The organism is Oerskovia enterophila (genome assembly GCF_001692445.1).
GTDB classification, from domain to species: domain Bacteria; phylum Actinomycetota; class Actinomycetes; order Actinomycetales; family Cellulomonadaceae; genus Oerskovia; species Oerskovia enterophila.
In genome coordinates this window covers 1-56,308 of record NZ_MAQA01000022.1, presented here as the reverse complement: position 1 = coordinate 56,308, position 56,308 = coordinate 1, and the positions used below count along the sequence as shown (strand labels likewise).

Below are 56,308 nucleotides of genomic sequence, written 5' to 3'. Positions count from 1 at the left end.
GTGGTCCAAGACGTCGAGGTGCCGCTCGACCAGGTCGAGAGCTTCATGGCGTGGTTCACGGGCCACGTCCCCATGTCCCCGGTGTGGCTGTGCCCGTTGCGGCTCGCGTCGCCCGAGCCGTGGCCCCTGTACCCCCTCGAACCGCACCGCGTGTACGTCAACGTGGGGTTCTGGGGCGGGGTCCCGATCGCCGAAGGGGCGCACGACGGCGACGTGAACCGTCAGATCGAGATGGCGGTCGCCGTCCGGCACGGGCACAAGTCGCTCTACTCGACGTCGACGTACGGCCGCGAGACGTTCGACACCCTCTACGGCGGCCTCGACTACGCGGCCGTCAAGGACCGCTACGACCCGGCGGGGCGCACGCCCACGCTCTACGAGAAGGCGGTGCAGGGAGCATGACGCAGATCGCAGTGGCCGACGTCCTGGACCAGCTGGCCGACGGCCCGCTCCCGTTCGGGTTCACCGCGTACGACGGGTCGAGCGCGGGGCCCGCAGACGCCCCGTTCCACGTCCACCTGGCCAACGAGCGCGGCCTGCGCTACGTCGCGACGGCCCCGGGCGGGCTGGGGCTGGGGCGGGCGTACGTCGCGGGCGACCTCCAGGTCGACGGGGTACCGGCAGGCGACCCGTACCCGCTGCTCAAGGCGGCCGCGGACGGGTTGCGGCTGCGTCGTCCGAGCGCGGCCGAGGCCGCACGGATCGCTCGTGGCCTGGGCCTGGGGGTCCTGCGCCCGCCCGATCCTCCGCCCGAGGAGCACCTGTCGCGGCTGCGCCGGCTCACCGAGGGCCTGCGTCACTCGCGCCGTCGCGACGCCGACGCGATCAGCCACCACTACGACGTCTCGAACGCGTTCTACGAGCGCGTCCTGGGGCCGTCCATGACGTACACGTGCGCGTGCTTCCCCACCCCGCAGTCGACGCTCGAGGAGGCGCAGGAGCACAAGTACGCGCTCGTCGCGGGCAAGCTGGGCCTGCACCCGGGCATGCGCCTGCTCGACGTGGGCTGCGGCTGGGGCGGCATGGTCCGGCACGCGGCCCGCTCAGGCGTCCGGGCCCTCGGGGTCACGTTGTCGCGCCAGCAGGCCGAGTGGGCGCAGGCGCGGATCGAGGCCGAGGGCCTCGCGGACCTCGCCGAGGTCCGCTACGCCGACTACCGGGACGTCACGGAGGGCGGGTTCGACGCCGTGAGCTCGATCGGGCTCACCGAGCACATCGGGGTCGCCAACTACCGCTCGTACTTCACGTTCCTCCAGGGTCGCCTGCGTGACGGCGGGCGCCTGCTCAACCACTCGATCACGCGCCCGACCAACACCGCCCGCCCCCGCGCGGGCGGCTTCATCGACCGGTACGTCTTCCCGGACGGGGAGCTCACGGGATCGGGCCGGATCATCTCGACCATGCAGGACGTGGGTCTCGAGGTGCGGCACGCGGAGAACCTGCGCGAGCACTATGCGATGACACTGCGCGAGTGGGGGGCCAACCTGACCCGCCACTGGGACGAGTGCGTGGCCGACGTCGGGATCGGCACGGCCCGCGTGTGGGGCGTGTACATGGCGGGGTCGCGGCTCGCGTTCGAGCGCAACGAGATCCAGCTGCACCAGGTCCTCGCGGTCCGTCCGGAGCCAGGTGGGGCGGCGGACTTCCCGCTGCGCCCGGACTGGACCCCGTAGGCCCGACGGCGCCGCGCACCGTAGGCGGTCGCGTGCGGCGAGGAGGGTCAGGACCCGTCGCGCGCGGTCGTGAGGTGCGTGTGGGCGCACCGCCACCCGTCGGCGCCTCGGACGAACACGTCGGTGACCCACTCGTCGGAGCTGAACGCCTGCCCGCGATAGCGGCCGGTGGTGGTGCCGCGCCCGGTGAGGACGGCGACGTCCCCCAGGCCTCGCACGCTGCCGGTGATCTTGCTCATCGTCTCGTGCGTGAGATCGCCTGAGCGGACGAGGGCCAGGAAGGTCTCGCGGGACGTGATGCCGTCCTCTCCGACGATCTGCCAGTCGTCGGTCGTGAAGCGGCCGATCGCGTCGGCATCGTTGTCGACGATCGCCCTCCCCCAGTCGGCCTCGACCACCTCGAGCTCGGTCGTGAGGTCGTGCTCCTCGTCGGTCATCCGTCCGCCTCCTGTCGGTGCTCCGTCGTCGCGGGCAGGCGCTCCGTCGAGGGCCGTCGGGACCTTGGTCCCGCCCCTCCGAACCCTTCGGCACTACGCCCCGACGGGCCCCGTCGGATCACTCTTCCTCTCGTTGACAATCTGTCATCTCCGCGTGACAGAGGCCACATTCTCAAGCTTGTGAAGGCATTCACAAGCACGTTAGGGTCAACATATCGAAGCGCTCCCAGCCCCGGGTTCGCACCGAAGATCGGCCCTTTCCGTTCCTCCGTCACAGGTCGTCCGACCTCTTCCTCTGGGAGTCACACCATGAGCACCAGCACCGCTGGTCCCGCCCGGTCCGTCCGTCTCATCGGCCTCGTCACGATGATCGCAGGCCTCGTGCTGCTGCTCGCCGGCGCAGCCACCTGGGCCACCATCTCCTCGCAGCTCGCGGCCGAGAAGATCACCGTCTCCGAGGACGCCTCGATGTTCGGCGGCTCCCAGGTCCGCGGCCCGTTCACCGCGTACGCACAGGCCGAGGTCATCAACAAGCACGCGCTGGCCGCCTCGGAAGGCAAGACCTACGCCGAGCTCGACAAGGAGGACCCAGCCCGTGCGACCGTCATGAACGGCTCGTTCCTCCGCGCCTCGCTCTTCACCTCGGTCGTCTCCTACGGAGTCAGCGCTCTGGTCATGGGCCTCGGTGTCCTGTTCGGCCTCCTCGGCTACGCACTGCGCCGCATCGGAGCAGCTCCTGCCCTGGCCGCCGGTCCCTCGACGACCACTCCTGAGGTCGCCAAGGTCTGATCTCGGACCTTCTCCACCGCACGACCAGCACGACCCGCACGGCAGATCACCCGGCAGATTCTCCCGGCATGGTGAAGGGCCGACGAGCACCAGCTCGTCGGCCCTTCATCACGTCCGGGCCCGGGGGCCTGCTGTCGCGGGGATCGTCACCGCGTCGGCGTCGGGCCGTCAGGCCGTGGGCGCCGCGACGAGCCGCTGTGCGACCGCGTCGGCGAACCGGTCGAGCGACCCCTTGCCGAGCGAGAAGAACAGCGACGGCTCGGTGAGCTCGACCTCGATGACCATGGGTGCGCCGTCGTCCCCACCCACCAGGTCGACGCGTGCGTAGAGGTTGGGCTCCTGCCCCGGGACCGCCTTCGCCGCGACCGCGAGCGCCTGCTGCGCGACCTCGAGCTGCTCGGGGCTCGCCTCGAAGCGGCTCATCTCCTCCTGCTTGTACAGGCCCTGGGTGGGCCGGTGCGGCCCGGTGAGGAGCGCGTTCTTGCGCACCGCGTGCGAGAACTCGCCGTCGATGAAGACCAGGCCGGTCTCGCCGGCCGTGTCGACGCTGCGGACGTAGGGCTGGACCATGACCTGGCGCCCCGAGACCAGCAGGTTCTTGGCGTGCTGGATCGCGAGGCCGCGCGAGTGGGCCTCGCCCGACTGGTAGCGCCCGGTGTCCTTGGCCCCGGCGCTCACGACGGGCTTGATGACGAAGTCGCCCTGCGCGGGCAGGCGCGTGTGGATGGCACGCGACGACAGGTTCTGGCTCGGGTCGAGCCAGAGCGTCGGGATGACCGGCACGCCCTGCTCCTCGAGCTCGCGCAGGTAGCGCTTGTCGGTGTTCCAGCTGATGACCGCAGCGGGGTTGAGCACCCGGCCGGCGCGCTCGGCCCACTCGACGAACTCGTCGCGGCGCGGCGCGTAGTCCCAGGCGGAGCGCACGACGACCGCGTCGAACGAGGTCCAGTCGACCGTCTCGTCGTCCCACACCGCGGGCACGGCCTCGATGCCCCGTGCGGCGAGGGCACCGACGAGCGGAGCGTCGTCGGGGTCGAGGTGCGGCAGGACGGAGCAGGTGGCGACGGCGATGCGCGAGGTGGTGGTCACCCACAAGAGCCTAGACGCCCTGGGCTCACTGAACACGTGGGACCGGGTGAGATCTGCGTCGCGCCGCTAGACCGCGGCGGCATCGGCTGTGCGCCGCAGGGCGGCGAGGATCCCGTCCGCGGTGAAGGAGCCGACGACGTCGCCCGCCTCGTCCGCGACGGGCACCCTGCCCATCGCTGACCCGGGCAGGGCCGCGATGGCCTCGAACGCCTCTGTCAGCGGGGCGCCGAGCCGGATGGGCTCGGGAGCGGGGGCCGAGATCAGCTCGGCGCCGTCGAGGTCGCCCTGCTGCACCGTGGCCAGGCCGAGCATCCGGACGGGCGCCCCCTCGCCGATGAACTCGCGGACCGCGTCGCTCGCGGGGTGCGCGAGGACGGTCAGCGGCTCGGCGAGCTGTTCGAGACGCCCCCCGAAGCTGAAGACCGCGATCCGGTCGCCGAGGTGGACGGCCTCGTCGATGTCGTGGGTCACGAACAGGACCGTGGTCCCGAGCTCGCGCTGGATGCGCCGGAACTCGGTCTGGAGGCGACGCCGGCCGGCGGGGTCGACCGCCCCGAAGGGCTCGTCCATGAGCAGGACGGGCGGGTCGGTCGCGAGCGCGCGAGCGACTCCCACCCGCTGCCGCTCGCCCCCGGACAGCTCGTGCGGGTAGCGCTTGGCGTAGGTGTCGGGGGCCAGGCCGACGAGCTCGAGCAGCTCGCCGACCCGTGCCCTGGTCCGCGCCTTGTCCCAGCCGAGCAGCCCGGGCACGGTCGCGACGTTCTGGGCCACGGTCCGGTGCGGGAACAGGCCGACGTTCTGGATGACGTACCCGATCCTGCGGCGCAGCGCCACGGGGTCGCCCTGCGTGATGTCCTCGCCGCGCAGCAGGATGCGCCCGGCCGAGGGTTCGACGAGCCGGTTCGTCATGCGCAGCGTCGTGGACTTCCCGCAGCCCGACGGCCCGACGAGCGCGAGCATCTCGTGCTCACGGACGCTCAGCGAGAGGTCGCCCACCGCGACCGTGCCGTTGGGGTACTCCTTGCGGACGCCGTCGAACACGATGGCCGCCTCGTCGGTGATGGTCGGGAACGCTACGGTCGCCTCGCTGGTGCCTGTCGTGGAGCTCGCCATGCCCCGACGCTACCGGGCGCCCCTCGTCGTCGCGCGAGCGGTGGGCGGCTCGGGATAGGTTCGACGGCATGCCACCCAACCCGTGGTTCTCGTGGAGCTACGTCCAGAACAACTGGGGAGAGATCTCCCAGGCGCTCGTCGAGCACACGACGATCACCCTCGAGGCCGTGCTCATCGCGCTCGTGATCGCGCTGCCGCTCGCGGCTCTCGCGCACCGCGTGCGCTGGCTGGCCGTGCCCGTGCTCGGCATGACGGGCGTCATGTACACCATCCCGTCCCTCGCCCTGTTCTCGATCCTCGTCCCGTTCACCGGGATCGGGCGGACGCCCGTGCTCATCGGCCTGGTCATGTACGCCCTGCTGATCCTGGTGCGCAACATCCTCGTGGGTCTCCAGGGCGTGGACCCGGACGTCCGCGACGCCGCCAGGGGCCTGGGCTACGGATCGACCCGGCTGCTGGCCTCGGTCGAGATGCCCAACGCGCTCCCGAGCATCATGACCGGGGTGCGCCTCGCGACGGTCTCGACCGTGGCCCTGGTGACCGTCGGGTTCGTCGCGGGGTACGGCGGGCTCGGCACGCTCATGTTCCGAGGCTTCCGCTCGAGCTACAACGCCCAGATCATGACCGCGACCCTCCTGTGCCTGCTCCTGGCCGTCGTGCTCGACCTCCTCCTGCTGCTCCTGGGGCGGGCGCTGACGCCCTGGTCCCGCACGCGGGGCACCTCGTCGAGGACCGACTCCCGGCCGACGGCCGGCGCCGCGGGCGCGACCACGGGGCCCGAGTCGCGGGAGCCGCTGGAACCGCAGGACCGGACGGCGGTGCGGGACGCATGAACGTCGTCGAGCAGGCCCTGACGTGGCTCAACGACCCCCTCAACTGGACCGGGCCGGACGGGCTCCTGGTCCGCACCGGGGAGCACCTCGAGATGACGGCCGTCGCGGTCCTCCTCGCGGCGCTCGTCGCGCTGCCCGTGGGCATCTGGCTCGGGCACTCCGGGCGCGGGGCCGGGCCGACCATCGTGGTCGTGAACACCTCGCGTGCTCTCCCGACCTTCGGGATCCTGCTCATCCTCGCGGCGGGCGGGTTGTTCGGGAACCGTGCGGCGGTCATCTCGGCCGTGATCTTCGCGATCCCGCTCATCCTCGCGAACGCCTACACGGGCGTCGCCGAGGTCGACCCCGACGTCAAGGACGCCGCGCGAGGCATGGGTATGTCGTCGCAGCGCTCGCTGTGGCTCGTCGAGGTGCCGCTCGCCGTGCCCTTGGTCGCGGCGGGTCTGCGCACCGCGATCGTGCAGGTCATCGCGGTGCTGACCCTCGCGGCGTTCGTGGGGGGCGGGGGGCTCGGGGTCCCGCTGCGGGTCGGCTTCTCCAACCAGCGGTACGGGCAGGTGCTCGCTGTGGGCGTCGTGATCGCGGTCCTGTGCCTGGTCGTGGACGCCGTCCTGGCACTGGTCCAGCGGGCCGTGACCCCCGCGCCTCTGCGGACCAGGGCCGGGACCTTGCGCTGAGGCGTCGCTCGGGTTGCCGGTCTCCGGCGCCGGGGGTGGAATGGGTTGTCCGTGCGAGCCGACGATCGAGAGGCCCCGACACACATGTCACGGCGATCCACCACCCTTCGCACCCTGTCCGCTTCCGCCCTCCTCGTCCTGGCCCTCGCGGCGTGCGGCGAGGCCGGCTCCTCCGGTACCGGAGGGAACACCTCCGGCGGTTCGACGTCCACAGCGAGCGGCGCCGCGTGCGAACCGGTCGCGGGCGACGCGCTCGTCGTCCTGGAGGACGACAAGCACCTTCAGACGGTCGACAACATCATCCCTGCGGCGAACGCCGCCGCGGTGGCGAACCAGCCCGCGGTCCTCGAGCTCCTCGACACCGTGTCCGCGGCCCTGACGACCGACAAGCTCATCGCGCTCAACAAGGCCGTCGACGTCGAGCGGCAGACCTCTTCCCAGGTGGCCCAGAAGTTCGTCGAGGACGAGGGCCTCGCTGCCCAGGACACCCCGGGGACGGGCACGTCCCTGGTCGTGGGGGCCGCGAACTTCTCCGAGAGCACGACGCTCGCGGAGATCTACGCGGCCGTGCTGCGCTCGGGCGGGTACGACGTCACGGTGCAGACCGTCGACGCGCGCGAGACGTACCTGCCCGCGCTCGAGTCGGGCCAGCTGAGCGTGTTCCCCGAGTACGTGGGCACGCTCACCGAGTTCCTCAACAAGGAGATCAACGGCCCCGACGCCGAACCCCTCGCGAGCGGCGACCTGGACACCACGGTCGCGGCCCTGCGTGAGCTCGGTGCGCAGAAGGGCCTGACGTTCGGCGAGCCGTCGTCGGCCCAGGACCAGAACGCGTTCGCCGTCACGACGGCCTTCGCCGAGGAGCACGACGTCTCGACGCTCAGCGAGCTCGCCGAGGCCTGCCCCGGGGGCATCACGCTGGGGGCCGGCCCCGAGTGCCCCGAGCGCGCGTTCTGCGAGCCCGGTCTCGAGGAGAAGTACGGGCTCAACATCACCAACTTCGTCAACCTCGACGTGGGCGGCCCGCTGACCAAGGCCGCCCTCCTGCAGGGCGAGATCGTTCTCGGCCTCGTGTTCTCCTCGGACGGCCAGCTCGGCTGACGAGTAGGCGGCTGCTCGCGGCAGACGGTCACAAGCCGTAGGTCTCGAGCAGCCGTAGCCAGACCTCGCTGATCGTCGGGTAGGCGGGCACAGCGTGCCACAAGCGTGCAAGCGGCACCTGCCCGACGATCGCGATGGTCGCGGCGTGCAGCATCTCCGCCGCGTCCGGGCCCACGAACGTCGCGCCCACGATCACCTGGCGCTCGGTGTCGACCACGATCTGCGCGGTCCCCTCGTAGCCCTCGGCCACGAGCACGGCCCCGGACACCGAGCCGAGCTTGTAGGACACCGCACGGACCGGCAGGCCCGCCTTCTTCGCCTCGGCCTCGGTCAGCCCCACGGACGCGACCTCGGGACGCGTGAACACCACCTGCGTCTTGGCTCCGTGGTCCGCCGTCGCGGCATAGCGGCTCCAGGGCTCGGGGGCCTCGCCCGCCGAGCCGCTCGCCCCCGCGGCCCGTGCCTCCTCGGGCCGGACCTTCCCGAACCGCGCCGCGACCACGTCGCCGACGACCCTGCCCTCGTACTTGCCCTGGTGCGTGGTCGCGACCCGTCCCGTCACGTCGCCGCACGCGAAGAGCCAGCCGCCCTCGACGCCCTGGACCTCGAGCTGGTCGTCGACCGCGAGCCCCTTCCCGGGTTCGAGCCCGACCGCCTCGACCCCCAGGTCCCCCGTGCGCGGCACCCGACCGGTCGCGACGAGCACCTGCGCGCCCGCGACCGATCCCTTGCCCTGGGGGCCGTCGTACGCGAGGCGCGCTCCGCCGTCGGGCAGGGACGTCGCTCCCGTGACGCTGACCCCCAGCCGGACGTCCACCCCGATCGCGCGCAGGCCCGCCGCGACGGCCTCGCTCGCGAAGGGCTCCGAGCGCCCGAGCAGACGGCCGCGCGAGAGCAGCGTGACCTTCGACCCGAGGTCCGTGAAGGCCGTGGCCATCTCGACCCCCACCACTCCCCCGCCGATCACGACCAGCGAGGCCGGGACGTCCTGCACGCTCGTCGCCTCGCGGCTGCTCCACGGGTCGGTCTCGGCGAGGCCGGGAGTGTCGGGCAGGACGGGCACGCTGCCCGTCGCGACGATCACGGCGTGCCGCGCCGCGAGCAGCCGGGTCGCGGGGAGGTCGTCGACGTCGGCGTCGGGGTCCTCGGGGCTGACCTCGACGAGCCTCGGCCCGACCAGGCGCCCCAGGCCGCGCACGAGCGAGATACCGGCGCCGTCGAGCCACTGGACCTGCCCCGAGTCGTCCCAGTGCGAGACCATCTCGTCGCGGCGCGCCAGGATCGGGCCGGGGTCGAGCGTGGGGCTCGCCTCGACGCCCGGCACGGCGCGCGCGGCCGCGAGCGCTGCTCCGGGGCGCAGCAGCGCCTTGGACGGCATGCACGCCCAGTAGGAGCACTCGCCGCCGACGAGCTCGGCCTCGACGACGGCCACGCTCAGGCCCGTGCGGCTCGCGCGGTCGGCCGCGTTCTCGCCGACGGGCCCACCGCCGATCACGATCACGTCGAACGTCTCGTCGGGGGTGGCCTGGGTCCGGGGGTCGCTGCTGCTCATGCCTCCCATCGTGACCCGGAGGGCGCGGGGCTGCGCGTCGGGCGGTCGGCTCGCCGAGCGACGGGGCGGCCAGCTCGGCTGCCGGCCGCTCAGGCGACGCGCGCCTCGTCGAGACGGTCGAGGATCTGTGCGACCGTCTCGGCGACGGTCCACCCCGTCGTGTCGAGGTGCAGGCCGCCCGGGGTCTCGCGGGCGGCCTCGGCGAACTCCTCGGGGGTCCAGGCACCGTAGGCCTGCTTGTGCCGGGCGGCGTCGCGCGCCGCGAGGGTCGCCGCGTCGGGCGTCAGCACGACGGCGTAGCGCGGCCGGGTGCGCAGGCTCGCCGTGAACCGGGCCAGGTCGGGCCCGAGGAGGATGTCCTGGACCACGGCGGTGATCCCCGCGGCCGCGTAGGTGTCCGCGGCGTGGGCCGCGAGGGACTGCCGCAGGTCGAGCTGGGCGCGCGCAGCGGGCGAGAGCGGAGGGTCCATCGAGGCCTGGCCGCTCACGACGAAGCGCCGGAACATGTCCCCGCGCACGTGCGCCGCGAGCGGGAACGAGCGGGCCAGGGCCTCGGCGACGGTCGACTTCCCGGAGGCCATGGCCCCCGTGACGACCAGGACGGGAGCCGGCTGACCGGGGTGAGCGGCGCCGTCGGGCAGGGAGGTCGTAGGCATGACCGGAGCCTAGGTCGCGCGGCCCCTCGCCGAGAAGCGCATTCTCGCCCCTGCTCGGCGCCGGTCAGGGGCGGCCGCTCACTTCTGGCGGGAGCGCGCCCTGCCGGACCGGCCCGAGCCGCACTCAGACCCGGCGGAACTCCAGGTCCGTGATGGAGCGGCCCGCGGCGTGCCCCTTGCCCTCGAAGCTCGTGCGCACGCGCCCCTCGAAGCGCGGCGCGACCGCCCCGACCCCGTGGACGTTGACGAACGACGGGTTCGCTCCGATGACCTCGAGCATCTGGTCGGCGTACTCGGCCCAGTCGGTCGCGAGCCGCCACGTGCCGCCGGGGCGGATCGCGCGCGCAGCGAGCTCCGCGAGCGAGGGCGTGACGAGGCGACGCTTGTGGTGCCGGGCCTTGTGCCACGGGTCCGGGAAGAAGACCCACAGCTCGTCGACCGATCCCTCGGGGAGCGTCGTGGTGAGCACCTCGGCCGCGTTGGCCTGCAGCAGGCGCACGTTCGTCAGCCCGCGCTGGGTCGCCCGCAGCACGGTCTGCGCGAGCCCGGGCGTGTAGACCTCGACGGCCAGGAAGTCACGCTCCGGGGTCGCCTCGGCCGCGTGGACCACGGCCTCGCCCAGGCCCGACCCGACCTCGACCACGAGCGGAGCCTCACGATCGAACGTCGCGGCGACGTCGAGCACGTAGGCCGGGTCCACGGAGGTCCGGGCCTCCGCGCGCGGGACGTCGACGACGAGCTGCGCGGCGTGCTCGTCCCACGCGCGCTGCTGGCGGGGGTTGAGGCGGCCGCTGCGACGGACGAAGGACACGATGTCGGTACGGAAGCCCTGCTCGCGGGCTTCATCGAGGGTCTCGGGCACCCGACAAGTCTAGGCGGGCCCCGGGGCGGACCCCGGGCGCGCGTGAGGCAGACCTCCTGGAGGCCCGCCTCACGCGCGGGGGGCTACGCCTCGACGGCGCCGGCGGCAGCGAGGACGGAACGGGCGGCCCCGCCCGAGCGCTCGCTGCCCGACGACGTCACACGTACTGCGCGTACGCCGGCAGGTCGAGCTGACCGTTGCCCGAGAGCCCGATCACGACGACCTCGGGCTCCGTGACCGTGCGCGCGTAGGCGATCGCCGCCGCGACCGCGTGCGTCGACTCGGGCGCCGGGATGATGCCCTCGGACCGGGCGAACTCGAGCCCCGCCCGGAACGCCTCGTCCTGGTCGATCGCAACCGCGTCCATGAGCCCCAGGTTCACGGCGTGCGACACCATGGGCGACATGCCGTGGTAGCGCAGGCCGCCCGCGTGGATGGCGGGCGGTACGAAGTCCTTGCCGAGCGTGTGCATCTTGAGCAGCGGCGTGAGCCCCGCGACGTCACCGTGGTCGTAGCGGTACTCGCCCTGGGTGAGAGACGGGCAGGCCGCGGGCTCGCACGCGACGAGCCGCGTCGTCGTGCCCTCGCGCAGGTTGCGCCCCAGGAACGGGAACGTGAGCCCCGCGAGGTTCGACCCGCCGCCCGCGCAGCCGAACACGACGTCCGCGCCCGTCTCGCCCGCCTCCTCGAGCTGGACCAGGGCCTCCTGCCCGATGACCGTCTGGTGCAGCATCACGTGGTTGAGCACGCTGCCGAGCGAGTAGTGCGCCTGCGGGTCCTGCGCCGCGACCTCGACGGCCTCGCTGATCGCCATGCCGAGCGAGCCCGTGGTGTCCGGGTCGCTCGCGAGGATCGCACGCCCCGACGCCGTCAGCTCCGAGGGCGACGAGTGGCACACGCCCCCGTAGGCCTCCATCTGGAAGCGGCGGTACGGCTTGGAGTCGTAGGACGCACGGACCTGCCACACCTCGCACGTCAGGCCGAGCAGGGCCGCGGCCATCGAGAGCGAGGCCCCCCACTGCCCCGCGCCCGTCTCGGTCGTGAGCCGCGTCGTGCCCTCGATCGCGTTGTAGTACGCCTGCGCGATCGCCGTGTTCGGCTTGTGCGAGCCGACCGGGCTCACGCCCTCGTACTTGTAGTAGATGCGGGCGGGCGTGCCGAGCTCGCGCTCGAGGCGGTGTGCGCGGATGAGCGGCGCGGGCCTCCACATCGCATAGATCTCACGGATCGTCTGCGGGATCTCGATGTAGCGCTCGGTGCTGACCTCCTGCTCGATGAGCGCCATGGGGAACAGCGGGGCCAGGTCCGCGGGCACGAGCGGCTCGAGCGTGCCGGGGTGCAGGTGCGGCGGCACGGGCTCGGGCAGGTCCGCGTTGAGGTTGTACCAGTGGGTCGGGACGGTGGAGGGGATCTCGACACCGAGCGGCTCGAGCGAGCGCGCGGTCGGGGTCGCGGGGGCCGAGGGCGCCGCGGGGGTGGAGACGGGGGACGTCGTCAAGGGACTCTCCTTCGTGGATGGGCACGTGCGGGGGCACGTTCCGGGCGATCCACTCCGGGAGACCTGCTGGACCGCCCGTCGTCGGGCTCGGTCAGCACGCCACAGCGTCCGACCGTCAGTGGTCGGGCCACCAGGTGTGCGCGGTGAGCAGGTTCACACCGGCGACCATAGCCGACGACGTACGGGGTGTGAAACGTGTCTCACCAGCGGCCTGCAAGGAAGGGCGTGAGGGGGCCGGCCGCGCGGCGGCGGGCGGGAACGCCGAAGGCCCCTCCCCGCGTCTCCGCAGGTGAGGGGCCTTCGTGTGGTGCGCCATCATGGACTCGAACCATGAACCCGCTGATTAAGAGTCAGCTGCTCTGCCAATTGAGCTAATGGCGCGCTGGTGCTGCTGGGTGGTGCTGGTCGGACGTCACGACGACCCCGTCTCCGGGGCCGTGATCGTGGTGCGCCATCATGGACTCGAACCATGAACCCGCTGATTAAGAGTCAGCTGCTCTGCCAATTGAGCTAATGGCGCGCGAGAAGAAACACTACTGAACAGGCCCGGTAGAGACAAATCAGGAGGCCGGGCGGGCCTGTGACCTGCACGACAACCGCCCTCGTGCAGGGTCGCCCGGCCTCTCCTCGCCCCCGGACCTACAGGTACAGCCCGGTCTTGCCGTCGCTCTCCTCGGGCTGCGAGACGGCGCTCACGTCCTTCTCGCGCAACAGCACGTAGCTCTTGCCGCCCAGCTCTACCTCGGCGCGCTCCTCGGGGTCGAACAGCACGCGGTCCCCGCGGCGCACGTGCCGGACGTTCTCCCCGGTCGCGACGACCTGCGCCCACGCGAGCCGCTTGGGCCCCACGGCCGTGGCGGGGATCACGAGCCCCGCGGACGACTGCCGCTCGGACGCGTCGACCTCGGGCAGGACGAGGAGGCGGTCGTGCAGCATGCGCAGCGGCAGGCGCTCGGGCGTGCTGCCCGACGGCGCCGCCGGGCTCCCGGAGGCGCGCTCGCGCGGGGTGGGGGCCGGCTCGGGCGCCGGGCTGTCGCTGGTGCTGGGGTTCGTCGTGCTCACGCCCACCACGCTACCGGTGTCCTCTACGCTCGGAGGGATCCGTGAACGCTTCCCGAGGAGTCCCATGAGCACGCGCCTTGCCGTCGGAGACGACGCCCCCGACTTCACCCTCCCGACCGCCGACGGCGGCTCCGTGACGCTCTCCGAGCTGCGCGGCAGCTCCGTGATCGTCTACTTCTACCCGGCCGCGTCGACGCCCGGCTGCACCAAGGAGGCGTGCGACTTCCGCGACTCCCTCGCCTCGCTCCAGGGCGCGGGCTACCAGGTCGTCGGCATCTCGCCGGACCCGCTGCCCAAGCTCGTGAAGTTCGCCGAGGAGGAGCTGCTGACGTTCCCCCTCGCGTCCGACGAGTCCAGGGCGACGCTCGAGGCCTACGGTGCGTGGGGCGAGAAGAAGCTCTACGGCAAGACCGTGACGGGCGTGATCCGCTCGACCGTCGTCGTCGACCCCGAGGGCAAGGTCGCGCTCGCGCAGTACAACGTCAAGGCCACGGGCCACGTCGCCAAGCTGCGCCGCGACCTGGGCCTCGACCCCAAGAAGTAGGCCGCCCGTCGGCGTCCGGGGCGTCCGGGGCAGTCGCCGAGCGCCCCGGTCAGGGCCGGTGCCACACCCGGCGAGCCGACGAACGACGCACCCCTCGCACGCCCGTAGACTGTGCGGGCGCGCGAGTGGCGTAATTGGCAGCCGCGCCAGGTTTAGGTCCTGGTGTCTTCGGACGTGCGGGTTCGAGTCCCGCCTCGCGCACCACGTCGGTGCAGGTCAGCCGACCGGCACGTCGATCGCCCCCGGCACCAGGCCTGGTCGCGGCTCGGCACAGCCGGACTCGTCCGGGTAGCCCCAGCCCTTCACGGGCACGGCGTCGCCGGCACAGCCGACGAGCTCGCGCTCACCGAGCGGTTCCTCGAGCTCGACCGTCACCTGCCGCACCCCGAAGTCCTCGCTGCACTGGCCCCTGGTGCGGAGCACGTACGCCCGGACCTCGACGCTCTCCGCGCCCTCCTCGACCTCGATGCCCTCGTCGTCGGTGCACGTGCTGCCGCCGGCGTAGACCCCGAGGTCGAGTGACGCCCCCTCCTCGGACACCAGGATCCACTCGACCCGCTGTCGTTCGGGCGCGCCCGGACCGCACCCGACGAGCACCCCGGCACCGACCGCGCACACGACGGCTCCTGCGAGCACCCGACCGACCGCACCCGGTCCCCTCCGCGCCGACCTGCGCCCGCCCGCTGCCCGTCCCGTCATGTGCGGGACCCTACCGTCCGCCGGGCCGGCTGCCCGCCCCTCCGGCGCCTCGTCGTCCTACCCTGGAAGCAGGTCCCGAGGAGGCGATCCGACGTGCCGAACGGTCACAGGGTTCAAGAGACCACCGCGCGCGACGTCGCAGCAGCGATGTCGGCGATCGACCGGCGGCGCTTCCTGCCGCGCAACCAGCGCCCGTACGCGCGCGACGACCGACCCTTGCCGATCGGGCACGGGCAGACGAACTCGCAGCCACGGACTGTCGCCGACACGCTCCGGCTGCTCCAGGTGCCGCGCGGGGCGCGCGTGCTGGACGTGGGGTCAGGCTCGGGGTGGACGACCGCGCTGCTGGCTCACCTCGTCGGCCCGGGTGGCAGCGTCGTGGGGGTCGAGATCGACCCGGACCTCGCGGAGTGGGGGGCCTCCAACCTCGCGAGCTACCCGATGTCCTGGGCGCGGATCGAGGTCGCAGAGCCGGGACTCCTGGGGCGCCCGACGATGGGCGGCTACGACCGCATCCTCGTGTCGGCGGCCGCCCAGGTCCTGCCGCAGGAGCTGGTCGACCAGGTCGCGATCGGCGGGCGCCTCGTGATCCCCGTGCAGCACGTCCTGGTGCTCGTCGAGCAGCACCTGACGGGCACCGTCACGAGCCGGCACGGCACCTACAGCTTTGTCCCGCTCATCGGCTCGTGACCGTCGGGTCGTCAGGAGCCGCTGCACCGGGAGTGCCCGTACGCCAGCGCGCCGCCGAGAAGTGGACCCGGCACCGCGCCTGGTAGGACTCGAGGCCGCCGACGTGCTCCGCACCCGCCGTCAGGGCGTCCCCGTCCGCGGCGGCGACGACGCGCTCGTGGAAGGGGGCGTCCTCGCCGCAGACCGTGCAGACGGCCGTGAGACGGTCGGCACGCTCGGCGAGGGCACCCAGGGCCGGGATGGGCTCGAACGGCCGGCCGTCGAACGTCACGTCGAGGCCCGCGACGATCATCACGAGGCCGCCGTCGGCACCGCGCTGCACGACGTCGAGGAGGTCCGGCCCGAAGAACTGGGCCTCGTCGACCGCCACGAGCTCGACCGACGGGTCGAGGCGGTCCAGGATCTCGGCTGCCGATGCCGCAGGACGCGACGGGATGTCCAGACCGGAGTGCGAGCTGACGACGCCCTCGCCGCGCCGGTCGTCGAGCTCGTGGTGCACGACCTCGACGCGGCGCCCCGCGATCTGCGCACGGCGCACACGCCGCAGCAGCTCCTCGGTCTTGCCCGCGAACATGGGCCCGCTGATGACCTCGACCCGTCCCCGCCTCACGTCCTCCACCGGGCCAGTACAGCACCGGCGTCCGACACGGGCCCGCCGAAGGTCAGGCGCGTGCTTCCCACTCGCTGCGGAGCACCCCCATGACCACCGCGTCGTACCGCTCCCCGCGCACGATCCGCGCATCGCGGAAGCGTCCCTCCTCGACGAACCCGAGGCTGCGTCCGACCCCCAGCATGGGCAGGTTCCCCGACCACGTCGCGAAGTCGAGCCGACCCCAGTCGGTCACCTGGAACAGGTAGGTGGTCCACAGGGCGAGCGCCTCGCGCCCGATCCCCCGCCCACGGACGGCCGGGTCGTAGACCCCGACGCCCATGCGCGCCCACGACGTCTCCTGCGACTCCCAGTACCAGGAGACGGTCCCCACGAACCGGTCGTCGGCGTCGGCGACCACGACGGTCCGAGGCGGCATCCCGTCCGCCGCCCCGGCAGGGGCCGCAGCCAGGGCCGCGACGCGGGCGTCTGCCTGCGCGTCGTCGGGCACGGGGTAGTACGGCCCGTCCCAGTCGTGCCACTCGTGATGGGGCCGCAGCCACTCACGGAAGACGGCGAGGTCCGCGGGCCGCCAGCCTCGGAGCCGGGCAGCATGCCCGACGCCGTAGACCGGCACCCGCGGGTCCCTCGCCGTCACGTGTCCTTCAGCAGGTCAGGAGTCGTCGCGCGACTCGTCGTCCGCGACCGTCTCCTCGTCGTTCAGCCCAGCCGTCGGCGCAGGCTCCCCAGCAGCCTCGTCGCCAGCGGTGGCCGGCTCGGCGTCAGCCTCCACTGTCGTTCCAGGCTCGACTGCCGCTCCGGACTCTGCTCCCGAGACCGGAAACTGGCCCTCGTCGGCGACCTCCGGGGCGCCCTGCACGGCCTCGACGTCCGTCAGGACGGTCTCGACGCCCACGACCTCGGTCTCGGCCTCGGCCTCGGTGATGACCTCCGAGGTGACGGTCTCCTCGACCGGTGCGACGCCGTCGTGCTCGTGCTCGTGGGCGTGCGCCGCTGCTGCGGCGATCGTCGCGAGCGTGGCCTTGACGGCCTCGCGGGCCTCCGACGTGACCTCGGGCAGGACCGGCACCGCGGGAGCCGCGGCGACCGGTGTGCTCTCCTTGGTCACACGCTTGCGGCGCGAGCGCGACCGCGAGCCCTCCGCCTCTGCGGCGGGCTCCTCCGCTGCCGGAACGGCAGGCGCCGGAGCGTGCTGGTGCTGCTGCCCGCCGCCGTTGTTCGAGCCGCCCGACTTCTCGATCGGATCGGTGTGCACGATGAAACCGCGACCGTTGCAGTGGTCGCAGGTCTCGCTGAACGCCTCGACCAGGCCCTGCCCCACGCGCTTGCGGGTCATCTGGACCAGGCCGAGCGAGGTGACCTCGGCGACCTGGTGCTTGGTCCGGTCACGGCCCAGGCACTCGACGAGGCGACGGAGCACGAGGTCACGGTTGGACTCGAGCACCATGTCGATGAAGTCGATGACGATGATGCCGCCGATGTCGCGCAGACGGAGCTGGCGGACGATCTCCTCGGCGGCCTCGAGGTTGTTGCGCGTCACGGTCTCCTCGAGCGTGCCACCGGAACCGGTGAACTTGCCCGTGTTGACGTCGACGACCGTCATGGCCTCGGTGCGGTCGATCACGAGCGAACCGCCCGAGGGCAGCCAGACCTTGCGGTCCATGCCCTTGGCGAGCTGCTCGTCGACGCGGTGCGCCGAGAAGGCGTCCTTCTCCGACGTCCAGCGCGAGACGCGCTCCTTGAGGTCCGGCGCGAGCTCGGCGACGTAGCTCGAGATCTCGTTCCAGGCGTTGTCGCCCGAGACCACGAGCGAGCTGAAGTCGTCGTTGAAGATGTCGCGGACGACGCGGATCGCGAGGTCGGGCTCGCCCTGGAGCAGCGCCGGGGCAGAGGCCGACTTCGACTTCTTCTCGATCGCCTCCCACTGGCCCTGCAGGCGCTCGACGTCGGCGCGCAGCTCGTCCTCGCTCGCCCCCTCGGCGGCGGTGCGGACGATGACGCCCGAGCCCTCGGGGACGATCTCGCGGAGGATCTTCTTGAGGCGCGCGCGCTCGGTGTCCGGGAGCTTGCGCGAGATGCCCGTCATGCCGCCGCCGGGGACGAACACGAGGTAGCGGCCGGCGAGGGTGATCTGCGACGTGAGGCGCGCACCCTTGTGGCCGATCGGGTCCTTGGTGACCTGCACGAGCACCGAGTCGCCCGACTTGAGCGCCTGCTCGATGCGGCGCGGCTGGCCGTCCAGGCCGACCGCGTCCCAGTTGACCTCACCGGCGTACAGGACCGCGTTGCGGCCCTTGCCCACGTCGATGAACGCGGCCTCCATGGAGGGCAGCACGTTCTGGACACGGCCCAGGTAGACGTTGCCGGCCATCGAGACCTGCGACTGCTGCGAGACGTAGTGCTCGACGAGCACGCCGTCCTCGAGCACCGCGATCTGCGTGCGACCGTTCTTCTCGCGCACGACCATCGCCCGCTCGACCGACTCGCGGCGCGCGAGGAACTCGGCCTCGGTGATGATCTGGCGGCGGCGGCCCGCGTCGCGGCCCTCGCGACGGCGCTGGCGCTTGGCCTCGAGGCGCGTCGAGCCCTTGAGCGCGGTCACCTCGTCGGACACGCTGCTGCTGCGCTCGCGGGTCCGCGTGCGGCTCGACGACGAGGTCGTCACCGTGACGCCCGCGCTGTCGCCCGACTCGGGGCGACCGCCACGGCGGCGACGACGACGGCGACGGCTCGAACCGGCACCCTCCTCGCCGTCGTGCTCGTCGGTGTGCTCGTCGTGCTGGTCCTCGGCCTCGACCGAGGGCTCGGCCGCGTCGGTCGCGTCGGTGGACGACGCCTGCTGCTCGTGCGAGGACTCGTCGTCCCCGTACTCGTCACCGTCAGAGCCTTCGGTGCCGTCGGCTCGCGACTCGCCACCGCGCGAACGGCGGCCGCGTCCACCGCGGCGACGACGGCGACGCGGCGCGTCGTCCTCCTCGACGTCGGAGGCGGGTGCGAGCTCGGCGACGTCGTCACCCTCGACCACGAGGTCGAGGTCGTCCAGCTCGAGCGCGTCGGCCGGGATCTCGACGCCCTCGGCGACGAGCTCTGCTTCGATCAGCTCGATCTCCTCGACCGCGGCGAGGTCCGCGCCCACGAGCACGATCTCCGCAGCGGCCGGGGCCACCTCGGGTGCGGCGACCGGTGCTGCCTCGGCTGCGGGCTGGGTGGTCGGAGCTGCGGTGCTGCCTGCCGACGCGGGAGCCCCCGCGCCACGACGGGCAGAACGTCCGCGTCCGCCGCGGGTGCGCGCCGGAGCCTCCGTCCGCTGCTCGACGGCGGGCTCGGGAGCCTGCTCGGCGACCGGGGCCCGGCGAGCCGGCTCGACGCGAGCCGCTGGGGCCTCGGCCGGGGCCGCGGGCTCCTCGGGGGTCCGGGCGGTCGGCGTGGCGAAGCTCGGCATGGCGTCCGCCGCGAACGGGGACGTCGTGGGGCGCACGACGCGACGCGAGCGACGAGGCGCAGCGGCGGGGTCGGGAGCCTGGAAGAGCAGCGCGGTCGTCGCGAGGCGCGGCGTCGCGGAGCCGCCGCCGGTCGACGCGGTCGACGGCGCGGGAGCGGACTCCGTGGCGGGGGCCTCGGGAGCGGCAGCGGCCTGAGCAGCCTGGGCCGCGGAGACCTTGTTGACGCGGCGCGAGCGGACCTTGGGCGCGGCGGGCTCGGCCGGAGCCTCGGCAGCCGGGGCCTCGGAGACCGGGGCAACGGCCTCGGCCGGCGCGGCGGTCGTGGCCGTCTTCGAGGTCGCACGGCGACGCTTGGCCGGGGCCTTCTCGACCGGCGCGGCCTCGGCCGGCTCCTCGACGGCGGCGGGCGCCTCGACCGGGGCCGCCTCGACAGCGCTCGAACGCGTCGCCCGGCGACGCGTGGCGGCCCGCGGTGCGGCGGGCTCGGTGGGAGCGTCGGGCTCGGTGGGAGCAGTGACCTCGGGGGCCGGGGGCTCGACAGGGGTAACCGCCTCGGTGACGGCGGCCTCCGCGGCAGGCTTGCGGGTCCGACGGGCGCGGGCCGGCTTCTCGGCCGGGGCGTCCTGCTCTGCGGCGGGCGCCAGGCCGAGCTCGGACAGCACGTCCAGCACGGGCGCGTCGGCGGCGGCACGGGCTGCGGCGCCGCGCTTGCCGCCGCGACGCGGGGCTGCGGGCGGGGCGTCCTGCACGGCGGGGGCAGACACGGCCTTCTCGGCGGCAGGCTTCTCGACGACCGGCTCCTGCGCGGGAGCCTTCTCGGCGACCGGCTCCGCGGTCGCTGGAGCGGCGGGCGCCTCGACCGGCGTGGTGGTCGGTCGTACGACACGGCGCGAGCGGCGCGGCGCGGCCTCGGCCGTGGGCAGCTCGATGCCGAGCGAGCCCGTGGGCGCAGAGGGGTTCGCCGCGGGCGGCTGAGCGGGCGACGTGACGGCAGGGAGGGTGATCTGGGCTGCGGACGGTGCGTCCGGGGTGCCGGGGGCCGCCGTGGTGCGAGTGACCCGTCGTCGGGCCGGCTTCTTGGCGGGTGCTGCGTCCTGACCGTTCGACGAGCTCGTCGTGTCAGGGGTGTTGTCGAGGGTCACGCGATGCGCTCCTGGTACCCCGAAGGATCGCCCCCACATCGTGCGGCCCCTCGGGCGGTAGTCGTCGGCCGGGGCGTGCGCATCACAGCGCTGTCGTCCCCGCGACGGAAGTCGGCGGTGGCGGCTCGAGCAAGGGCGAGCGGCGGGGGGCGCCTCGCCGTCCGGGCCATTCATCCCGGTCGGCGGCGCTCCGCGAGCCGCGGATCGCGGTTGCGACGAGCACGTACTGGGCCAGTGGGAGATGTGGTCCCCCCGGCTTGGTCAAGTATCGCACAGCCGAGGTCGATCAGATGGGCAGGTACAGGGTCGGGTGCCGTGTCGTCCAGAGGACCAAGGTCCCGATCCGGACCTTGTGAAGGTTCTCACAAACTGTCGTTTCCCGAGAGTTTTGGCGCTTCCCTGCCTCGCCGATGGTGCAGATTGGTCATAGCGTCAGGAGTACGACTGCTGACCCTGCCCTGAGCTCACCCTCAGAATCCCCCGGTAGCCCCCAGGAAACCCCCCAGGAGCGTTTGTGGACGTCCTCGATCTCGCGAGGTGGCAGTTCGCCATCACGACCGTCTACCACTTCATCTTCGTGCCGCTGACGATCGGGCTCGCTCCCCTCGTCGCCATCATGCAGACCGCATGGGTCCGCACGGGGAACGAGCGGTGGCTCAAGCTCACCAAGTTCTTCGGCAAGCTGCTCCTCATCAACTTCGCGATCGGCGTCGTGACGGGGATCGTGCAGGAGTTCCAGTTCGGCATGAACTGGAGCGAGTACTCGCGCTTCGTCGGAGACGTCTTCGGTGCCCCGCTCGCCATGGAGGCGCTCGCGGCGTTCTTCATCGAGTCGACCTTCCTCGGCCTGTGGATCTTCGGCTGGGACCGCCTGTCCAAGCGCGTGCACCTCGCGTGCATCTGGGCGGTCGCGATCGCCGTGAACCTCTCCGCCTTCTTCATCCTCGCGGCCAACTCGTGGATGCAGCACCCGGTCGGGACCATCTACAACCCCGAGACCGGCCGCGCCGAGATGAACGACATCGGCGCGGTGCTCACGAACAACACGCTGTGGGCGGCGTTCCCGCACACCGTGGCCGCTGCGTTCCTCACCGCGGGCACGTTCGTGGCCGGCATCGCCGCGTGGTGGATGGTCCGTCTGGTGCGCACCAAGAAGGCCGAGAACATCGATCTCGCCCGCAGCGTCTACCGTCCGGCGATCACGCTCGGCGTCATCACCATGATCATCGCGGGGCTCGGCGTCGCGGTCAGCGGTGACTTCCAGGCCAAGCTGATGTTCCAGCAGCAGCCCATGAAGATGGCAGCCGCCGAGGCCCTGTGCGAGAGCTCTCCCGACGGCGCGCCGTTCTCCATCCTCGCGATCGGCGACCTGTCCGACTCGTGCGAGGGCGTCAACCACATCCTCGAGATCCCCGGCATGACGTCGTTCCTCGCCAAGGGCAGCTTCACGGCCCCGCTGCCGGGCGTCGACGAGGTCCAGCAGTCCATGACCGAGCGCTACGGCGACGTCACCGCGGACGGCGAGCCGGTCAACTACTCCCCCAACCTCGGCCTGACCTACTGGAGCTTCCGCCTCATGATCGGGTTCGCGGTCGGCTCGATCGCGCTCTCGCTCATGGCGCTGTGGCTCACCCGCAAGGGCAAGGTCACCGACAACAAGTGGTTCGCACGCGTCGGGATCTGGGCCATCCCCATGCCGTTCATCGCGTCGTCGTTCGGCTGGATCTTCACCGAGACCGGACGTCAGCCGTGGGTCGTGGCCCCCAACCCGTCAGGCATCGACTCGATCCGCCTGCTCACCGAGCGCGGCGTGTCCACGGTCGTCGGCCCGGGCGTGGTGCTGACCTCCATGATCGTCTTCACGCTCGTCTACGGGGCCCTCGCGGTCGTCTGGTTCAAGCTCATCCACCGCTACACGGTCGAGGGCGTGCCGGAGTCCGTGCACGACGACTCCCCCGAGGCGCGCGCCAAGGGTGACCCCGACGACCCGGACTCGACCGACGAGTCCGAACGCCCCCTGTCCTTCGCGTACTGACGCGCTCTGACGGCTCAAGGAGACCCAGTACTCATGGAACTCACCATTCTCTGGTTCGTGCTCATCGCGATCCTGTGGATCGGCTACCTGGTCCTCGAAGGATTCGACTTCGGTGTCGGCATGCTCATGCCGATCCTGTCCCGCAACAAGGACAAGGCGAAGCAGGACACCGAGCGCCGGCTCATCATCAACACGATCGGCCCGGTCTGGGACGGCAACGAGGTCTGGCTCATCACGGCGGGTGGCGCGACGTTCGCGGCGTTCCCCGAGTGGTACGCGACGCTGTTCTCGGGCTTCTACATCCCGCTGCTGCTGATCCTCCTCGCGCTGATCGTGCGCGGTGTCGCGTTCGAGTACCGCGGGAAGATCAACGACGACCGCTGGCGGGCGCGCTGCGACCAGGCGATCATCTTCGGTTCGTGGATCCCCGCGATCCTGTGGGGCGTCGCGTTCGCCAACCTCGTCCGCGGGGTCGAGCTCGACGCCGCGCACCAGTACGTCGGCGGATTCTGGGCCCTGCTCAGCCCCTTCGCGCTCCTCGGAGGCCTCACGACGCTCGTGCTGTTCCTCATGCACGGTGCGGTCTTCATCGCCCTCAAGACCGACGGCGAGGTGCGGGTCAAGGCGCGCCGCCTGGCCGGGTACTTCTCGGTCGCCGCGGTCGTCGTGGCCGGCGGCTGGGCCGTGTGGGCCCAGGTCGCCTACTCGGTGCCGTGGACGTGGGCAGCGGTCGTCGTCGCGGCTCTCGCCCTGGTCGGCGTCGTCATCGCCAACGCCAAGGCGCGTGAGGGCTGGGCGTTCCTGTTCTCCGCGCTCGCGATCCTCGCGGCGACCGTCCTGATCTTCGGGTCCATGTACCCCGACGTGATGCCGGCCCACGACCCCGCGAACTCGCTGAACATCGACAACGCGTCCTCGACGCAGTACACGCTGACCGTCATGACCTGGGTCGCCGTGATCCTCGTCCCGGTCGTGCTGCTCTACCAGTCGTGGACCTACTGGGTGTTCCGTCGCCGCCTCTCGACCAAGGACATCCCGCCGCCCATCGGCCTGTCGCTCACCAAGATCAAGGACGCCGCGTTCGGTGGCCCGTCGTCGGGCAGTGCCAGGTCGCTCGACCTGACCCCCGCCGAGGACGAGAAGGACACCGGGACGGGCGCGACGTCGTCGGGCTCGCGCAAGCGCGGCACCGGGGACACCTCCGAGTGAAGCCCCTCGATCCACGGCTCCTGCGCCAGGCGCGGGCGGCCCGCGGGTACGTCGTGCTCACGGCGGTGCTCGGCCTCGTGACGGCCGGGCTCGTCGTGGCGCAGGCGCTGCTCATCGCGAGCGTCCTGGCCCCCGCGATCCAGGGCAGCCTCTCGCTGCCCGACGTCGGCACTCCCCTCGCGCTGCTCGCTGCGGTCGTGGCGGTGCGCGCCGGGGTCGCGTGGGCGCAGGAGCGGTTCGCGCTCAAGGCCGCCACGAAGACGGTCGCGGAGCTCCGCGAGCAGGTCGTCAGCCATGCGGTGGCCCTCGGGCCCCGCTGGCTGGCGACCGGCCGCGGTCCGGCGGTCGCGACGCTCGCGACGCGCGGGCTCGACGACCTCGAGCCGTACATGGTCAGGTACCTGCCGCAGCTCCTGCTCGCGGCGACCGTGACCCCCGCGACGCTCGCGGTGGTCCTGGGCCTCGACTGGATCTCCGCGATCATCATCGCGGTCACGATCCCCCTCATCCCGGTCTTCATGATCCTCGTGGGCCAGCTCACGGCGGGGACGTCCGAACGGCGGCTCAAGGTCATGCAGCGCCTGGGCTCCCAGGTGCTCGACCTCATGGCCGGGCTGCCGACGCTGCGCGCCTTCGGTCGCGAGCACGGGCCCGAGAAGCGGGTCAGGGCGCTCGGCGACGCCAACCGCCGGGCCACCATGGGGACGCTGCGCGTCGCGTTCCTGTCCGGCATGGTCCTCGAGCTGCTCACGACCCTGTCGGTCGCGCTCGTCGCGGTCGGGATCGGGCTGCGCCTCGTGTACGGCGAGGTCGGGCTCGAGCCCGCGCTCGCCGTGCTGGTGCTGGCCCCCGAGGTCTACCTGCCGCTGCGCCAGGTCGGGATGCACTTCCACGCCTCGACCGACGGGATCGCCGCGGCCAACCAGGCGTTCGAGGTGCTCGACGAACCGCTTCGTCCCGTCGGCACCACGCCCGCGCCCTCCCTGGCCGGTGCTCGGATCACGTTCGAGGGGGTGAGCGTGCGCGCGGGAGACCGCGACGTGCTCGCCCCCGCGGCGCTCACGACGACGTTCGGCTCCCGTCCCTCGCGCGGCGAGGCGGGCTCCGCGTCGGGCGCTCCGTCGTCGGGCACGGTGGTGGCCCTGACCGGGCCCAGCGGGTCCGGCAAGACGACCACCGCGCTGGTCCTGCTCGGGCTGCTCGCGCCCGACGCCGGGCGCGTCGTGGTGACCCCTCGCGACGGCGAGCCCGTCGATCTCGCCGAGTTCGACCCTGCCACGTGGTGGCCGCAGGTCGCGTGGGTGCCCCAGCGGCCCACGCTCACGCCGGGAACTGTCCGCGAGGTCGTGCTCGACGGGCGCGAGGTCTCCGACGACGACCTCGCGGAGGCCGCGCGGCTCTCGGGGCTCGACGCGGTGCTGGACGTCCTGCCCGAAGGCTGGGCGACCCCGATCGGCCAGGGCGGCGTGGGGCTCAGCGTGGGCCAGCGTCAGCGCGTGGCCCTCACAGCGGCCCTGCTGGGCGACCCGTCGCGCGTGCCGCTCGTGGTGCTCGACGAGCCCACGGCGCACCTCGACGCGCGCGGCGAGCGCGCCGTGCTCGACGCCGTCCGGGCCTGGCGCGACCAGGGGCGCACGGTCGTCGTGGTCGCGCACCGCACGAGCCTCGTCGACCTCGCCGACCAGGTCGTGACGGTCTCCTCGGCCGCGCTGCCCCCGACCCCCGGCGATGCTGCCGACGCTCCCACCTCCTCACCCACCTCGACCGGAGCCGTCGCATGAGCGCCCTCGACACGTCCCGCGACTCTCCCGTCCGCGGCGCCGGCACGGCCGACGGCGCGGGCGCCGATCCCCTGTGGCGCGCCGTGCGGCTCCTCGACGTGAGCTGGGGACGCGCCGCGCGCGCGATCGGGCTGGGCTCGCTCGCGCTGGCCAGCTCGGTCGGGCTCGCAGCCGTCGCGGCGTGGCTCATCGCGCGCGCCTCGCAGATGCCTCCCGTGCTCCAGCTCTCGGTCGCGACCGTGGCCGTGCGCGCGTTCGGTATCTCGCGCGGGGTCTTCCGTTACCTCGAGCGACTGGCCTCGCACGACGTCGCGCTGCGCGGCATGGCCTCGCTCCGCGCCAACGTCTACACCTCGCTGGCCTCCGGGCGGACAGCCGCGGTCGCGGGTGTCCGTCGCGGCGACCTGCTCGCGCGCGTGGGCGCCGACGTCGACTCGGTGGGCGACGTCGTCGTGCGCGCGATCATCCCCGCGGGCGTGGCCCTCGTGGTGTCCGCGGGCTCGGTGATCCTGGTCGGGGTGTTCCTGCCCTCGGCGGGCGTCGCCCTGTTCCTGTGCCTCCTGCTCGCAGGCGTCCTGGGCCCCTGGCTCTCCGCGCGGGCCGCGCGCCGCACCGAGGAGCGCGGCGCGGCCGCCCGCGCCGAGATGACGTCCACGGTGCTCGAGACGCTCGAGGGCTCGGGACCGCTCACGGTCTCGGGTCGGCTCTCCCAGCGCATGGACGCGCTGCGGCGCACCGACCGTGAGCTCGCCGCGGTGACCGACTCCGGGGCACGGACCTCGGGCACGGCCGCCGCGATCAACAACGCCGCGATCGGGCTCGCCGTGCTCGCGTCGCTGCTGCTCGGCATCCCGGCGGTCGCGGCGGGGACCCTGGCGCCGGTCGAGCTCGCCGTGATCGTCCTGACGCCGCTCGCGGTGTTCGAGGCCGCGGGCGTGCTGCCCGCCGCGGCCGTGCAGATGCACCGGTCGCGCCAGGCCGCGCGGCGCATCATGGAGCTGCTCGACGCGGCGGCCGGGACCGAGGTGCTCGCGGGGAACGACGGGTCCACCGGGTCCACCGCGGTCTCTGCCACGAACCCCGGCCCCGCTGACCTGGCAGAAGCACACCGGGCCATCCCCCGGGCCACTTCTGACACCTCGGAAGCCGTGGCCCCCGTCCCCGAGATCACCGTGGCCGGCGCCTCGTGCGGCTGGAACGGTCGCGCAGCGGTGACCGGGATCGACCTCACGGTCAGCCCCGGGCGGGCGGTCGCGATCGTGGGCCCCTCGGGCGTCGGCAAGACGACCCTGCTCATGACGACCGCGGGTCTCATCCCGCAGGTCGCGGGACACGTGAGCCTCGACGGCTCCCCGATCTCGTCCCTGCCGCCCGACGACGTCGCGCACCAGGTCGTCTTCGTCGCCGAGGACGGGCACGTCTTCGACACCACGCTGCTCGAGAACCTGCGCGTCGCCCGCGGCGACGTCACCCCGGACGAGGCTGAGGCCGCGCTGGTCGAGGTCGGGCTCGGCGAGTGGCTCGCGGGACTGCCCGACGGCGTCGGCACGACCCTCGGACCGGACGCGACGACCATCTCGGGCGGGGAGCGCCGTCGGCTCCTCGTGGCACGCGCCCTGCTGGCCCCCGCTCCCCTGCTGCTCGTCGACGAGCCCGCCGAGCACCTCGACCCGGCGACCGCCGACGAGCTGCTCACCCACCTCGTGGAGACCACCCGGACGGGCGGGCGAGGCGTGGTCGTCGCGACCCACCGGCTCTCGGCGCTCGCCGCGGCCGACGAGGTGCTGCTCCTCGGCCGGACCGACGACGCCGACCCCGAGAGCCCCGCGACCGTGCTCGCACGCGGCACCCACGCCGAGCTGATCGCGCGCGACGAGGGCTACCGGTGGGCGCTCGCGCAGGAGGCGGTAGCCGGGCGGTAGCCGGGCGGTAGCCCCCCGTCGCCGCCTCAGCCCTGGGACGCCCCCGCCCCCAGCCGGGACAGGAACAGCGCCTCGCCCACCGCGAGCTGCTCGATCTCGCTCGGCGCGACCGACTCGTTGGGCGCGTGGATGAGGCACGCGGGCTCCTCGACGCCGAGCAGCACGATCTGCGCGTCGGGGTACTCCGACGCGAGCACGTTGCACAGCGGGATCGACCCGCCCTGGCCCGCCGTGACGGTCTCCTTGCCGAACGCGTCGGCCAGCGCACGCGAGAGCGTGTCGAACACGTGCCCGTCGGTCCGGGCCTGGAACGGCTGCCCGACGGCGTCGCGCGTCGTCGTGACCTTGACACCCCAGGGCGCGTGGTTCTCCAGGTGGGCCACGAGCTTGTCCTGGAGGTCCTGCGCGTCCGCCCCCGGCGGGACCCGCAGGTTGAGCCGGGCCGCAGCCCGGGGCTGGATCGCCGCGGCCGAGCCGACCACGTTCGGGGCGTCGATGCCCAGGATCGTGACGGCCGGCCGGGCCCACAGCTGGTCGGAGACGCGCCCCGACCCCAGGAGCCGGGTGCCCTCCAGCATCCCGGCGTCGCTGCGGAACTGGTCCGGGTCGTAGTCGACGCCCGGCCAGGTGGCGTCGGCGATCTCCGGGGGGATGCCGTCGATCGTCGTGTTCCCCTCCTCGTCGCGCAACGAGGACAGGAGGTGAACGAGGGCCGCGAGCGCGTCGGGCGCCGCGCCGCCGAACATGCCCGAGTGGATCTCGCCCTTGAGCGCCTCGACCGTCACGACGACGTTGGTCGCACCGCGCAGGGACACCGTGAGCGTGGGGAGGCCGAGGGTCGCGTTGCCCGTGTCGGCGATGAGGATCGCGTCCGCGGCGAGCTCGCCCGGGTGCGCCTCGACGTACTGGTCCAGGCCGCCCGTGCCCTGTTCCTCGGACCCCTCGATGACGATCCGGACACCCACCGGGAAGTCGTCGCCGCCGAGCGCCCGGAGGGCGCGCAGCGCCGTGAGGTGCGTGACGATGTTGCCCTTGCAGTCGGCCGACCCACGCCCGTAGAGGCGCCCGTCGCGCTCGGTGAGCTCGAACGGCGGCGTGTGCCACGCGGCGTCGTCGAGCGGGGGCTGCACGTCGTAGTGCGAGTAGAGGAGCACCGTGGGGGCTCCGGGTGGGCCGGGGCGGTAGCCCAGCACCACGTTCGACCCGTCGGGGGTCTCGACCAGGCGGGCGTCGTCGATCCCCTCGGCGCGGAAGGCGTCGGCTACCCAGTGCGCGGCCCTCTCGCAGTCCTCGCGGGGGAAGAGCCGCTCGTCGGCGACCGACGGGATCGCGACCAGGGTCCGCAGGTCGTCGAGGGCTCGGGGCAGCAGTGACGCGACCTGCTCCTGCACGGGCGTGAGATCTTCCGGGGCGCTGCTCACGATTCCTCCTGGTTGGTCGTGTTCTCGTCGAGGTTGAGGGAGTCGACGTAGTCGTCGAACTCGTCGAGCTGCTCGGGGCAGTAGACCTCGATCACGAGGCGGTCCCCTGCGAGCCGTCGCTCGTCGACGAGCGACGGCCTGCTGCCGGGGCCCGTGGCCCCGTTCGTGGACCCGAGGTTCGCCGTCGCCTTCACCAGGGCGGCCGGGTCGCTGCAGAAGCCACCGCCGTCGGCGCCCAGCACCGCGACGATCTGGTCCTCGTCGAACGCCGTGATCCCGATCTCCTCGAACTTGCCGTGCAGCTCGGCTGCCCGCTGCTCGGCGAGCTCGCGGTCCTGCGAGGCGTGGTAGCTGTTGTACAGCACGGCCATGAGGATCCCGACCCCGACGGCCAGGATCGCGGCCGCGGTGTAGACGATCCAGCGCCGGGTGCCGTCCGGCTCGTCCTCGTGCTGCGGCAGACCGTCGGTGCCGCCCGGCCCACCCGTCGTCGACGTCGTGGTCATGTCACGCCTCCTTCGGTCCGTCGACGGGAGCGTCGACGAGCGGCTCCTCCGGGCCCCCGACGTTGTCGGGGTTCTTCCAGTGGGGCTTGCGCAGGAAGTAGAAGAGCGCGGGGACCAGGATGCCGACGACCCCGAGCCCGCCGCCGACGATCAGCAGGTAGACCCCGCTGCTGCCGCTCGAGAACTGGGCCGGGGGCACGAAGCCGATGATCATGGCCGCGACCGAGGCGAGGAAGCCGACGGTGCACAGCAGCGTGAGCGCCGGTGCGCGGTACCCGCGCGGGTGGTCGGGCTTGTTCCGCCGCAGCCGGACGGCCGCCACGAAGAGCAGGAGGTACATGATCAGGTACACCTGCGTCGTGATGACCGAGAGGATCCAGTAGGAGCTCGAGACGTCCGGGATGAACGCGTAGAGCAGCGCGATCACCGTGGTCACCAGGCCCTGCGAGACCAGGATGTTCTGCTGGACCCCGTGCTTGTTGAGCTTCTGCAGGAAGCGTGGCAGGTAGCCCTCCTCGCGCGCCACGGTCAGCAGGCCCTTGGACGGTCCGGCGAGCCAGGTGAGCATGCCACCGAGCGAGGCCGCGATGAGCATGAGGCCCAGGATCGGCGTCAGCCAGCTCACGCCGAAGTTCGCGAAGAACGCGTCGAACGCCTGCATGACCCCCGCCGTCAGGCTGAGCTGGTCGGCCGGGATGACCCAGCTGATCGCGAGCGCCGGGAGGATGAAGATCAGCAGCACCAGGCCGATCGCGAGGAACATCGAGCGCGGGAACTCCTTGGCCGGCTTGCGCAGGCTGGTCACGTGCACGGCGTTCATCTCCATGCCCGCGTAGGACAGGAAGTTGTTGACCACGAGCACGAGCGACGCGATCCCGGTCCACTGGGGCAGCAGGTGCGAGGCGTCCATCGGGGCCGCCGACGTGTTGCCCTGCCCGAGGAACACGAGCCCCAGGATCACGAGCAGCGCCCCGGGAACCAGGGTCCCGATGATGAGCCCGAAGCTCGAGAGGCCCGCCACGGTCTTGGTGCCCTGCGACGACACCCACACGCCCGTCCAGAACAGCACCACGATCACGATCGCGACGTAGAGCCCGTTGCTCGCGAGCGAGGGGTTGATGACGTACGCGAACGTGCTCGCCACGTACCCGAGGAGGCTCGGGTAGTAGAAGATCGTCATGGCGAACTGGCACCAGATCGCCAGGAACCCCGCGGGCTTCGAGATGCCGTCCGCGACCCACCGGTACACGCCGCCGGACCAGCCGGAGGCCAGCTCGGCCGAGACGAGCGACGTCGGCAGCAGGAACACGATCGCGGGCACGATGTAGAGGAACACCGCGGACAGCCCGTAGACCGCCATGGTCGGCGCAGCTCGCAGGCTCGCGACCGACGACGTGATCATGAACGCGAGCATCAGCCACGTGATGTAGTTCTTGGGCGTCCGGGCCGTGATCGCCGCGCGCATCTCCTCGCGGGTGGGCGGTGCACCGCGGCCCTCCGACGTGACCGACGAGGGCGTCCCTGGACTGCCCGACTCCGCTGTGGGTGAGGCCATCTTTCCTCCGTGCCGCCGAGACCCCCCTGGACGGACGGGTCGCCGAGAACCGCTCGAACGTGCCAGACGTTGCGAACATATCGCCCGGCCGGGGATTGCGCTCCCGGAACGGGCGGCACCTGGCCCGCCCGCGACACGCCGGGACGGTCGGGCCTGTCGCGCTGATAGCGTCGACGGGGCCGTCCCGCCGGTGCCCCGGCCGTCGGCCCGTCCGCACCGCCCTCGCCCTCGTCTGGAGCCACGCGTGAAGATCCTCGTCCCCGACTCCCTCCCGCTCGACCTCACGTCCCAGGGGGCCGGCGACACCGCGGCGAGCGGACACGGAGCACGGGACGTGTTCGTCGAGTACGACGGCGGAGCGCCCCTCCCGGTCGAGCACCGCGACGCCGAGGTCCTGGTCGCCTGGGCCAACACCCCCGCGAACCTCGCGGACGCCGCCGCGCACCTGCCCCGGTTGCGCTGGGTCCAGACCCTCGCCGCAGGGCCTGACGCGATCCTCGCGGCGGGCTTCGCCCCGGATGTGGTCGTGACCAACGGTCGGTCGCTGCACGACGGTCCCGTGGCCGAGCACACCCTGGCCCTGACGCTCGCGGCGGTCCGGCGGCTCGACCGGTTGGGCACGGCGCAGCGCGAGCACCGGTGGGACTCGGCGCTGGGAGACGAGCAGGCCGACCCGGCGACGAGTTCGCGCTTCACGCTGCACGGTGCGCAGGTCACGATCTGGGGCTTCGGCTCGATCGCGGCCGCGCTCGCACCGCTCTACGCGGCACTCGGGGCGCGCGTCACGGGGGTCGCGAGCACCGCGGGCGACCGGTTCGGCTTCCCCGTCGTGACCGACGCGGACCTGCCACGGGTCCTGGCGACGACCGACGTCCTGGTCTCTCTGCTGCCCGCGGTCCCGGCGACGCGCCACGCGTTCGACGCCGCCCGCATCGCCCAGCTCCCGGACCACGCGTGGTTCGTCAACGCGGGCCGGGGAGCGACGGTCGACGAGGTCGCCCTGGTCGCCGCGCTGCGCGAGGGCCGTCTGGGCGGCGCCGCGCTGGACGTGACGGAGATCGAGCCGCTCCCGGCGGACTCACCGCTGTGGGACGCCCCGCGCACGATCCTGACTCCCCACGTCGCGGGAGGGCGACCGCAGGGCGCGTCGGCCCTGGTCCTGGAGAACCTGGAGAACCTGCGCGCGGGCCGCCCGCTGCGCAACGTGGTCCCGCGCGGCTGAGTGCGCGCCCCACGGGCACCTACCAGCGCGCGTTCCGCGGCACCTTCTGGCAGACGGGGCACGTGTACGACGACCGGTTCATGAACTCGTCGCGCCGCACGAGCGCCCCGCAGCGCGTGCACTCCTCGCCCTCGCGCCCGTACACCGCGAGCGAGCGCGAGAAGTACCCGGACTGGCCGTTGACGTTGACGTAGAGCTCGTCGAAGCTGGTCCCGCCCTGGGCGAGGGCCTCTCGCATGACCTCCTCGGCGGCGTCGAGCACGCGGTGCGCCTCGGCCAGTCGCAGGGTGTCGGTGGGGCGCGCGTAGTGGAGCCCGGCGCGCCACAGGGCCTCGTCGGCGTAGATGTTGCCGACGCCGGACACGAGGCGCTGGTCGAGCAGCGCGCGCTTGATCCCGGTCCGACGACGGCGCACCGCCCGTGCGAGGTCGTCGCGGCGCAGCGCGGGGTCGAGCAGGTCGCGCGCGATGTGCGCGGCGGGCTCGGGGATCTCCGCGAGGGGCGACCCCCAGCCTCCGGGCGCACCGTCGGGGGTCGGTGCGAGATCCGTCACGGACAGGTGCCCGAACGTGCGCTGGTCCACGAAGTCGAGGGTGCGCGGCGCATCCGCCTCGTCCTCGCCGGCGAGCCCGGACAGCTCGAGCCGGACCCGCAGGTGCGGCACCTTCTCGACCGCGGCGGTCCCCGACCGGACCAGGAGCTGGCCGCTCATGCCCAGGTGCGCCATGAGCGCGGTGACGTGCCCGCCCGCGGGCGCGGCGCCGTCGGGCAGGTCGCCGGACGCGCCGTCCACCGCGCCCGACGTCTCCTCCAGGAGGAGCCACAGGTACTTGCCGCGGCGGACCGCGGCGCCCACGCGCTGCCCCACGAGCTGGCCGCGGAAGCTGTCCGGGCCACCCTCGTGGCGACGGACCGAGTAGTCGCGCAGGACCTCGACGCCCGTGACCGTGCGTCCGGTGACGTGGCGGGCGAGACCGTCACGGACGGTCTCGACCTCGGGGAGCTCAGGCAACGGTGCCCGGCTCGTCGAGGTGCTCGTCCTGGTCCGCCCGTGCGTCCGCGGCCGAGGCGGGCAGCGGCAGCTTCTGGATGGCGAGGTACGCCATCTCGGCGGCCTCCTGCTCGGCGTACTTCTTGGCCGAGCCGTGGCCCGTGCCGTAGACGACGCCGTCGAGCGAGACCTCGGACGTGAAGGTGCGGGCGTGGTCGGGACCGTCGCCCGTGCTCGAGTAGGCCGGAGCGCCCAGGTTGCGGGCCGCGGCGGACTCCTGGAGAGAGGTCTTCCAGTCGAGTCCTGCGCCCAGGTCTGCGGCGACGGCGAGCGTCGGGTCCACGAGCCGGTGCACCAGGTCGCGAGCGACCTCGAGGCCGTGGCTCAGGTAGGTCGCACCGATCAGCGCCTCGACGGTGTCCGACAGGATCGAGTCCTTGTCGTTGCCGCGGGTCCGGATCTCGCCCTTGCCGAGCAGGATGTACCCGCCGAGGCCCAGGTCGCGCGCGATCGCGGCGAGCGACTTCTGCGAGACCGTGGCGGCGCGCATCTTGGCGAGCTCACCCTCCGGCAGGTCCGGGTGGCGGCGGTACAGCGCCTCGGTCACGACGAGCCCCAGCACGGTGTCCCCGAGGAACTCGAGGCGCTCGTTGGTGGGGATGCCGCCGTGCTCGTGGGCGAACGAACGGTGCGTCAGTGCAAGCACGAGAAGCTCGGGATCCAGGTGGATCCCGAGCCTCTCGAGAAGACCGGCGGCCGCAGGGGCTTCCGGCGTCACGCTATTCAGCCTGCGTGCTCGGTGCGCAGCGCCTCGACGTACTGACGGCCCTTGTAGGTGCCGCAGGTCGGGCACGCAGCGTGCGACAGCTTGTCGCCCTTGCACTGCGGGCAGGTCGTGAGGTTCGCGGCGGTGGTCTTCCACTGCGAACGACGCGCACGGGTGTTGCTGCGCGACATCTTGCGCTTCGGAACAGCCACGGCTAGCTCTCTTTCGTCTCGTCGGACACGCTCGGATCCTCGAGCATGCTCTGTAGTGCCGACCACCGGGGATCGACAATGTCGTGCGAGTGATCAGGATCCTCAGCCAGACGTGCTCCGCACTCGGAGCACAGGCCCTGGCAATCGGGCTGACACAACGGTCTGAATGGTAGTGCAGTGACGACGGAATCCCGAAGCGCGGGCTCGAGATCGATCAGGTCGCCCTCGAGCTCGTACACCTCGTCCTCGTCGTCACCGGACTCTGCCGCGGCCTTCGCACGCTCGGGATACACGAACAGCTCCTGGATGTCCGCGACGACGTCAGCCGTCACCGGTTCCAAGCACCGCACGCACTCCCCGACCGCCTGGGCCTGGGCAGTCCCTGTCACCAGGACCCCGTCCATCACCGACTCGAGCCGGACGTCCAGCTCGAGATCAGTGCCTTCAGGGATGCCGATCACGACGGTACCGAGGTCTGCCGGAGCCTTGACCGAGCGAGTCACTTCACGCATCGATCCGGGACGCCGACCGAGCTCGTAGGTGTCGAGCACAAGAGGCGAGCGCGAGTCGAGAGTGATGGGTTCCTCCACGGGTTGTCAGCGACCCGAGCGGGTCGCCAGGTGTTCAAGGTCACAGCGCGCACGCCAGTCCCGCAAGAACCAGGGGGATCTCAGGGAGATGAACGTGCACCTCGGCCCCAGCCGATGACAGGCAGGACCAACGGACCATCTTACGGCATGACCGAACCGCCGTCTAACCCCGCGAACTGACCCGGATCGGACGGGCTGTCCGCGGCCCCGCGACCTACTCCCCCGAGCCCTCGGCTCCCTGGAGCTCCCCCATGCGCTGGGCGAGCTTGGCCCGCCCGGCGTGCACCTGCGCCATGACCTTGCCCAGGTCCACCTCGAACTCGGCGAGGCGACGGTCGCAGTAGTCGTCGGCGTCGACCCGCAGCTCGGCGGCGGTCCGCTCGGCGTCCTCGACGATCGCGTGGGCCCGCGACTCGGCCTGCACCGCGACCTGCTCCTTCTGGACCAGCTCGATCGCGCGGGCGCGCGCCGTCGTGAGGATGTCCTCGGCCTGCTTGTTCGCCTCCGCAAGGACCGCGTCGGCCTCCGCGAGCACCTCGTCGGCGTGCGCGAGCTGCTCGGGCAGCGCGCGACGCATCTCGTCGACGAGCGCCAGGGCGTCGGCCTTGTGGACCAGGACCGAGGACGACATGGGCATGGCCCGGGCGGTCTCGACGAGGTGGGCCAGGTCGTCGAGGATCACGTGGAGCCCGGCCTCGGTCTGGGCCTCGTCCTCGGTCTGCGCGAGCGGGTGGTCGTTCATCGGCCTGTTCCTTCCGTGGTGGGGGTCGCCTGCTGCGCCTGCCGCCTCTGCTCTGCCGCGGGCGTCGTGCCGGCCGCGCGGTCCGCGAGCGCCTGGCGCACGAGGTCGCCCACCCCCGCCGGGACCAGGTCGTCGACCGGCCCCCCGAAGCGGGCCACGTCCTTGACGAGCGAGGACGCGACGTGGGCGAGGGCGGGGTCGCCCGGGACGAACACGGTCTCGACGCCCACGAGGTGGCGGTTCATGAGGGCCATGGGCAGCTCGGCGTCGAAGTCCGCGCCTCCGCGCAGGCCCTTGACGACGGCCACGGCACCGACCTCGCGGCAGAAGTCCACGAGGAGGCCGGGGACGATCGCGACGCGCACGTCCTCGAGTCCCGGGCTCGCGTCGAGCGCGGCGCGCGCGATCTCGACGCGCTGCTCCGCACTGAGGAGCGCGGACTTGGACGAGTTGCGGGCGACCCCCAGGACGACCTCGTCGAACAACGACCGCGCTCGGCGGACGATGTCGAGGTGGCCGAGGGTGAGGGGGTCGAACGACCCCGGGCAGACGGCGATGGTCACCTCGCCACGGTAGTACACGGCCCTCGGGAATCCGGGCAGGTCAGGGCCCGCCGCGGGCCGCGTCAGGCCGCGCGCAGGGCGCGGGCGCGGCAGGATGGGTGCCATGTCTCCCCAGTCCGGTCCCGTCGTCGTCCCCCTCCGCTCGGTCGAGCAGCTCACGCAGCTCTACCGGGACGTGCTGAGCCCGTCGTTCCCGCCCGCGGAGCTGGTCTCGCTCTCGTCGTTCCTCGCGGACCACGCGGCGGGGCACCTGGAGTCGTTGGGGGTCGTGGAGGTGCCCGACGGCGCCGCTCCCCCGAGCGGACAGGGTGCGGCTGGGCCCAGGTCCGGCACGGCGGACGGCGAGCCGGGCGAGGCGCCTGCCGGGCGTGTGGTGGCCGGCGTCGTCGGCTCGTGGTCGGCCGAGGCGCGCGTCCTGCTCGTCCAGTACCTGGCGATCGCGCCGGGGCGGCGCGGGGGCGGGATCGGCGCGGCGCTGCTCGGGGCGGCCGTGGCCGCATGGCTGACGAACCTGCGCCCGGTCATGGTGCTGGGAGAGGTCGAGCACCCGGGCTTCCACTCGGCGAGCGAGGCGCACGGGGACCCCGAGGCGCGGCTGCGGTTCTACGCGCGCCACGGCGGACGTGTCCTGGCGGTGCCGTACTTCCAGCCCGGCAACGCACCCGGCGCCGAGCGTGTGCCCGCGCTGCTGCTCATGACGCTCGCGACCGAGGACCCCACGGCGACGAGCGTGCCCGCGGCCCCGCTGCGCACGTTCCTGCGCGAGTACTTCGTGGACAGCGAGGGGAGCCTCACGGACGACGCGCCGACGCGCGCGCTGCTGGCCTCGGTCGCGGGAGAGCGCGTCGAGCTGGTCCCGGCCGACGAGCTGGACCGTGTTCCCGTGGGCCTGCTCGACGAGACGTCGCTGCGCGCGCCCGCCGCCCCTGCCGCGCTCTAGTTCGCTCAGGGCGCGTCGGCCGCGGACTCCTCGGTCGCAGCCGGACCCGCGTAGTACACGGCCGTCTCGCCGTAGTCCTTGCGGGCGAGCAGCTCCCACCCCGCGGGCCACTGCGGCTCGGGGCTGCGCGTCGAACGCTCGACGACCACGACCGCGTCCTCGACGAGCGCCGACGTCGCGGAGAGCTGCCGGAGGAGCTCGGCGACCACGGCCTCCGCGAGGTCGTAGGGAGGGTCGATGAAGACGACGTCCCACGTGGTCGTCGGCGGCGACAGGACGAACTTCTCGGCCTTGTCCTGGACGACCTGCACGTTCGTCAGACCGAGGGTCCTCACGTTGGTCCGGCAGACCTCCGCGGCGACGCGCGCGGCGTCGACCAGCACGACCTTCTGCGCGCCGCGCGAGGCCGCCTCCAGGCCCAGCGCACCCGAGCCCGCGTACAGGTCCAGGACGTAGGCCCCCTCGAGGACCCCGTAGTGCTCGAGGCGCGAGAAGATCGCCTCGCGCACCCGGTCGCTCGTGGGCCGCGTGCCCTTGGGGGGCACCTGCAGGCTGCGTCCTCCGACCGTCCCGGCCACGATCCTCGTCATGCGGGACAGCCTAGACGGGGTGGGCCAAGGCCCCGGCTACGCCCGCTCGAGGAACTCCTCACGCTCGGGGTCGAGCTGGCTGGCGATCGCCGCCCGCAGCTCGGGGTGGTGCTCGAGGTCCGGGTCCGCGCCGATCACCTCGGCCGCGTCGGCCCGCGCCTGCTCGATCACCGCGACGTCCTTGACGACGCGCAGCAGCCGCAGCGAGCTCGCCTTGCCGGACTGGGCCGCACCCAGCACGTCGCCCTCGCTGCGCAGCTCGAGGTCGACGGTCGCGAGGCGGAAGCCGTCGGTGGTCTCGGCCATGGTCTCGACCCGGACGGCCGCGGGGGTGCCGGGCTCGACGGTCGAGACGAGCAGGCACAGCCCGGGCGCGGAGCCACGGCCCACGCGGCCGCGGAGCTGGTGGAGCTGCGAGAGGCCGAACCGGTCCGCGTCGAACACGACCATCACCGTGGCCTCGGGCACGTCCACGCCGACCTCGACCACTGTCGTGGAGACCAGGACCTGCACCGCGCCGGACGCGAAGTCGGCCATGGCCTTCTCCTTGTCCGCGGGGGGCATCTGCCCGTGCAGGACGCCGACCGAGAGCCCGCGCAGCGCGGGCACGCGCGCGAGCTCCTCGGCGACCTCGAGCACCGCGCGCAGGGGCGGCCGGTCCGACCCCGTGCCGGTCCCGTCGAGGTCGAGGAAGTCGGGTACCTCGTCGAAGTCGTCGGTCCGCGACCTCCTCCTCGCGGCCCCCTTGCCCTCGCCCGCGGCCCCTGCGGCGTCGGGACCGGCATCCCGGGCCGGGACCTCGGCGTCGGGGTGGATCCGGGCGCACACCACGTACGCGCGGTGCCCGGCGTCGACCTCCTCGCGCACGCGCTGCCACGTCCGGTTCATCCACGCCTCGTTGTCCGCGGGGACCACGTGCGTCGTGATGCCCGCGCGCCCGGCCGGGATCTCGGTGAGCGAGGACGTCTCGAGGTCGCCGAAGACCGTCATGGCGACCGTGCGCGGGATGGGGGTCGCGGTCATGACGAGCAGGTGGGGGCTCGTCCTCGCCTTGGCCCGCAGCGCGTCGCGCTGCTCCACGCCGAACCGGTGCTGCTCGTCGACCACGACCAGCCCGAGGTCCGCGAACTGCACGTTCTCGCTCAGCAGCGCGTGCGTCCCGACGACGATCCCCGCGCGCCCGCTCGCGGCGTCGAGCAGTGCGGACTTCTTGGCGGCGGCCCCCATCGACCCCGTGAGGAGCGCGACGCGCGTGCCGTGGTCCGCCCCGCCCAGCATGCCCCCCTCGGCGAGCGGCCCCAGCAGGGTCGCGAGCGTGCGGGCGTGCTGCGAGGCGAGCACCTCGGTGGGCGCCAGGAGCGCGGCCTGCCCTCCGGCGTCGACCACCTGGAGCATCGCGCGCAGCGCGACGACCGTCTTGCCCGAGCCGACCTCGCCCTGGAGCAGGCGCTGCATGGGCCGCGAGCGCGCGAGCTCTCCGGAGATCTCCTCGCCGATCTCGCGCTGCCCGGCCGTGAGCGTGAACGGCAGCGACGCGTCGAAGTCCACGAGGACGCTGGGCTCGCCCGGGGCGAGCGGCGGGCGGGCCGTCGCCTCCTCGGCCTCGGCCCGCGCGCGCCGCTGGGCGAGCGCGGCCTGGAGCACGAACGCCTCCTCGTAGCGCAGGCGGTCGCGCCCGTGCTGCCACTGACGCGTGTCGAACGGCTCGTGGACGTCCTTGAGGGCCGCGTGCCGCGACCCGAACCCGCGGGCCTCGCGGACGGCGGGCGGCAGCGGGTCCGGCACCTCGTCCTCGGTCAGCGGGTCCAGGACCTGGCGGACGGCCTTCTGGATCCGCCAGCTCGGGATCGCGGCGCTCGCCGGGTAGAGCGGGATGGGGCGACGCGCCTCGATGAGAGCCGACTCCTCGTCGTCGGCGTCGACCCCGATGATCAGGTAGTCCGGGTGCGTGAGCTGGCGCGCCCCGCGGTAGGCGCTCACGACGCCCGTGAACAGGCCCGTGCGCCCAGGCTGGAGACGGCTCTCGTGCGTGCGGAGCGCCCCCGTGCCCTTGGCGAAGAACGTGAGCGAGAGGCGGTGGACGCCGTCGGTGACCTCGGCCTGCATCATGGCCCCGCCCCGCGAGCGCATGGCCCGCACGGTCGCCTGGACCACGCGCGCCATGATCGTCACGTGCTCGCCGAGCACGAGCCCGCCGAGGTCGGTGAGCCTGCCCGGGTCGCCGTAGCGGCGGGGGTAGTGGCCCAGCAGGTCGCCCGTGGTCTCGAGGCCCAGCTTCGCGAGCGCGCCGGCGGACCGCGGGCCGAGCACCTTGGCGAGCGGCTCGGCGAACCGGTCCACGGGCCCCGTGACCAGGTCTCCGGCCAGCACCCGGGAAGCGGTCACGTGGTCCGTGGCCTCGGGGGTCTGGTCCTTGCTCATTCCGCTCCCAGCTCGAGGACTGCGTGGTCGCGCCCGGAGTCGAGGACGACGACCTCGATGCCCAGGACGCGCTGGCGTGCGATGGCGACGACGACGTCGATCACGAGCGGGTCCACCCGGCGGCCCGGCATGATCGTGAGGACCTCGTCGTCCGGGCGCAGGAGCTCCTCGAGCGCCGGTCGCACGAGCGAGCCGTCCGCTGCGACCTGGACCGCCCGGACCTCGGCGAGCGCGGCACGCATCGCCTCGGCCTGCCCCTCCTCGACGAGCTGCGCGGCGGCGAGCGCCGCGACGACGTGCAGGTCGGTCGGGGCGTCGAGGACCTCGACGGCCTGCAGGTCGCCCGCGCCCGGCTCGACCAGCAGTGCCGCTGCGCGGGCGGCGGCCGCGGCCGCGTCGCTGCCCGGCAGCACCGTGACGAGCCGGGCCGAGGTGTCCACCGCGACGCGCAGCACCTCCTCGGGCTCGGGGGCGCGGTCGGCCGCGAGCAGGACCACGGCCCCGCTGCGGGCGAGGTCCGGTACGAGGCCCGGCGCCGAGGTGATGGTCACCACGCCGTGCGCGGGCACCTGCTGGTCGGGGTGGGGGGCGGTACCTGACGGGCCCTCGTGCACGCCGCGCGCCGCGACCTGGGTCGCGAGGTGGCGCACGCAGACCTGGCGCAGCCCGGCCCGGCCGGCGGCGACCTGACGGGCCGCGGCGACCGCGCGCCCCGGGTCGTCCGTGTGCACGTGGGCCTGCCAGACGCCGTCGCCGACCACGACGACCGAGTCGCCTACCTCCTGCAGCGCGGAGCGGAGCGCGTCCGCGAGGTCGGGGCCGTCGGTCTCCAGGGACACGGTGCGGAGCGCGTCCCCCACGCCCGCCTCCACGACGAACATGACCTCGAACTCACCGTCCAGCCCCACGCTCGCGGTCCCCCCGTCGGCGGGCGCAGCGGCCTGCGCAAGGTCGCCGGGCCCGACCGCGGGGCTCGGCTCCACCTCCCGGTCCACCGAGGCGTCGGTCGTCAGGGTCGCCATGGCGTCCATGGTGCCGCCGGCCACCGACATCACCGGGTCCGCCGGGTCCGCGGCGTGGCCGCCGGCGCCGGGCAGGGCTCCGGGCGACCCGCCGCGGGCGGCGGCCTCGGCCTCGAGCCCTGCCCCGTCGAGCCCGTCCGCGCCCAGGACGCGGCACAGCGCGTCGAGCACGAGCACGAGCCCGTAGGCCCCCGCGTCGAGCACGCCGGCGCGCGAGAGGACCTCGAGCTCGCTGGGGCTGCGGAGCATGGCGCGGTGAGATCCGTCACGCGCCGCGACCACGACTCCCGTCAGGTCGGCGCCCGCGTCGGCCGCGGCGCGCGCCGCCGACGCACCGCCGCTCGCGGCCGTGAGGATCGTCCCGGGCACGGGGGCGGCGACGGCCGCGTACGAGGCGCGCGCGGCGGCCTCGAACCGCGTCGCGACGCGCAGCGACCCCACGGGCTGGTCCGCGAACGTGACCGCGCCCGCGAAGCCGCGCAGGAACTCGCTGAGGATCACGCCCGAGTTCCCGCGCGCCCCGAGCAGCGCACCCCGCGCGAAGGCGACCAGGACGGTGTCGGTGGGCTCGCCGTCGGGCAGGGCAGACACGGCCCGCGCTCCCTCGGTGACCGTCAGGAGCATGTTGGTGCCCGTGTCCGCGTCCGCGACGGGGAAGACGTTCGCGCTGTCGATGCGCGCCCTGGCCTCCCCGAGCGTCCGGACCGTCTCGGTCACCCACGCCCGCACCAGTGCGGGCTCGATGTGCTCCTTGCCGTCGGTCACGCTCGTGGGGCTCCTCGGTCCGGGGCGGCACGCGAGGGTGCCGAACCCCCGTCGAGCCTGCGATACTGTCCGGACCACCGTAGTCCGCCTCGCGCGCTGCCTCTTGCATGCGTTCGGGCCGGTTTGGGGTGGAGGGCGGCCATCGGCTACCCTATGGAGGTTGCCCGGACAGATCTGGGCGACCACGGACGCTCCCCGGCTTCTGCCGGTACGGAGCGTTCACCCCACAGACCATTCACTACGTCGCCGCTGTCCTTCGCGGAGGCGTGCACGACGATCAGGAGAAATCGTGGCTGCCAACTGCGAAGTCTGCGGCAAGGGCCCGAGCTTCGGGCACAGCATCTCGCACTCGCACGTCCGTACGAAGCGTCGCTGGAACCCGAACATCCAGCGCGTCCGTGCCATCGTTTCGGGCACCCCGAAGCGCCTCAACGTGTGCACCTCGTGCCTGAAGGCCGGCAAGGTCGTCCGTCACGTCTGAGCCTTTCAGCTCGTTCCACGAGAGCCCGCCAGGATCCGTCCTGGCGGGCTCTCGTGTGTCCGGGGGCAGGTGCCCGACGGCGGGGCTCCCCTCGGGCAGGCGGGTCGCCCAGGCGCCGGGCACGCTCGGGCGTGATCAGTCCCGGTCGGCGGCACGCGAGACGGGCCGCGCCCGCACGTGCGCCCGCTCCCCCTGGGGGCCGTAGAGGACGAGCAGCTCGACCGGGTGCTCGTCGGCGCTGAGGATCGCGTGCGGGGTGCGGGTGTCGAACTCGGCGGCCTCGCCCTCGCCGAGGACCAGGTCGTGCTCGCCGAGCAGGAGGCGCAGCCGTCCGCCCAGGACGTACAGCCACTCGTAGCCCTCGTGCACTCTGGTCTCGGGCAGGACGTCGGAGGTCCGGCCGTGCAGGAGCTGCTTGTAGGCCTGGACGCCGCCCGGCCTGCGTGAGAGCGGCAGGAACGTGGACCCGTGCCGCTTGACCGGGCGCGCGTGGATCCGCGGGTCTCCCGTCGGTGGAGCACCGACGAGCTCGTCGAGCGGCACCTCGTGCTCGCGGGCGAGCGGCAGCAGGAGCTCGAGCGTGGGGCGCCGGCCCCCGGACTCGAGCCGGGACAGCGTGCTCACCGAGATGCCCGTGCGCTCGGAGAGCTCGGAGAGGGTCAGCTGACGCTGCTGGCGCAGCGCGCGCAGCCGTGGCCCGACGGCCTCGAGGGCCGCGGCGAAGGGATCGTCCATGCCGTCGAGTTTGCCACTCCAGCAAGAGGAATTGCCAACTCGCGACGCGAGCGCGGATGCTCGACGACGGAGGTGGTCACCGTGACCCGAGAGAACCCAGCGCCCGCCACGGGCGAGAGCACATCGAACGACGCAGCACCGGAGACCTACGACGTCGTGGTCGTCGGAGGCGGTGCGGCGGGCCTGAGCGGAGCGCTCACGCTCGCCCGGGCACGACGCAGCGTGCTCGTGATCGACGCGGGCCGTCCGCGCAACGCACCGGCCGCACACATGCACGGCTACCTGTCCCGCGACGGCGAGGACCCCGCCGCGCTCCTGGCGACCGGACGCGCCGAGGTCGCGGCCTACGGGGGCCGGATCTCCCAGGGCACGGTCGAGTCCGCGACCGCCCTGCCCGACGGCGGCTTCGAGGTCCTCACGACCGACGGCCGAGCCGTCCGGGCTCGTCGTCTGCTCGTGACCACGGGCCTCGTCGACGAGCTGCCCGACGTCCCCGGGCTCGCCGAACGGTGGGGCAAGGACGTCCTGCACTGCCCGTACTGCCACGGCTGGGAGGTGCGCGACCAGGCGGTGGGCATCCTCGCCACGAGCCCGATGTCGATCCACCAGGCCCAGATGTGGCGCCAGTGGACCGACGACGTCACGCTCTTCCTCCACGGGTCACCGGCCCCGGACGCCGAGACCCGTGCCGCCCTCGACGCGCGCGGCATCCGGGTGGTCGAGGGCCGCGTCGCGGGGCTCGCGCTCGACGCGGACGCGCTGAGCGGCGCCCGGCTCGCGTCCGGGGAGGTCGTGGAGTGCACGGCGCTCGTGGTCGCGCCCCGCTTCACGGCCCGGTCCGCGGTCCTCACGTCGCTCGGGGTCGAGACCGAGGACCAGGTCGTCGACGGGGTGACGATCGGGACCTTCGTACCCTCCGACCCCCAGGGTGCGACCTCGGTGCCCGGCGTCAGGGTCGCGGGCAACGTCACGAACATCATGGCGCAGGTCGTCGCCGCGGCGGCCGCGGGCGTCCAGGCGGCCGCCGCGACCAACGGCGACCTGATCGTCGAGGAGGTCCAGCAGGCGCTCGCCGCTCGGACCGCGCCCAGCGCGCACGCGGGGTGAAAGGCTGAGAGGATCGGCGGACGACGCACGGCACACGCGGGCTAGCACGCCCGCCGCTCCTCTCATCCCACCAGCACATCACCTTGGGGAGATTTGCTGAAGATCCGGACAAAGAGGTTTGGTGAAACTCCACGGAAGTGGCAGGATTTGGTCATGGTGACGGAACTCAACGAGGTAACGATCCGCACGGCAACTCCGCAGGACGCGGCGTCGATCGCCCAGGTGCACATCGCCTCGTGGCGTGGGGCGTATGCCGGGATCGTCCCGGACGACTACCTCGCATCGCTCGACCACGACCAGCGCGAGGCCGCCTGGACGCAGAACCTCGCGAGCTCGGGCGCCGACATCCTCCTGGCCGAGGCCGACGGTCGCGCGCTCGGTTTCGCGAGCCTCGGCCCCGCTCGCGACGAGGACGCCGAGTCCGGGGACCTCGAGGTCTACGCGATCTACCTCGACCCCGAGGCCTGGGGACGGGGCGTCGCCCGTGACCTCATGCGGACCATGCTCGGCAAGGTCCCGCCGCGCACGCCGGTCTCGCTGTGGGTCCTCAAGGACAACGAGCGCGCCCAGCACTTCTACCGTCGTCACGGGTTCGCCCCGGACGGGGTCGAGCGTCGCGACGACATCGGCGGCCGTGACCTGACGCAGGTCCGTTTCCGTCGCACGGTCTGACCGGCCCGCAGCACAACAGCTCCTCCCGTCGAGGGGGTCGCCCTCCGGGTCGGTCCCCTCGACGCGTGCCAGGCCCGACCCGCCCGCGCGCCTGACGACCGGGCAACCTCGTCGGCCGCCCGACCCTCAGCCGCGGAAGTGGTCCCACCCGACGCCGTGCGCGCGCGGCGCGGCCCCGTCGACCGTGACCGACGGAGCCCGGCCCTCGGCAGCCCCTGGCACGCCCGCCGACGGCGCGGCGACGACCCGTCCCACCGCACGGAACGGCTCGGGCAGCGCGGTCCCCGCGGGGAACGTCGCGAGCAGGCCGTGGTCCTCACCGCCCGTCAGGACCCAGTCGCGGGCGAGGGCCGTCTCCGCGGCGCCTGCCGGGCCCGGCTCGGCCCCGGCAGGCGCGAGCGTCCCGCTCGCTGCGCTGACGGCGGACGCCGCGACGACCAGCCGGTCCAGGTCCCCGCGGAAGGCCCCCAGGTCCAGGTCGATGCCCACGCCGCTCGCCCGGGCGAGGCGCCCGGCGTCACGCAGCAGGCCGTCGGACAGGTCGAGCATGGCCGTGGCCCCGGAGTCCGCGGCCGCCGGGCCCGCGTCGAGTGGCGGCTCGGGACGCAGGTAGGCGTCGACCAGGCCCTGGTCCAGGGGGCCCAGGTCGTGGTCGAGCAGGGCGAGCCCCGCGGCGGACCAGCCTCGCCGCCCGGCGTGCGCGACGACGTCGGACACCTGGGCTCCCGAGCGCAGGACCGGCGCCCGCCCGCCCAGGTCCCCGTGCACCGTGACCGCGACGACCACGTCGTCCCCGCTCGACAGGTCTCCCCCGACCACGGCCGCACCGCTGGGCGCGCACGCCGCGGCGAGACCGCGGGCCAGGCCCGTGACCCACTCGACCGGCAGGTGCCCCGGGATCACGAGCGAGACCACGAGCGAGGTGGGCCGCGCCCCCATGGCCGCGATGTCGGCGAGGTTCTGCATCGCGGCGCGCCACCCGACGTCGTACCCCGTGGACCACTCCGGGCGGAAGTGCCGACGCTCGACCAGCACGTCGGTCGAGACCACGAAGCGCCCGTCGGGGGCGCTCACGACGGCCGAGTCGTCGCCGGGCCCCACGAGGGTCGCCGCACCCGTCGGCAGGAGCGGGAAGATCGCCGCGAGCAGCTCCTCCTCGGACGTCTCGCGCACCAGCACCCGGCCCTCGTTCAGATCAGTCACGGCGCCACCTTACGCGGGACGGAGGCCCCCGCCGGAGCGGCTACCGTTGGAGGGTGCTGAACGCCCCTCGTACCCCTGCCCGACGTCGGACGCTCGCCGGGATCCTGCTGCTCGCCGTGGTCGCAGGCACCAGCGCCTGCGCCCCGACCATCGGCGTCCCGGTCGCCGACGACGCAGCCGACCCGAAGTGCGCCGAGGTCGTCCTCGCGGTCCCCGACATGCTGGGCGACCTGCCCAAGGTCAAGACCGACAGCCAGGCCACCGCGGCCTGGGGCGCGTCGGGCGCCGCCGTGACGCTGCGGTGCGGCGTCACGCCGCCCGAGCCCACCACGACGGGCTGCCAGGGCGTGCCGAGCGCCGCGGGCAGCGTCGACTGGATCGTCGCCGACGACGGCAAGGGCACGTGGACCTTCGTCACGTACGGGCGCGACCCCGCGGTCGAGGTCCAGATCCCGCCGTCGGTCAGCTCGGACCACTCGTCGTCGTTCGTCTCCGACCTCAACCGCGCGGTGTCCAAGGTCGAGCAGACGCGCTACTGCATGTGACCTTCCCGACGGACGGACGCGAGGAGCGCGCCACCCCCGGGGGTGGCGCGCTCCTCGCGTCCGTCGGGTCGAGCCGCCGGAACGGTCAGCGCAAGCCCGTGGGGCGCTCGAGCGCGAGCTGGATGAGCTCGTCGATCAGGTCGGGGTAGGAGATGCCTGACTTCTCCCACATGCGGGGGTACATCGAGAACGGCGTGAAGCCCGGCATGGTGTTGATCTCGTTGACGACGACCTGGCCCTCGTCCGTGACGAACACGTCGACCCGGGACAGGCCCTCCGCTCCGACCGCCTCGAACGTGCGGACCGCGACGTCGCGCACCTCGTCGACGAGTTGCTGGGGCAGGTCGGCCGGGCAGCTCAGCTCGACGCCGGCCTCGTCGAGGTACTTGGCCTCGAAGTCGTAGAAGTCGTGGTTCGTGTCCGTCACGACGATCTCACCGGGCAGCGACGCGCGCGGGCGCTCGCCCTGGCGCCCCCCGAGCACTGCGCACTCGATCTCGCGTCCGACGACCCCGGCCTCGATCACGACCTTGGGGTCGTGCTTGCGCGCCTCGTCGATCGCCGCGGGCAGGTCAGCGAGGTCGTCGACCTTGGTGATCCCCAGGCTCGACCCGGCGCGAGCGGGCTTGACGAAGACCGGCAGCCCCAGGCCCGCGACCGTCTCCGTCCAGGCGGCGGGGTTGCGGTCCCACTCCCCCGGGCGGATGACCGTGTACGGCGCGATGGGCAGCCCCTGGCCCGCGAGGACGAGCTTCATGAAGTGCTTGTCCATGCCCACGGCGGAGGCGAGCACGCCCGCACCCACGTAGGGCACGTCGGCCAGCTCGAGCAGGCCCTGGAGCGTGCCGTCCTCGCCGAACGGGCCGTGCAGCAGCGGGAAGACGACGTCGACCTCGCCCAGCTCGCGCGGGAACTCGCCCGGCTCCAGGACGCGCAGCCCACGCTGACCGACCGCGAGCGGCAGCAGGACCTCGCCGCCCGTCGCGGTGACCTCGGGCAGGTTGCCCGCCGTGATCTCCCAGCGCGCGGGCTCGTCCGCGGCGAGGACCCACTGGCCCGCCTTGGTGATCCCGACGGGGACGATCTCGTAGCGGTCGCGGTCGATCGCACGCATGACGCCGCCCGCGGTGGCGCACGAGATGACGTGCTCGCCGGAGCGTCCGCCGAAGAGGATGAGGACGCGCGTCTTGCGCGCGGGAGCACTGGGTTCTGGCTGGCTGGACATCGCGGACGACCCTACCGGAACCCCGCTTCCCCGAGAGAACAGGAACGGTCCCCGCTCGTGAAGGAGCGGTGATAGAACGGGGGCATGAGCCTCCCCCTGCTGACCGACGACCTGCTCGACCGCATCCGCTCGCGTGCCGCGGGCTATGACCGCGAGAACGCCTTCTTCACCGAGGACCTTGAGGAGCTGACAGCAGCCGGCTACCTCCGGGCCTTCGTCCCGACCGCGATGGGCGGCCCGGGCCTGGGGCTGCGCGACGTGGCGCACGAGCAGATCCGCCTCGCGGGTGCCGCTCCTGCGACCGCCCTGGCTGTCAACATGCACCACGTGTGGACCGGCGTCGCGCGCTACCTGTACGAGCGCGGGGACCACTCGCTCGACTTCGTGCTCGAGGAGGCCGCGCGCGGCGAGGTCTTCGCGTTCGGGTACTCGGAGCCGTGCAACGACCTGGTCCTGTTCGGGTCCCGGACCCAGGCCCGACCCGACGGCGAGGGCGGCTACTCGTTCCACGGCCGCAAGATCTTCACGTCGCTCTCGCCCGCGTGGACGCGGCTGGGTGTGCTCGGGATCGAGACGGCGGCCGAGGACGGCCCGGGGCTCGAAGGCGACCCTCGCCTCGTGCACGCGTTCGTGACGCGCGAGGGCGGCGGCGTCGACGTCCTGGACGACTGGGACACGGTCGGCATGCGCGCGAGCCAGAGCCGCACTACCTTGCTGGTCGGCGCGCACGCCCCGGCCGACCGGGTCGTCCGGCGCCTCGCGCCCGGCCCCTCCACGGACCCGCTCGTGCTCGCGATCTTCACGACGTTCGAGGTGCTCCTCGCGTCGGTCTACACGGGGATCGGCAAGCGAGCCCTCGAGCTCGCGGTCGAGAACGCGCACCGGCGCACCTCGATGAAGAACGGCGGCAGGCCGCTCTCCCAGGACCCGGACATCCGCTGGCGCGTCGCGGACGCGGGTATCGCGATGGACGGGATCTACCCGCAGATCGACCAGGTCGCGGGCGAGATCGACGCCCTCGTGGACCGGGGGGCCGGCTGGTTCACGGCGGTCGCGGGCCTCAAGGTCCGCGCGACCGAGACGGCGCGCGTCGTGGTCGACCAGGCGATCCGCGTGTCCGGCGGGTCCTCGTACTTCGCGTCCTCCGAGCTGGGGCGCCTCTACCGGGACGTGCTCGCGGGGATCTTCCACCCCTCGGACGACGAGTCCGCGCACTCGACGTTCGCGAGCGCGCTGCTCGGACCGGTCGAGGACTGAACCGGGGGCGCCGCCGTTCCGTCCGTCGGTTGCTCGCGGCACCCACCCGCTGCCCAGGCGTAATCTCACCCCCATGACGACCGAGCCGACCGGGCCGACCGCGCCCACCGTCCACAGCTCCCCCCTGTCCCCCGCCACGATCGCGGTTGCGGCCGGACGCCCGCCCCGCGAGCAGGGCGGGCCCGTGAACCCGCCCGTCGTCCTGTCCTCGACGTACGTGTCTCGCGGTGTGCAGCAGCCCGGCGAGCTCCTGTACACGCGCATGGACACCGAGACCTGGCACCCGTTCGAGGAGGCCCTGGCCACGCTCGAGGGCGCCTCGGAGCCGGGCATCGTCTTCAGCAGCGGGATGGCGGCGATCGCGGCGGTCTTCTCGTTCGTCCCGGCGGGCGGCAAGGTCGTCGTGCCCCGGCACGCCTACCAGGTGACGCTCGGCTTCGCGGACGACCTCGAGGCCCGCCACGGGGTCGAGGTCGTCCGCGTGGACGTCGCCGACACCGACCAGGTGCTCGCGGCGATCGGCGGGGCGGACCTGCTGCTGATCGAGTCGCCGACCAACCCCATGCTCGAGGTCGCGGACCTGCCCGTGCTCCTCGCCGCGGCGCGCGAGCGGGGGGTCCTCACGGCGGTCGACAACACGTTCGCGACCCCGCTGGGCCAGCAGCCCCTCGCTCACGGCGCGGACGTCGTCGTGCACTCGGTCACGAAGTACCTCGCGGGGCACTCCGACGTCGTGCTCGGTGCCGTCGTGACGAGCGACCCGGACCTGGCCGCGAAGGTCCGCGCCTACCGGACCCTGCACGGCGCGATCGCCGGCCCGTGGGAGGTGTGGCTCGCGCTGCGCGGGCTGCGCACGCTCGCGCTGCGCGTCGAGCGGTCCCAGGCCAACGCCGCGGAGATCGCCCGGCGCCTGGCCGAGCACCCGCTCGTCGAGGAGGTCCGGCACCCGAGCCTGCCGACCGACCCGGGCCACGAGCGCGCGGCCCGCACCATGACGGGCTTCGGGGCGATCATCGGGCTGCGCCCCCGGGGCGGTCGCGAGGCCGCGGACGCGGTGGTCGAGGCCGTCGAGCTGTGGGTTCCCGCCACGAGCCTGGGAGGGGTCGAGTCGAGCCTCGAGCGGCGGCGACGGTTCGCGACCGAGTCGCTCACGGTCCCCGAGGACCTGTTGCGCATGAGCGTCGGCATCGAGGACGTCGAGGACCTGTGGGCGGACCTCGACCGCGCGCTGCGGCTCGCCGCGGGCAGCTAGCGTGCGGAGGCCGTCCCGTCGGCGGCCTGCGGCTCGTACGCGTCAGCACGGAAGACGACGACCCCGGACTCGAGGTCGACGTCGATCGGAGGGGCGGTGGACGGCGCCTGCGCGATGTCGAGCCGTTGCCGCTCCTTCTCCTCGGTGAGGTGGACCCTGCTCGGCTGGAAGACGTCGACGAGCTCGCCGAATGCGCCGGCCCCCGCGGTCTCGCCAGCCCCTCGTCCGTCCCCGAGCCGCCTCTCCATGGAACGCCCGCTCACCATGCGCTCGATCGCGACCACCGCGACGACCACGAGCACGACGACGAGGAAGAGAGGCGCGCCCACGCTGCTGAACCACGGCATGGAGCCAGGCTAGGTCGTGGGGCCGGTCCCTGTCATCGTTCGGCCGTGGACACCGCAGAACCGCAGCGCCCGCCGTCGCCGAGGCACCCGATCGAGACCCTCCCTCCATGCGTCCGTGTCCTGCCCGGCCTAGGCTCGAGACAGCCGGGAACCGCTCCCGGCCGCACGCTTCGAGCAGGAGGCAGTCATGGACCGCGCCACCCGATCGGCCACCCGGACGGTTCGCCGCGGGCAGCGGCGACCGGCCCTCGCCGCCGTGAGCCTCGGGGCGTTCTTCGTGCTCACAGCGTGCTCCGGCGGGAACGGCGGGTACGACGCGACGCCCGTCGAGTCCCCGTCGCGCACGGCATCCCCGGACACCAGCCCGCTCCCCACCGACGGCGCCTCCGGCACCCCCACCGAAGCGCCCGGATCGACCGGCTCCACCGAGGAGGACGGCTCGACCACGGCTCCCGCGTTCCCCGCGAACACCGACCCGGACGTCTCCGAGCCCTCCGCCGGCGCGGCGCTCACCGTGACCGACCTGCGGGTCGGACGCCACGACGGGTTCGACCGCGTCGTCTACGAGCTGGGCGGCACGGGCACGCCCGGATGGCGCGTCGAGTACGTCCCGGAGGCGATCGACGACGGCAGCGGGAACGTCTTCCCGCTCGCCGGGGACGGCACGCTGCAGGTCATGATCTCGGGCTCGGGATACCCCACGGACACGGGCGTCGCCGAGTACTCGGGCCCCAACCACCTGCGGGTCGCCGGGACCGACGAGGTCGAGGAGGTCGCTCTCCGCAGTGTGTTCGAGGGGTACACGCAGTCGTTCATCGGGACGGACGACACCGACAACCCGTTCAGGGTCTATGCCCTCACGGACCCGACGCGGGTCGTCGTCGAGGTGCGTGACGACGACTGACCGGGGTCAGTGCCCCGACGTCACGCCCTCGGACTTCTGCGGACGCGCGAGCAGCCCGCGGGCCATGTCGTCGACCGGCATGCCCTCGTGCAGGACGGCCACGACGCCGGCCGTGATGGGCATGTCGACGCCCACCTTCTGCGCGAGCTCGAGGACGGAGCGGCAGGACTTGACGCCCTCCGCGGTGCCGCCGGTCGCCGCGACGGCCTCCTCGAGGCTCATTCCCTGCCCGATGTGCTTGCCGAGCGTGTGGTTGCGCGACAGGGGCGACGTGCAGGTCGCGACCAGGTCCCCCATGCCCGCGAGGCCCGAGAAGGTCTCGGCGTCCGCACCCAGCGCGAGCCCGAGGCGCGTGATCTCGACGAGACCGCGCGTGATGACCGTCGCGGTCGTGTTGTACCCGAACCCGCGGCCCTGGGCGATGCCCACGGCGAGCGCGATGACGTTCTTCACCGCGCCGCACAGCTCGACGCCCACGACGTCCGAGTTGGTGTACGGCCGGAAGTAGGACGACGAGCAGGCCGCGGCGACGAAGCGGGCCGTCTCCGGGTCGTTCGCGGAGACCACGGTCGCGGTGGGCTGGTGCTCGGCGATCTCGCGGGCCAGGTTGGGGCCCGAGACCACGGCGACCTTGTCCAGCGGGAGCCCCCACACCTCGGCGACGACCTCGCTCATGCGACGGTCGGTGCTGAGCTCGACGCCCTTCATGAGCGAGACCGCGACCGCGCCCTCGGCGAGGTGCTCGCGCAGCGGGGCGAGCGTCGCGCGGGCGCTCTGCGAGGGGATCGCGACGACCACGAGCTGGGCGCCCGCGAGCGCCGCGGCCGCGTCGGTCGTCGCGGTGAGCCCCGCGGGCAGCTCGATGCCGGGCAGGTAGGCCGAGTTGTGTCGCGTGGCGTTGACGTCGGCGGCGACGTCGGCGTTGCGGCCCCACAGCCGGACCTCGCAGCCCGCGTCGGCGAGGACGGCCGCGAACGTGGTGCCCCAGGCGCCGGAGCCGAGCACGGCTGCCGTGACGGGCGACGGGTGGGTGGTGGTGCTCACTTGCGTTCCTCCGAGCCGGGGTTCTTGCGGACGTCGAACCGTTCGGCCGGGGCCTTCTCGCCGCGGATCTCCTCGAGCAGCCCGGTGATGGCGTCCATGATGCGGTTGGTGGCCTCGCGCAGGGTCGCGGTGTCGATGGGACGCTCGTAGAGGTCCGACAGGTCGATGGGCGGGCCCGCGTGCACGGCCACGTCCTTGGGCGGGATCGGCCGGAACCGCTTGCTGTAGCGGGGCAGGATGTCCTGCATGCCCCACTGCGCGATGGGCACCACGGGCATGCGGCTCGCGAGGGCGAGGCGCGCCGCACCGGTCTTGCCGACCATGGGCCACAGGTCCGGGTCACGGGTCAGGGTGCCCTCGGGGAACACCGCGACGCACTCGCCCAGCGCGAGCTGGTCGACCGCCGCGCTCACCGAGGACGCAGCCCCCGCGGTGTTGCGCTGCACCGGGATCATCCCGGTCTGGTCCAGGAGCCAGCGCAGGCCGGGGATCTTCCAGAGCGACGCCTTGGCCAGGATCTTGGGCGCCCGGCCGTGGTCGTACAGGAAGTGGGCGAACGTCAGCGGGTCGATGTTCGACATGTGGTTGCCCGCGGCGATGAAGCCGCCGGTGGCGGGGATGTTCTCCGCCCCCTGCCAGTCACGGCGGGTGATCGCGAACATCAGGGGTCGCACGACGATCGCGACGAGTCGGTACGCGCGGCTGTCAGGATGAGCTTTCGGCACGGTCACCGAGCCTACCGGGCCGCGTGCCGTCGTCGGGCCCGACGGCGCCGCGCGCCCGGGGTGAGACCCTCACCCCGGCCGGGACGCACCGTCAGATCCACCCGTGTCGGCGGGCGAGGTGGACGGCCTCGTGGCGGTTCGTCGCGCCCAGCTTGGCCGCGGCCGACGAGAGGTAGTTGCGCACCGTGCCCGGTGCGAGCGAGGCGCGCGTCGCGATCTCCTCGACGGGCGCTCCCCCGGCGGCGAGCTCGAGCACGTCGGCCTCGCGGGGCGTCAGGGGGCTCGCGCCGGCCGCGATGGCCTCGGCGGCCAGCTCGGGGTCCACGTAGCGTCCGCCCGCGTGGACCTGACGCACCACGTCCGCCAGGACGCGCGACGAGACGGTCTTGGGCAGGAACGCGCGCACCCCGGCCTCGAGCGCGCGCTTGAGGTACCCCGGTCGGCCGTGGCTCGTGACCATGACGACCCCGCACCCGGGCACCTCGGCGGCCAGGGCCTGGGCGAGCTCGATCCCGTCGAGGCCGGGCATCTGGAGGTCGAGCACCGCGACGTCGGGCGTGTGCTTGCGTGCGGCCGCGAGCGCCTCGGTCCCCGACGCGGCCTGGACGACAACCTCGAGGTCGTCCTCGAGCGAGAGCAGGGTGGCCAGGGCGTCGCGGATGAGGTTCTCGTCGTCGGCGAGCAGGATGCGGATCACGCGGTGGGGCCTTCCTGGGCGGGGCGAGAGGTGCCGGTGCCGCGGCCCCGGGGGACGAGCGGCATGCGCGAGACGAGGCTACCGACCCCCGGGAGCGGGACGGTGGCCGTGAGACGGAACGTGGGGGGCTCGAGGTCGGTCTCGAGCCGACCACCGGCCCCGGCGAGCCGCTCGCCGAGCCCGATCAGTCCGGACCCGCTGGGGCTGCCCGGGCTGGTCGTGGTGCGGTCGAGGTCGGGGACGCCGTCGTTGGTCACGGTCAGGACCGCCTCGCCGCGCTCGACGCGCAGGGTGATCTCGCAGCGCGTCGCGTGGGAGTGGCGGACCACGTTGGTCACGGCCTCGCGCACGACCCAGGCGAGCGCCTCCTGCGTGGCCTCGGGCAGCGAGCCCTCCTCGCCGTCACCGTACGACCCGATCGTGGTCTCGATGTCGGCCGACCGCAGGACCGAGCGGGCGCCGCTGAGCTCCGCGGCCAGGTCCGCGGCACGGTAGCCCGCGACGACCGCCCGCACCTCGCGCAGCGAGTCCTGCGCGATCTGGCGCACCTCGAGCATCTGCTCGGCCGCTCCGGGGCGTCCGCGCGAGGCGAGCTCCGCGGCCAGCTCGCTCTTGACGGCCACGACCGAGAGCGTGCGACCGAACACGTCGTGCAGGTCGCGCGAGAAGCGCAGCCGCTCCTCGGCCACGGCAAGGCGTGCGTGCAGGACGCGGTTGCGCTCCTGCTCCCACACGATCCCGAGCATCCACACCGACACCCGGTAGGACGCGAAGATCCCGACGCACATGAGGACGACGCCGATCCCCTGGCCCACCGCGATGCCCGCCGCCGTCTCGTCGCGGACCGGGGCGACGAACCACGAGACGAGCCCCGAGACCGCCGCGACGCCGACCGCCCCGAGCGCCAACCACCGGAAGGTCAGGAGCGGCGCGCAGGCCGCGACCGAGAACGCGGTCGCCGCGGTCACGACCAGGACCGGTGTGTTGCCCTGGAACATGGATCCCTCACCCGTCGGGTACGCCGCGAGGCCGACCACGCAGGTCGCGAGCGCGAGCCCGCACATGGCGCCCAGGGCCCACCGGGGAGGCGGCGGGCCGCCGAGGAACCGGGTGACCCCGTACCGGATCACGACGACGCACGAGGCGGTGTGCGCGAGGCACAGCCCGATCAGGGGGGCGAGCAGGGCCGGGTGCCCCGTGGGTACCTCGCCCACGACCCAGAGCACCACGAAGAGCTCGAACGTCGCGACGACGTACAGCGACCAGCGCGTGTAGGTGTCGAACCGTTCGGGGTTGCTGCGACGCGACCACGCGCCGACGAGGGGGTTCCAGCTCACGGGGTCAGCCTTTCACGTGGGCATCTTCGAGGGTGCTCCGGTTGCTCCCGGGGCTCCGGTCCTCCGGTGCTCCCGGTGCTCCGGTGCCGAGCACGAGGTTGCGGTCGCTCTCAGCAGGAGAGCGACCGCAACCTCGTGCTCGACCGATCGCAACCTCGTGCTCGACGACGCCGCCCGGCCCGGGTCCACCACGAGCGACGTCACGACCGCCTCAGCGGCGCGGCTCCCACCGCATGTACCGGGCCGCGAGCCACGCGCCGACCACGCACCAGGCGAGCAGGATCGCGAGCGGCTGCGCGGCCAGGGCGAACGTCTCCCCGAAGCCGACCGCGTCGCCGTCGGGCCCCAGCCCGGTGAGGCCGATCGTCAGGAGCTCGCCGACGGGGTGCAGGGGCGTGAATGCGGCGAGCGTCTGGACGCTCTCCGGCAGGAGCGCGAGGGGCAGCGTGGTCCCCGAGAGCAGCAGCGCGAGGGCCATGATGGGCAGGGTCGAGAGCTGGACCGACTCGAGCGTGCGCGTGAACGCGGTGCTCGCGGCGGCGAGCGCCGCGAAGACGAACGTCCCCCCGAGCACCGCGACGAGCAGCAGCACCACGTTCGCGGGGGCGTCGAGGCCGATCCACAGCGCGATCGCGGCCCCGCCCAGCACGAGCTGGCCGAGCATCGTCACGACCGCGGGCGTCGCGGCGCCGATCAGGATCTCGGCGTCCGAGCACTGCCCGGTCCGCAGACGCTTGAGCACGAGCTCCTCGCGCCGCGCGACGTAGGCACTCGCCAGGTTGTAGTAGACGACGAACATGAGCGCGAAGCAGATGAGGCTCGTGAGCGCGAAGGCCCCGACGACCGACGCCCCGGCCCCGTCGCCCACGACCGCCTCGAGCGCTCCGGAGAAGTGCAGGAACGCGACCATCGCGGGGGCCAGCGCGACCCCGTTGAACAGGGCCGTGCGGTTGCGCAGGAGCAGCGTGGTCTCGGCGCGGACGAGCGAGCCGACGCGGCGCAGCGAGCCCGCGCCGAGACCACGCTGCTCCTGCGCAACCGCACGGCCCTGTTC

Annotated in this window: 54 protein-coding genes and 3 tRNA genes (1 of these 57 cut by a window edge); 22 read left to right on the top strand and 35 right to left on the bottom strand. The window is 73.1% G+C overall.

The window, feature by feature from the left end; genetic code table 11:
- Positions 1 to 402: the end of an FAD-binding oxidoreductase gene (locus tag OERS_RS10575; protein WP_068625739.1), read on the top strand. Its footprint begins 1,005 nt before the window's first position; the window shows 402 of its 1,407 coding nt (coding positions 1,006-1,407); its start codon lies off the left edge, out of view; its stop codon occupies positions 400 to 402.
- Positions 399 to 1,673: a class I SAM-dependent methyltransferase gene (locus OERS_RS10570; RefSeq protein ID WP_056648503.1), complete on the top strand. Its 1,275-nt coding sequence runs from the start codon at positions 399 to 401 to the stop codon at positions 1,671 to 1,673. Before OERS_RS10575 ends, OERS_RS10570 begins: the two co-directional genes overlap by 4 nt.
- Positions 1,674 to 1,720: 47 nt before the next feature.
- On the opposite strand, the gene OERS_RS10565 is transcribed toward OERS_RS10570, so the two are convergent.
- Entirely contained in the window at positions 1,721 to 2,110 is a 390-nt protein-coding gene (locus tag OERS_RS10565; protein WP_068625726.1) for a nuclear transport factor 2 family protein, read from the bottom strand.
- Between the two features lie 309 nt (positions 2,111 to 2,419).
- On the opposite strand from OERS_RS10565, the gene OERS_RS10560 reads away from it, so the two are divergent.
- The gene (locus OERS_RS10560; protein WP_056648499.1) at positions 2,420 to 2,899 is read left to right on the top strand and encodes a hypothetical protein; all 480 of its coding nucleotides are present in this window, start codon (positions 2,420 to 2,422) and stop codon (positions 2,897 to 2,899) included.
- 168 nt (positions 2,900 to 3,067) lie between these two features.
- Here OERS_RS10560 and OERS_RS10555 read toward each other — a convergent pair whose 3' ends face one another.
- Positions 3,068 to 3,988 carry an ATP-grasp domain-containing protein gene (locus tag OERS_RS10555; protein WP_068625725.1) on the bottom strand — a complete coding sequence of 307 codons (921 nt, stop codon included), beginning with the start codon at positions 3,986 to 3,988 and terminating at the stop codon, positions 3,068 to 3,070.
- A gap of 66 nt (positions 3,989 to 4,054) precedes the next feature.
- Positions 4,055 to 5,101, bottom strand: coding sequence for an ABC transporter ATP-binding protein (locus OERS_RS10550; RefSeq protein ID WP_068625724.1), 1,047 nt, complete (start codon positions 5,099 to 5,101; stop codon positions 4,055 to 4,057).
- A gap of 68 nt (positions 5,102 to 5,169) precedes the next feature.
- Between OERS_RS10550 and OERS_RS10545 the strand changes: the two genes are divergently transcribed.
- The 3 genes from OERS_RS10545 (at position 5,170) to OERS_RS10535 (ending at position 7,712) form a co-directional block, all read left to right on the top strand.
- Positions 5,170 to 5,934: an ABC transporter permease gene (locus tag OERS_RS10545; RefSeq protein ID WP_068625723.1), complete on the top strand. Its 765-nt coding sequence runs from the start codon at positions 5,170 to 5,172 to the stop codon at positions 5,932 to 5,934.
- Entirely contained in the window at positions 5,931 to 6,611 is a 681-nt protein-coding gene (locus OERS_RS10540; protein WP_068625722.1) for an ABC transporter permease, read from the top strand. Before OERS_RS10545 ends, OERS_RS10540 begins: the two co-directional genes overlap by 4 nt.
- An 84-nt stretch (positions 6,612 to 6,695) precedes the next feature.
- On the top strand, positions 6,696 to 7,712 hold the full coding sequence (locus OERS_RS10535; protein WP_056648492.1) for a glycine betaine ABC transporter substrate-binding protein: 1,017 nt from the start codon (positions 6,696 to 6,698) through the stop codon (positions 7,710 to 7,712).
- Between the two features lie 28 nt (positions 7,713 to 7,740).
- Here OERS_RS10535 and OERS_RS10530 read toward each other — a convergent pair whose 3' ends face one another.
- The 7 genes from OERS_RS10530 to OERS_RS10500 form a co-directional block, all read right to left on the bottom strand.
- Entirely contained in the window at positions 7,741 to 9,264 is a 1,524-nt protein-coding gene (locus tag OERS_RS10530; protein ID WP_068625721.1) for a dihydrolipoyl dehydrogenase family protein, read from the bottom strand.
- Positions 9,265 to 9,353: 89 nt separating this feature from the next.
- Positions 9,354 to 9,920 carry an AAA family ATPase gene (locus tag OERS_RS10525; protein ID WP_068625720.1) on the bottom strand — a complete coding sequence of 189 codons (567 nt, stop codon included), beginning with the start codon at positions 9,918 to 9,920 and terminating at the stop codon, positions 9,354 to 9,356.
- Between the two features lie 124 nt (positions 9,921 to 10,044).
- The gene (gene trmB, locus OERS_RS10520) at positions 10,045 to 10,782 is read right to left on the bottom strand and encodes a tRNA (guanosine(46)-N7)-methyltransferase TrmB (RefSeq protein WP_068625719.1); all 738 of its coding nucleotides are present in this window, start codon (positions 10,780 to 10,782) and stop codon (positions 10,045 to 10,047) included.
- A gap of 157 nt (positions 10,783 to 10,939) precedes the next feature.
- Positions 10,940 to 12,280, bottom strand: coding sequence for a TrpB-like pyridoxal phosphate-dependent enzyme (locus OERS_RS10515; protein ID WP_068625718.1), 1,341 nt, complete (start codon positions 12,278 to 12,280; stop codon positions 10,940 to 10,942).
- 305 nt (positions 12,281 to 12,585) lie between these two features.
- Positions 12,586 to 12,661: transfer RNA gene (locus OERS_RS10510), tRNA-Lys, on the bottom strand.
- 63 nt (positions 12,662 to 12,724) lie between these two features.
- Positions 12,725 to 12,800 (bottom strand) — tRNA-Lys (locus OERS_RS10505).
- A 119-nt stretch (positions 12,801 to 12,919) separates the two neighbouring features.
- Entirely contained in the window at positions 12,920 to 13,216 is a 297-nt protein-coding gene (locus OERS_RS10500) for a GroES family chaperonin (RefSeq protein WP_056648953.1), read from the bottom strand.
- A 190-nt stretch (positions 13,217 to 13,406) separates the two neighbouring features.
- On the opposite strand from OERS_RS10500, the gene bcp reads away from it, so the two are divergent.
- On the top strand, positions 13,407 to 13,886 hold the full coding sequence (gene bcp, locus OERS_RS10495) for a thioredoxin-dependent thiol peroxidase (RefSeq protein WP_068625717.1): 480 nt from the start codon (positions 13,407 to 13,409) through the stop codon (positions 13,884 to 13,886).
- A gap of 119 nt (positions 13,887 to 14,005) precedes the next feature.
- Positions 14,006 to 14,090 (top strand) — tRNA-Leu (locus OERS_RS10490).
- A 12-nt stretch (positions 14,091 to 14,102) separates the two neighbouring features.
- Here the strand turns inward: OERS_RS10490 and OERS_RS10485 are convergent.
- Positions 14,103 to 14,585, bottom strand: a complete 483-nt coding sequence (locus OERS_RS10485; protein ID WP_139107781.1) for a hypothetical protein — start codon at positions 14,583 to 14,585, stop codon at positions 14,103 to 14,105.
- Positions 14,586 to 14,678: 93 nt separating this feature from the next.
- On the opposite strand from OERS_RS10485, the gene OERS_RS10480 reads away from it, so the two are divergent.
- Positions 14,679 to 15,275: a protein-L-isoaspartate O-methyltransferase family protein gene (locus OERS_RS10480; protein WP_318244484.1), complete on the top strand. Its 597-nt coding sequence runs from the start codon at positions 14,679 to 14,681 to the stop codon at positions 15,273 to 15,275.
- Here OERS_RS10480 and OERS_RS10475 read toward each other — a convergent pair.
- From OERS_RS10475 to OERS_RS10465, 3 genes are read right to left on the bottom strand one after another with little or no spacing between them, the layout of a single operon-like run.
- Positions 15,262 to 15,894 (bottom strand): thymidine kinase, encoded by a 633-nt coding sequence (locus OERS_RS10475; RefSeq protein ID WP_191803095.1) that lies wholly within the window; start codon positions 15,892 to 15,894, stop codon positions 15,262 to 15,264. The two genes, OERS_RS10480 and OERS_RS10475, sit on opposite strands and share 14 nt — an antisense overlap.
- A gap of 43 nt (positions 15,895 to 15,937) precedes the next feature.
- Positions 15,938 to 16,522 (bottom strand): GNAT family N-acetyltransferase, encoded by a 585-nt coding sequence (locus OERS_RS10470; RefSeq protein WP_235534212.1) that lies wholly within the window; start codon positions 16,520 to 16,522, stop codon positions 15,938 to 15,940.
- Between the two features lie 15 nt (positions 16,523 to 16,537).
- A complete protein-coding gene (locus tag OERS_RS10465) occupies positions 16,538 to 20,470 on the bottom strand; it encodes a ribonuclease E/G (protein WP_068625714.1) in 3,933 nt (1,310 codons plus the stop codon).
- A gap of 514 nt (positions 20,471 to 20,984) precedes the next feature.
- On the opposite strand from OERS_RS10465, the gene OERS_RS10460 reads away from it, so the two are divergent.
- The 4 genes from OERS_RS10460 to cydC are packed head-to-tail and all read left to right on the top strand — an operon-like array spanning position 20,985 to position 27,417.
- A complete protein-coding gene (locus OERS_RS10460; protein WP_068625713.1) occupies positions 20,985 to 22,505 on the top strand; it encodes a cytochrome ubiquinol oxidase subunit I in 1,521 nt (506 codons plus the stop codon).
- A 33-nt stretch (positions 22,506 to 22,538) separates the two neighbouring features.
- Positions 22,539 to 23,714 (top strand): cytochrome d ubiquinol oxidase subunit II, encoded by a 1,176-nt coding sequence (cydB, locus tag OERS_RS10455; RefSeq protein WP_083201371.1) that lies wholly within the window; start codon positions 22,539 to 22,541, stop codon positions 23,712 to 23,714.
- The gene (cydD, locus tag OERS_RS10450) at positions 23,711 to 25,495 is read left to right on the top strand and encodes a thiol reductant ABC exporter subunit CydD (RefSeq protein ID WP_068625712.1); all 1,785 of its coding nucleotides are present in this window, start codon (positions 23,711 to 23,713) and stop codon (positions 25,493 to 25,495) included. Before cydB ends, cydD begins: the two co-directional genes overlap by 4 nt.
- Positions 25,492 to 27,417 (top strand): thiol reductant ABC exporter subunit CydC, encoded by a 1,926-nt coding sequence (gene cydC / locus OERS_RS10445; protein WP_083201370.1) that lies wholly within the window; start codon positions 25,492 to 25,494, stop codon positions 27,415 to 27,417. The genes cydD and cydC overlap by 4 nt, the downstream gene beginning before the upstream one ends.
- 26 nt (positions 27,418 to 27,443) lie before the next feature.
- Here cydC and OERS_RS10440 read toward each other — a convergent pair whose 3' ends face one another.
- From OERS_RS10440 to OERS_RS10430, 3 genes are read right to left on the bottom strand one after another with little or no spacing between them, the layout of a single operon-like run.
- Positions 27,444 to 28,838 (bottom strand): dipeptidase, encoded by a 1,395-nt coding sequence (locus OERS_RS10440; RefSeq protein WP_068625711.1) that lies wholly within the window; start codon positions 28,836 to 28,838, stop codon positions 27,444 to 27,446.
- On the bottom strand, positions 28,835 to 29,344 hold the full coding sequence (locus OERS_RS10435; protein WP_056648471.1) for a hypothetical protein: 510 nt from the start codon (positions 29,342 to 29,344) through the stop codon (positions 28,835 to 28,837). The genes OERS_RS10440 and OERS_RS10435 overlap by 4 nt, the downstream gene beginning before the upstream one ends.
- A 1-nt stretch (position 29,345) precedes the next feature.
- Positions 29,346 to 30,899: an APC family permease gene (locus OERS_RS10430; protein WP_248948504.1), complete on the bottom strand. Its 1,554-nt coding sequence runs from the start codon at positions 30,897 to 30,899 to the stop codon at positions 29,346 to 29,348.
- A gap of 244 nt (positions 30,900 to 31,143) precedes the next feature.
- Between OERS_RS10430 and OERS_RS10425 the strand changes: the two genes are divergently transcribed.
- Positions 31,144 to 32,121 (top strand): NAD(P)-dependent oxidoreductase, encoded by a 978-nt coding sequence (locus OERS_RS10425; RefSeq protein WP_068625710.1) that lies wholly within the window; start codon positions 31,144 to 31,146, stop codon positions 32,119 to 32,121.
- A gap of 19 nt (positions 32,122 to 32,140) precedes the next feature.
- Here the strand turns inward: OERS_RS10425 and mutM are convergent, their stop codons facing one another.
- From mutM to coaD, 6 genes are all read right to left on the bottom strand, one after another.
- Positions 32,141 to 33,133, bottom strand: coding sequence for a bifunctional DNA-formamidopyrimidine glycosylase/DNA-(apurinic or apyrimidinic site) lyase (gene mutM / locus OERS_RS10420; protein ID WP_068625709.1), 993 nt, complete (start codon positions 33,131 to 33,133; stop codon positions 32,141 to 32,143).
- Positions 33,126 to 33,890, bottom strand: a complete 765-nt coding sequence (gene rnc / locus OERS_RS10415) for a ribonuclease III (RefSeq protein ID WP_068625708.1) — start codon at positions 33,888 to 33,890, stop codon at positions 33,126 to 33,128. Before rnc ends, mutM begins: the two co-directional genes overlap by 8 nt.
- A gap of 5 nt (positions 33,891 to 33,895) precedes the next feature.
- On the bottom strand, positions 33,896 to 34,090 hold the full coding sequence (gene rpmF / locus OERS_RS10410; RefSeq protein WP_056648464.1) for a 50S ribosomal protein L32: 195 nt from the start codon (positions 34,088 to 34,090) through the stop codon (positions 33,896 to 33,898).
- A 2-nt stretch (positions 34,091 to 34,092) separates the two neighbouring features.
- On the bottom strand, positions 34,093 to 34,680 hold the full coding sequence (locus tag OERS_RS10405) for a YceD family protein (protein ID WP_056648462.1): 588 nt from the start codon (positions 34,678 to 34,680) through the stop codon (positions 34,093 to 34,095).
- A 214-nt stretch (positions 34,681 to 34,894) separates the two neighbouring features.
- The gene (locus tag OERS_RS10400) at positions 34,895 to 35,422 is read right to left on the bottom strand and encodes a hypothetical protein (protein ID WP_068625707.1); all 528 of its coding nucleotides are present in this window, start codon (positions 35,420 to 35,422) and stop codon (positions 34,895 to 34,897) included.
- A complete protein-coding gene (gene coaD / locus OERS_RS10395; protein ID WP_082848867.1) occupies positions 35,419 to 35,985 on the bottom strand; it encodes a pantetheine-phosphate adenylyltransferase in 567 nt (188 codons plus the stop codon). The genes OERS_RS10400 and coaD overlap by 4 nt, the downstream gene beginning before the upstream one ends.
- Positions 35,986 to 36,088: 103 nt before the next feature.
- Between coaD and OERS_RS10390 the strand changes: the two genes are divergently transcribed.
- Entirely contained in the window at positions 36,089 to 36,925 is an 837-nt protein-coding gene (locus OERS_RS10390) for a hypothetical protein (protein WP_068625706.1), read from the top strand.
- Positions 36,926 to 36,930: 5 nt separating this feature from the next.
- On the opposite strand, the gene rsmD is transcribed toward OERS_RS10390, so the two are convergent.
- Genes rsmD through OERS_RS10375 form a run of 3 tightly spaced genes read right to left on the bottom strand, consistent with a single transcriptional unit; the run spans position 36,931 to position 41,723 of the window.
- Positions 36,931 to 37,515 (bottom strand): 16S rRNA (guanine(966)-N(2))-methyltransferase RsmD, encoded by a 585-nt coding sequence (gene rsmD, locus OERS_RS10385; protein WP_068625705.1) that lies wholly within the window; start codon positions 37,513 to 37,515, stop codon positions 36,931 to 36,933.
- Positions 37,516 to 37,551: 36 nt separating this feature from the next.
- Positions 37,552 to 39,936 (bottom strand): ATP-dependent DNA helicase RecG, encoded by a 2,385-nt coding sequence (locus tag OERS_RS10380; protein ID WP_083201368.1) that lies wholly within the window; start codon positions 39,934 to 39,936, stop codon positions 37,552 to 37,554.
- Complete coding sequence (locus OERS_RS10375) at positions 39,933 to 41,723, bottom strand: DAK2 domain-containing protein (RefSeq protein WP_068625704.1); 1,791 nt, start codon at positions 41,721 to 41,723, stop codon at positions 39,933 to 39,935. Before OERS_RS10375 ends, OERS_RS10380 begins: the two co-directional genes overlap by 4 nt.
- A gap of 289 nt (positions 41,724 to 42,012) precedes the next feature.
- Here OERS_RS10375 and rpmB point away from each other — a divergent pair, with 289 nt between their 5' ends.
- Positions 42,013 to 42,204, top strand: coding sequence for a 50S ribosomal protein L28 (gene rpmB / locus OERS_RS10370; RefSeq protein WP_056648452.1), 192 nt, complete (start codon positions 42,013 to 42,015; stop codon positions 42,202 to 42,204).
- Between the two features lie 135 nt (positions 42,205 to 42,339).
- Here the strand turns inward: rpmB and OERS_RS10365 are convergent, their stop codons facing one another.
- Complete coding sequence (locus OERS_RS10365) at positions 42,340 to 42,939, bottom strand: helix-turn-helix domain-containing protein (RefSeq protein ID WP_068625703.1); 600 nt, start codon at positions 42,937 to 42,939, stop codon at positions 42,340 to 42,342.
- Positions 42,940 to 43,020: 81 nt separating this feature from the next.
- Here OERS_RS10365 and OERS_RS10360 point away from each other — a divergent pair, with 81 nt between their 5' ends.
- Both OERS_RS10360 and OERS_RS10355 read left to right on the top strand, forming a co-directional pair.
- Entirely contained in the window at positions 43,021 to 44,046 is a 1,026-nt protein-coding gene (locus tag OERS_RS10360) for an NAD(P)/FAD-dependent oxidoreductase (protein ID WP_211268467.1), read from the top strand.
- A 153-nt stretch (positions 44,047 to 44,199) separates the two neighbouring features.
- A complete protein-coding gene (locus OERS_RS10355; RefSeq protein WP_056648448.1) occupies positions 44,200 to 44,718 on the top strand; it encodes a GNAT family N-acetyltransferase in 519 nt (172 codons plus the stop codon).
- 126 nt (positions 44,719 to 44,844) lie between these two features.
- Here OERS_RS10355 and OERS_RS10350 read toward each other — a convergent pair whose 3' ends face one another.
- On the bottom strand, positions 44,845 to 45,912 hold the full coding sequence (locus tag OERS_RS10350; protein ID WP_082848866.1) for a thiamine-phosphate kinase: 1,068 nt from the start codon (positions 45,910 to 45,912) through the stop codon (positions 44,845 to 44,847).
- Between the two features lie 62 nt (positions 45,913 to 45,974).
- Between OERS_RS10350 and OERS_RS10345 the strand changes: the two genes are divergently transcribed.
- The gene (locus OERS_RS10345) at positions 45,975 to 46,466 is read left to right on the top strand and encodes a DUF3515 family protein (protein ID WP_231907695.1); all 492 of its coding nucleotides are present in this window, start codon (positions 45,975 to 45,977) and stop codon (positions 46,464 to 46,466) included.
- Between the two features lie 85 nt (positions 46,467 to 46,551).
- Here the strand turns inward: OERS_RS10345 and OERS_RS10340 are convergent, their stop codons facing one another.
- Positions 46,552 to 47,691: a D-alanine--D-alanine ligase family protein gene (locus OERS_RS10340; RefSeq protein WP_068625701.1), complete on the bottom strand. Its 1,140-nt coding sequence runs from the start codon at positions 47,689 to 47,691 to the stop codon at positions 46,552 to 46,554.
- 84 nt (positions 47,692 to 47,775) lie between these two features.
- Between OERS_RS10340 and OERS_RS10335 the strand changes: the two genes are divergently transcribed.
- Both OERS_RS10335 and OERS_RS10330 read left to right on the top strand, forming a co-directional pair.
- Entirely contained in the window at positions 47,776 to 48,948 is a 1,173-nt protein-coding gene (locus tag OERS_RS10335; protein WP_068625700.1) for an acyl-CoA dehydrogenase family protein, read from the top strand.
- A 73-nt stretch (positions 48,949 to 49,021) separates the two neighbouring features.
- Positions 49,022 to 50,200 carry a trans-sulfuration enzyme family protein gene (locus OERS_RS10330; RefSeq protein WP_068625699.1) on the top strand — a complete coding sequence of 393 codons (1,179 nt, stop codon included), beginning with the start codon at positions 49,022 to 49,024 and terminating at the stop codon, positions 50,198 to 50,200.
- Here the strand turns inward: OERS_RS10330 and OERS_RS10325 are convergent.
- Positions 50,197 to 50,547, bottom strand: coding sequence for a DUF6191 domain-containing protein (locus OERS_RS10325; RefSeq protein ID WP_068625698.1), 351 nt, complete (start codon positions 50,545 to 50,547; stop codon positions 50,197 to 50,199). The genes OERS_RS10330 and OERS_RS10325 overlap by 4 nt on opposite strands.
- Before the next feature lie 187 nt (positions 50,548 to 50,734).
- Between OERS_RS10325 and OERS_RS10320 the strand changes: the two genes are divergently transcribed.
- Entirely contained in the window at positions 50,735 to 51,451 is a 717-nt protein-coding gene (locus OERS_RS10320; protein ID WP_068625697.1) for an AMIN-like domain-containing (lipo)protein, read from the top strand.
- A 6-nt stretch (positions 51,452 to 51,457) separates the two neighbouring features.
- Here the strand turns inward: OERS_RS10320 and OERS_RS10315 are convergent, their stop codons facing one another.
- The 5 genes from OERS_RS10315 to OERS_RS10295 all read right to left on the bottom strand — a co-directional run.
- Positions 51,458 to 52,495, bottom strand: coding sequence for an NAD(P)H-dependent glycerol-3-phosphate dehydrogenase (locus OERS_RS10315; protein ID WP_068625696.1), 1,038 nt, complete (start codon positions 52,493 to 52,495; stop codon positions 51,458 to 51,460).
- A complete protein-coding gene (locus tag OERS_RS10310; protein ID WP_068625734.1) occupies positions 52,492 to 53,220 on the bottom strand; it encodes a lysophospholipid acyltransferase family protein in 729 nt (242 codons plus the stop codon). Before OERS_RS10310 ends, OERS_RS10315 begins: the two co-directional genes overlap by 4 nt.
- A gap of 91 nt (positions 53,221 to 53,311) precedes the next feature.
- Positions 53,312 to 53,917 carry a response regulator transcription factor gene (locus OERS_RS10305; protein ID WP_068625695.1) on the bottom strand — a complete coding sequence of 202 codons (606 nt, stop codon included), beginning with the start codon at positions 53,915 to 53,917 and terminating at the stop codon, positions 53,312 to 53,314.
- The gene (locus OERS_RS10300; protein WP_056648431.1) at positions 53,914 to 55,254 is read right to left on the bottom strand and encodes a sensor histidine kinase; all 1,341 of its coding nucleotides are present in this window, start codon (positions 55,252 to 55,254) and stop codon (positions 53,914 to 53,916) included. The genes OERS_RS10305 and OERS_RS10300 overlap by 4 nt, the downstream gene beginning before the upstream one ends.
- Before the next feature lie 211 nt (positions 55,255 to 55,465).
- Positions 55,466 to 56,308 (bottom strand): ABC transporter permease (locus tag OERS_RS10295; protein WP_083201366.1); only part of this gene is annotated, 843 nt, incomplete at its 5' end.

Excerpts from the sequence above, each read along its gene's own strand:
- OERS_RS10570 (WP_056648503.1), top strand. The coding sequence starts at position 399 with ATGACGCAGATCGCAGTGGCCGACGTCCTGGACCAGCTGGCCGACGGC.
- OERS_RS10565 (WP_068625726.1), bottom strand. The coding sequence starts at position 2,110 with ATGACCGACGAGGAGCACGACCTCACGACCGAGCTCGAGGTGGTCGAG.
- OERS_RS10560 (WP_056648499.1), top strand. The coding sequence starts at position 2,420 with ATGAGCACCAGCACCGCTGGTCCCGCCCGGTCCGTCCGTCTCATCGGC.
- OERS_RS10550 (WP_068625724.1), bottom strand. The coding sequence starts at position 5,101 with ATGGCGAGCTCCACGACAGGCACCAGCGAGGCGACCGTAGCGTTCCCG.
- OERS_RS10545 (WP_068625723.1), top strand. The coding sequence starts at position 5,170 with ATGCCACCCAACCCGTGGTTCTCGTGGAGCTACGTCCAGAACAACTGG.
- OERS_RS10540 (WP_068625722.1), top strand. The coding sequence starts at position 5,931 with ATGAACGTCGTCGAGCAGGCCCTGACGTGGCTCAACGACCCCCTCAAC.
- OERS_RS10535 (WP_056648492.1), top strand. The coding sequence starts at position 6,696 with ATGTCACGGCGATCCACCACCCTTCGCACCCTGTCCGCTTCCGCCCTC.
- OERS_RS10530 (WP_068625721.1), bottom strand. The coding sequence starts at position 9,264 with ATGAGCAGCAGCGACCCCCGGACCCAGGCCACCCCCGACGAGACGTTC.
- OERS_RS10525 (WP_068625720.1), bottom strand. The coding sequence starts at position 9,920 with ATGCCTACGACCTCCCTGCCCGACGGCGCCGCTCACCCCGGTCAGCCG.
- OERS_RS10500 (WP_056648953.1), bottom strand. The coding sequence starts at position 13,216 with ATGCTGCACGACCGCCTCCTCGTCCTGCCCGAGGTCGACGCGTCCGAG.
- bcp (WP_068625717.1), top strand. The coding sequence starts at position 13,407 with ATGAGCACGCGCCTTGCCGTCGGAGACGACGCCCCCGACTTCACCCTC.
- OERS_RS10485 (WP_139107781.1), bottom strand. The coding sequence starts at position 14,585 with ATGACGGGACGGGCAGCGGGCGGGCGCAGGTCGGCGCGGAGGGGACCG.
- cydB (WP_083201371.1), top strand. The coding sequence starts at position 22,539 with ATGGAACTCACCATTCTCTGGTTCGTGCTCATCGCGATCCTGTGGATC.
- cydC (WP_083201370.1), top strand. The coding sequence starts at position 25,492 with ATGAGCGCCCTCGACACGTCCCGCGACTCTCCCGTCCGCGGCGCCGGC.
- OERS_RS10435 (WP_056648471.1), bottom strand. The coding sequence starts at position 29,344 with ATGACCACGACGTCGACGACGGGTGGGCCGGGCGGCACCGACGGTCTG.
- OERS_RS10430 (WP_248948504.1), bottom strand. The coding sequence starts at position 30,899 with ATGGCCTCACCCACAGCGGAGTCGGGCAGTCCAGGGACGCCCTCGTCG.
- OERS_RS10400 (WP_068625707.1), bottom strand. The coding sequence starts at position 35,422 with ATGAACGACCACCCGCTCGCGCAGACCGAGGACGAGGCCCAGACCGAG.
- OERS_RS10390 (WP_068625706.1), top strand. The coding sequence starts at position 36,089 with ATGTCTCCCCAGTCCGGTCCCGTCGTCGTCCCCCTCCGCTCGGTCGAG.
- rsmD (WP_068625705.1), bottom strand. The coding sequence starts at position 37,515 with ATGACGAGGATCGTGGCCGGGACGGTCGGAGGACGCAGCCTGCAGGTG.
- OERS_RS10380 (WP_083201368.1), bottom strand. The coding sequence starts at position 39,936 with ATGAGCAAGGACCAGACCCCCGAGGCCACGGACCACGTGACCGCTTCC.
- OERS_RS10365 (WP_068625703.1), bottom strand. The coding sequence starts at position 42,939 with ATGGACGATCCCTTCGCCGCGGCCCTCGAGGCCGTCGGGCCACGGCTG.
- OERS_RS10355 (WP_056648448.1), top strand. The coding sequence starts at position 44,200 with ATGGTGACGGAACTCAACGAGGTAACGATCCGCACGGCAACTCCGCAG.
- OERS_RS10340 (WP_068625701.1), bottom strand. The coding sequence starts at position 47,691 with ATGTCCAGCCAGCCAGAACCCAGTGCTCCCGCGCGCAAGACGCGCGTC.
- OERS_RS10335 (WP_068625700.1), top strand. The coding sequence starts at position 47,776 with ATGAGCCTCCCCCTGCTGACCGACGACCTGCTCGACCGCATCCGCTCG.
- OERS_RS10330 (WP_068625699.1), top strand. The coding sequence starts at position 49,022 with ATGACGACCGAGCCGACCGGGCCGACCGCGCCCACCGTCCACAGCTCC.
- OERS_RS10325 (WP_068625698.1), bottom strand. The coding sequence starts at position 50,547 with ATGCCGTGGTTCAGCAGCGTGGGCGCGCCTCTCTTCCTCGTCGTCGTG.
- OERS_RS10320 (WP_068625697.1), top strand. The coding sequence starts at position 50,735 with ATGGACCGCGCCACCCGATCGGCCACCCGGACGGTTCGCCGCGGGCAG.